The 57,671-nt window shown below is 36.4% G+C and carries 50 protein-coding genes and 6 pseudogenes (2 of these 56 running past the window's edge); 18 read left to right on the top strand and 38 right to left on the bottom strand.

The annotated features are described in order from the left end of the window. On the bottom strand, positions 1 to 845 hold the 5' portion of the coding sequence (locus A5N88_RS23480; RefSeq protein ID WP_066271526.1) for a nitric oxide synthase oxygenase. It extends 211 nt beyond the left edge of the window; only the first 845 of its 1,056 coding nucleotides appear in the window; it begins with the start codon at positions 843 to 845; its stop codon lies off the left edge, out of view. A gap of 717 nt (positions 846 to 1,562) precedes the next feature. Between A5N88_RS23480 and A5N88_RS23490 the strand changes: the two genes are divergently transcribed. The 3 genes from A5N88_RS23490 to A5N88_RS23495 all read left to right on the top strand — a co-directional run bounded on the left by A5N88_RS23490 (position 1,563) and on the right by A5N88_RS23495 (position 3,687). Beyond that, positions 1,563 to 2,027, top strand: a complete 465-nt coding sequence (locus A5N88_RS23490; protein WP_066271387.1) for a low molecular weight protein-tyrosine-phosphatase — start codon at positions 1,563 to 1,565, stop codon at positions 2,025 to 2,027. Between the two features lie 76 nt (positions 2,028 to 2,103). Continuing rightward, positions 2,104 to 2,316 carry a LysR substrate-binding domain-containing protein gene (locus tag A5N88_RS26465; protein ID WP_157090840.1) on the top strand — a complete coding sequence of 71 codons (213 nt, stop codon included), beginning with the start codon at positions 2,104 to 2,106 and terminating at the stop codon, positions 2,314 to 2,316. Positions 2,317 to 2,682: 366 nt separating this feature from the next. Next, positions 2,683 to 3,687 carry a DUF3231 family protein gene (locus A5N88_RS23495; RefSeq protein WP_066271389.1) on the top strand — a complete coding sequence of 335 codons (1,005 nt, stop codon included), beginning with the start codon at positions 2,683 to 2,685 and terminating at the stop codon, positions 3,685 to 3,687. A 107-nt stretch (positions 3,688 to 3,794) separates the two neighbouring features. Here A5N88_RS23495 and A5N88_RS23500 read toward each other — a convergent pair whose 3' ends face one another. From A5N88_RS23500 to arsR, 7 genes are all read right to left on the bottom strand, one after another. After that, positions 3,795 to 4,283, bottom strand: a complete 489-nt coding sequence (locus A5N88_RS23500) for an SRPBCC family protein (protein WP_066271391.1) — start codon at positions 4,281 to 4,283, stop codon at positions 3,795 to 3,797. A 2-nt stretch (positions 4,284 to 4,285) separates the two neighbouring features. Continuing rightward, complete coding sequence (locus A5N88_RS23505; protein WP_232317661.1) at positions 4,286 to 4,621, bottom strand: ArsR/SmtB family transcription factor; 336 nt, start codon at positions 4,619 to 4,621, stop codon at positions 4,286 to 4,288. Positions 4,622 to 5,113: 492 nt separating this feature from the next. Then, positions 5,114 to 5,875 carry a glucose 1-dehydrogenase gene (locus A5N88_RS23510; protein ID WP_066271398.1) on the bottom strand — a complete coding sequence of 254 codons (762 nt, stop codon included), beginning with the start codon at positions 5,873 to 5,875 and terminating at the stop codon, positions 5,114 to 5,116. A gap of 283 nt (positions 5,876 to 6,158) precedes the next feature. Next, positions 6,159 to 6,590, bottom strand: coding sequence for an arsenate reductase (thioredoxin) (gene arsC / locus A5N88_RS23515; protein WP_066271401.1), 432 nt, complete (start codon positions 6,588 to 6,590; stop codon positions 6,159 to 6,161). A 12-nt stretch (positions 6,591 to 6,602) separates the two neighbouring features. After that, complete coding sequence (locus A5N88_RS23520; protein WP_066271403.1) at positions 6,603 to 7,244, bottom strand: MIP/aquaporin family protein; 642 nt, start codon at positions 7,242 to 7,244, stop codon at positions 6,603 to 6,605. Between the two features lie 27 nt (positions 7,245 to 7,271). Next, a complete protein-coding gene (locus A5N88_RS23525) occupies positions 7,272 to 7,709 on the bottom strand; it encodes an ArsI/CadI family heavy metal resistance metalloenzyme (RefSeq protein ID WP_066271406.1) in 438 nt (145 codons plus the stop codon). Between the two features lie 61 nt (positions 7,710 to 7,770). Next, positions 7,771 to 8,085 (bottom strand): arsenical resistance operon transcriptional regulator ArsR, encoded by a 315-nt coding sequence (gene arsR, locus A5N88_RS23530; protein ID WP_157090832.1) that lies wholly within the window; start codon positions 8,083 to 8,085, stop codon positions 7,771 to 7,773. A 440-nt stretch (positions 8,086 to 8,525) separates the two neighbouring features. Here arsR and A5N88_RS23535 point away from each other — a divergent pair. Both A5N88_RS23535 and A5N88_RS23540 read left to right on the top strand, forming a co-directional pair. Further along, positions 8,526 to 8,948 (top strand): annotated as a pseudogene (locus A5N88_RS23535) (DinB family protein); the annotation flags it as partial. A gap of 216 nt (positions 8,949 to 9,164) precedes the next feature. Then, on the top strand, positions 9,165 to 9,692 hold the full coding sequence (locus A5N88_RS23540) for a hypothetical protein (protein WP_066271412.1): 528 nt from the start codon (positions 9,165 to 9,167) through the stop codon (positions 9,690 to 9,692). A gap of 150 nt (positions 9,693 to 9,842) precedes the next feature. On the opposite strand, the gene A5N88_RS23545 is transcribed toward A5N88_RS23540, so the two are convergent. Beyond that, positions 9,843 to 10,517, bottom strand: a complete 675-nt coding sequence (locus A5N88_RS23545) for a TIGR00266 family protein (RefSeq protein WP_066271415.1) — start codon at positions 10,515 to 10,517, stop codon at positions 9,843 to 9,845. Between the two features lie 407 nt (positions 10,518 to 10,924). On the opposite strand from A5N88_RS23545, the gene A5N88_RS23550 reads away from it, so the two are divergent. After that, on the top strand, positions 10,925 to 11,413 hold the full coding sequence (locus tag A5N88_RS23550; RefSeq protein WP_066271417.1) for a ferritin: 489 nt from the start codon (positions 10,925 to 10,927) through the stop codon (positions 11,411 to 11,413). Between the two features lie 656 nt (positions 11,414 to 12,069). Here the strand turns inward: A5N88_RS23550 and A5N88_RS23555 are convergent. Then, entirely contained in the window at positions 12,070 to 12,597 is a 528-nt protein-coding gene (locus tag A5N88_RS23555) for a P-loop nucleotide/nucleoside kinase family protein (protein WP_066271421.1), read from the bottom strand. A gap of 219 nt (positions 12,598 to 12,816) precedes the next feature. On the opposite strand from A5N88_RS23555, the gene A5N88_RS23560 reads away from it, so the two are divergent. Next, a complete protein-coding gene (locus tag A5N88_RS23560) occupies positions 12,817 to 13,650 on the top strand; it encodes a polysaccharide deacetylase family protein (RefSeq protein ID WP_328006917.1) in 834 nt (277 codons plus the stop codon). 116 nt (positions 13,651 to 13,766) lie between these two features. Here the strand turns inward: A5N88_RS23560 and cydC are convergent, their stop codons facing one another. From cydC to A5N88_RS23595, 7 genes and pseudogenes are all read right to left on the bottom strand, one after another. Beyond that, complete coding sequence (gene cydC, locus A5N88_RS23565) at positions 13,767 to 15,497, bottom strand: thiol reductant ABC exporter subunit CydC (protein ID WP_066271424.1); 1,731 nt, start codon at positions 15,495 to 15,497, stop codon at positions 13,767 to 13,769. Continuing rightward, on the bottom strand, positions 15,494 to 17,209 hold the full coding sequence (gene cydD / locus A5N88_RS23570; RefSeq protein WP_066271427.1) for a thiol reductant ABC exporter subunit CydD: 1,716 nt from the start codon (positions 17,207 to 17,209) through the stop codon (positions 15,494 to 15,496). The genes cydC and cydD overlap by 4 nt, the downstream gene beginning before the upstream one ends. Further along, positions 17,209 to 18,225 (bottom strand): cytochrome d ubiquinol oxidase subunit II, encoded by a 1,017-nt coding sequence (gene cydB, locus A5N88_RS23575; protein WP_066271430.1) that lies wholly within the window; start codon positions 18,223 to 18,225, stop codon positions 17,209 to 17,211. The genes cydD and cydB overlap by 1 nt, the downstream gene beginning before the upstream one ends. Beyond that, a complete protein-coding gene (locus tag A5N88_RS23580) occupies positions 18,212 to 19,612 on the bottom strand; it encodes a cytochrome ubiquinol oxidase subunit I (RefSeq protein ID WP_066271435.1) in 1,401 nt (466 codons plus the stop codon). The genes cydB and A5N88_RS23580 overlap by 14 nt, the downstream gene beginning before the upstream one ends. 330 nt (positions 19,613 to 19,942) lie before the next feature. Beyond that, entirely contained in the window at positions 19,943 to 20,644 is a 702-nt protein-coding gene (locus tag A5N88_RS23585; RefSeq protein WP_066271436.1) for an LrgB family protein, read from the bottom strand. After that, a complete protein-coding gene (locus A5N88_RS23590) occupies positions 20,619 to 21,008 on the bottom strand; it encodes a CidA/LrgA family protein (RefSeq protein ID WP_066271439.1) in 390 nt (129 codons plus the stop codon). Before A5N88_RS23590 ends, A5N88_RS23585 begins: the two co-directional genes overlap by 26 nt. 127 nt (positions 21,009 to 21,135) lie before the next feature. Further along, a pseudogene (locus A5N88_RS23595) lies at positions 21,136 to 21,512 on the bottom strand (carboxymuconolactone decarboxylase family protein). An 869-nt stretch (positions 21,513 to 22,381) separates the two neighbouring features. Between A5N88_RS23595 and A5N88_RS24585 the strand changes: the two are divergent. Next, positions 22,382 to 22,540, top strand: a pseudogene (locus tag A5N88_RS24585) (acetoacetate decarboxylase family protein); the annotation flags it as partial. A gap of 1,226 nt (positions 22,541 to 23,766) precedes the next feature. On the opposite strand, the gene A5N88_RS23600 reads toward A5N88_RS24585, so the two are convergent. Both A5N88_RS23600 and A5N88_RS23605 read right to left on the bottom strand, forming a co-directional pair. Next, positions 23,767 to 24,075 (bottom strand): stage V sporulation protein S, encoded by a 309-nt coding sequence (locus A5N88_RS23600; protein ID WP_066271442.1) that lies wholly within the window; start codon positions 24,073 to 24,075, stop codon positions 23,767 to 23,769. A gap of 456 nt (positions 24,076 to 24,531) precedes the next feature. Next, complete coding sequence (locus A5N88_RS23605) at positions 24,532 to 24,813, bottom strand: hypothetical protein (RefSeq protein ID WP_066271444.1); 282 nt, start codon at positions 24,811 to 24,813, stop codon at positions 24,532 to 24,534. Positions 24,814 to 25,151: 338 nt separating this feature from the next. On the opposite strand from A5N88_RS23605, the gene cspC reads away from it, so the two are divergent. Beyond that, positions 25,152 to 25,352 carry a cold shock protein CspC gene (gene cspC / locus A5N88_RS23610; protein ID WP_066270828.1) on the top strand — a complete coding sequence of 67 codons (201 nt, stop codon included), beginning with the start codon at positions 25,152 to 25,154 and terminating at the stop codon, positions 25,350 to 25,352. A gap of 432 nt (positions 25,353 to 25,784) precedes the next feature. Here the strand turns inward: cspC and plsY are convergent, their stop codons facing one another. The 4 genes and pseudogenes from plsY to A5N88_RS23625 form a co-directional block, all read right to left on the bottom strand. Further along, positions 25,785 to 26,408, bottom strand: coding sequence for a glycerol-3-phosphate 1-O-acyltransferase PlsY (gene plsY, locus A5N88_RS23615; RefSeq protein WP_066271445.1), 624 nt, complete (start codon positions 26,406 to 26,408; stop codon positions 25,785 to 25,787). 504 nt (positions 26,409 to 26,912) lie between these two features. Next, positions 26,913 to 27,695: pseudogene (locus tag A5N88_RS23620) on the bottom strand (class I SAM-dependent methyltransferase). Between the two features lie 203 nt (positions 27,696 to 27,898). Then, positions 27,899 to 28,057: a DUF3934 domain-containing protein gene (locus tag A5N88_RS24590; RefSeq protein ID WP_083953366.1), complete on the bottom strand. Its 159-nt coding sequence runs from the start codon at positions 28,055 to 28,057 to the stop codon at positions 27,899 to 27,901. A 282-nt stretch (positions 28,058 to 28,339) separates the two neighbouring features. Beyond that, positions 28,340 to 29,590 carry an ATP-binding protein gene (locus A5N88_RS23625; protein WP_066271447.1) on the bottom strand — a complete coding sequence of 417 codons (1,251 nt, stop codon included), beginning with the start codon at positions 29,588 to 29,590 and terminating at the stop codon, positions 28,340 to 28,342. 1,131 nt (positions 29,591 to 30,721) lie between these two features. On the opposite strand from A5N88_RS23625, the gene A5N88_RS23630 reads away from it, so the two are divergent. Continuing rightward, positions 30,722 to 31,672, top strand: coding sequence for a site-specific integrase (locus A5N88_RS23630; protein WP_083953367.1), 951 nt, complete (start codon positions 30,722 to 30,724; stop codon positions 31,670 to 31,672). Between the two features lie 243 nt (positions 31,673 to 31,915). After that, a complete protein-coding gene (locus A5N88_RS23635; RefSeq protein WP_066271453.1) occupies positions 31,916 to 33,283 on the top strand; it encodes an Ig-like domain-containing protein in 1,368 nt (455 codons plus the stop codon). A gap of 647 nt (positions 33,284 to 33,930) precedes the next feature. Here the strand turns inward: A5N88_RS23635 and A5N88_RS23640 are convergent. Further along, positions 33,931 to 34,440, bottom strand: coding sequence for a PD-(D/E)XK nuclease family protein (locus A5N88_RS23640; RefSeq protein WP_083953368.1), 510 nt, complete (start codon positions 34,438 to 34,440; stop codon positions 33,931 to 33,933). Between the two features lie 973 nt (positions 34,441 to 35,413). Here A5N88_RS23640 and A5N88_RS26025 point away from each other — a divergent pair. Further along, a pseudogene (locus A5N88_RS26025) lies at positions 35,414 to 36,548 on the top strand (IS3 family transposase). 401 nt (positions 36,549 to 36,949) lie between these two features. Here A5N88_RS26025 and A5N88_RS23655 read toward each other — a convergent pair. Further along, positions 36,950 to 38,038 (bottom strand): tubulin-like doman-containing protein, encoded by a 1,089-nt coding sequence (locus A5N88_RS23655; protein ID WP_066271462.1) that lies wholly within the window; start codon positions 38,036 to 38,038, stop codon positions 36,950 to 36,952. Further along, on the bottom strand, positions 38,038 to 38,319 hold the full coding sequence (locus tag A5N88_RS23660; RefSeq protein ID WP_066271464.1) for a hypothetical protein: 282 nt from the start codon (positions 38,317 to 38,319) through the stop codon (positions 38,038 to 38,040). The genes A5N88_RS23655 and A5N88_RS23660 overlap by 1 nt, the downstream gene beginning before the upstream one ends. A gap of 380 nt (positions 38,320 to 38,699) precedes the next feature. Between A5N88_RS23660 and A5N88_RS23670 the strand changes: the two are divergent. Then, positions 38,700 to 39,817, top strand: a pseudogene (locus A5N88_RS23670) (IS3 family transposase). Positions 39,818 to 40,011: 194 nt separating this feature from the next. Here A5N88_RS23670 and A5N88_RS26325 read toward each other — a convergent pair. From A5N88_RS26325 to A5N88_RS23715, 11 genes are all read right to left on the bottom strand, one after another. Beyond that, the gene (locus tag A5N88_RS26325) at positions 40,012 to 40,827 is read right to left on the bottom strand and encodes a methyl-accepting chemotaxis protein (protein ID WP_066271468.1); all 816 of its coding nucleotides are present in this window, start codon (positions 40,825 to 40,827) and stop codon (positions 40,012 to 40,014) included. A gap of 263 nt (positions 40,828 to 41,090) precedes the next feature. Beyond that, positions 41,091 to 42,569, bottom strand: a complete 1,479-nt coding sequence (locus A5N88_RS23680) for a glycoside hydrolase family 32 protein (protein ID WP_066271469.1) — start codon at positions 42,567 to 42,569, stop codon at positions 41,091 to 41,093. After that, positions 42,566 to 43,555, bottom strand: coding sequence for a carbohydrate kinase family protein (locus A5N88_RS23685; RefSeq protein ID WP_066271475.1), 990 nt, complete (start codon positions 43,553 to 43,555; stop codon positions 42,566 to 42,568). The genes A5N88_RS23680 and A5N88_RS23685 overlap by 4 nt, the downstream gene beginning before the upstream one ends. A gap of 120 nt (positions 43,556 to 43,675) precedes the next feature. Then, the gene (locus A5N88_RS23690; RefSeq protein WP_066271534.1) at positions 43,676 to 45,301 is read right to left on the bottom strand and encodes an ABC transporter substrate-binding protein; all 1,626 of its coding nucleotides are present in this window, start codon (positions 45,299 to 45,301) and stop codon (positions 43,676 to 43,678) included. Between the two features lie 34 nt (positions 45,302 to 45,335). Next, positions 45,336 to 46,220, bottom strand: a complete 885-nt coding sequence (locus A5N88_RS25365; protein ID WP_066271477.1) for a carbohydrate ABC transporter permease — start codon at positions 46,218 to 46,220, stop codon at positions 45,336 to 45,338. A 21-nt stretch (positions 46,221 to 46,241) separates the two neighbouring features. Further along, positions 46,242 to 47,123, bottom strand: coding sequence for an ABC transporter permease (locus A5N88_RS25370; protein WP_157090842.1), 882 nt, complete (start codon positions 47,121 to 47,123; stop codon positions 46,242 to 46,244). A gap of 250 nt (positions 47,124 to 47,373) precedes the next feature. Next, a complete protein-coding gene (locus A5N88_RS23705; RefSeq protein ID WP_232317662.1) occupies positions 47,374 to 48,411 on the bottom strand; it encodes a LacI family DNA-binding transcriptional regulator in 1,038 nt (345 codons plus the stop codon). Between the two features lie 499 nt (positions 48,412 to 48,910). Next, complete coding sequence (locus A5N88_RS25375; protein ID WP_157090833.1) at positions 48,911 to 49,084, bottom strand: hypothetical protein; 174 nt, start codon at positions 49,082 to 49,084, stop codon at positions 48,911 to 48,913. 371 nt (positions 49,085 to 49,455) lie between these two features. After that, positions 49,456 to 49,842 carry a hypothetical protein gene (locus A5N88_RS23710; protein ID WP_157090834.1) on the bottom strand — a complete coding sequence of 129 codons (387 nt, stop codon included), beginning with the start codon at positions 49,840 to 49,842 and terminating at the stop codon, positions 49,456 to 49,458. 951 nt (positions 49,843 to 50,793) lie between these two features. Beyond that, the gene (locus A5N88_RS25380; protein ID WP_157090835.1) at positions 50,794 to 50,961 is read right to left on the bottom strand and encodes a hypothetical protein; all 168 of its coding nucleotides are present in this window, start codon (positions 50,959 to 50,961) and stop codon (positions 50,794 to 50,796) included. A gap of 129 nt (positions 50,962 to 51,090) precedes the next feature. After that, positions 51,091 to 51,777 carry a Na-translocating system protein MpsC family protein gene (locus A5N88_RS23715; RefSeq protein WP_066271536.1) on the bottom strand — a complete coding sequence of 229 codons (687 nt, stop codon included), beginning with the start codon at positions 51,775 to 51,777 and terminating at the stop codon, positions 51,091 to 51,093. A gap of 307 nt (positions 51,778 to 52,084) precedes the next feature. Between A5N88_RS23715 and A5N88_RS23720 the strand changes: the two genes are divergently transcribed. From A5N88_RS23720 to A5N88_RS23730, 4 genes are all read left to right on the top strand, one after another. Next, positions 52,085 to 52,783, top strand: a complete 699-nt coding sequence (locus A5N88_RS23720) for a Na-translocating system protein MpsC family protein (RefSeq protein WP_066271482.1) — start codon at positions 52,085 to 52,087, stop codon at positions 52,781 to 52,783. 151 nt (positions 52,784 to 52,934) lie between these two features. Next, positions 52,935 to 53,342 carry an anti-sigma regulatory factor gene (locus A5N88_RS23725; RefSeq protein WP_066271484.1) on the top strand — a complete coding sequence of 136 codons (408 nt, stop codon included), beginning with the start codon at positions 52,935 to 52,937 and terminating at the stop codon, positions 53,340 to 53,342. 865 nt (positions 53,343 to 54,207) lie between these two features. After that, the gene (locus tag A5N88_RS25385) at positions 54,208 to 54,372 is read left to right on the top strand and encodes a site-specific integrase (RefSeq protein ID WP_157090836.1); all 165 of its coding nucleotides are present in this window, start codon (positions 54,208 to 54,210) and stop codon (positions 54,370 to 54,372) included. Further along, a complete protein-coding gene (locus A5N88_RS23730) occupies positions 54,350 to 54,745 on the top strand; it encodes a site-specific integrase (RefSeq protein WP_066271486.1) in 396 nt (131 codons plus the stop codon). The genes A5N88_RS25385 and A5N88_RS23730 overlap by 23 nt, the downstream gene beginning before the upstream one ends. Positions 54,746 to 54,961: 216 nt before the next feature. On the opposite strand, the gene yjeM is transcribed toward A5N88_RS23730, so the two are convergent. Then, entirely contained in the window at positions 54,962 to 56,485 is a 1,524-nt protein-coding gene (gene yjeM, locus A5N88_RS23735; RefSeq protein WP_083953373.1) for a glutamate/gamma-aminobutyrate family transporter YjeM, read from the bottom strand. A 972-nt stretch (positions 56,486 to 57,457) separates the two neighbouring features. Here yjeM and A5N88_RS23740 point away from each other — a divergent pair. Continuing rightward, a protein-coding gene (locus tag A5N88_RS23740; RefSeq protein ID WP_066271488.1) for a hypothetical protein crosses the window boundary here: on the top strand, positions 57,458 to 57,671 show its 5' end (the start). The gene runs 914 nt beyond the window's last position; only the first 214 of its 1,128 coding nucleotides appear in the window; it begins with the start codon at positions 57,458 to 57,460; its stop codon lies beyond the right edge, outside the window.

The following is a 57,671-nucleotide window of genomic DNA, read 5'->3' on the forward strand; positions in this document are numbered from 1 at the left end:
TTCTTATATGAATAGAGAACAGCGACGTTTAACTCTAAAAGAGCCCTATCCTTCCAAAGGGATGCATGACTTTCAATATCCAAGCCCATTAAGCTCCCGATTTTCGGCAGCATATTGTATCGATCATCATCCGCTAGGTTTCGTGCTCCAATCTCTGTTCCCATATACCAGCCGTTAAAGGGAGCGGCTGGATACGTAATTCCCCCTATTTCAAGCTTCATGCTTGAAATGATGGGTACAGCATACCACTTCAACTGAAGGTCTTTAAACCATTCGTAGTCAGGATGCTCAAGTGGAACCTCAATCAAAAGATGTTTAGGTATATCATAAAAGACAGGTGGACGATTTTTTACTTGAATGACAATAGGTAAAACATCAAATGGCCCATATTGAGGCTCCCAGCCAAGTTCTATACAGGCGTTGGTAAAGGAAATAGAATCGGGATCTCCTATTATCCCCTGTTCGGTTTCATATCCTGCATATCGGATGAGCTGATGATTCCAAATCCTAAAGTCTTCTTCAGGAAAAACGGTGATCGTCGGCCTTATACGCCCTTCATTTGTTGCATAATCGATATGCTCAAATAAAGCTGTCATCATTTCCTCTTCAGTGTCAATCTCTCTTTTATCGATGACATGAAGACTTTGCCAAAAAAGCCTTCCAATGCAGCGATTACTGTTACGCCAAGCTAGTTTTGCCCCATATTCCAGTTCTTCTGGTGTGTGATGGTAAGAGCCTTTTTGTTCTATCTGAACCTTGATTTCGGCTAATCTTTTCTTTATTTCATCTTCGGATTTATCCCGTTCCCGGTAGCTGGAAGAGATAAACTCCTCTGCTTCTTTCATTTTATTGCTGTCCAATTTTGCGCCTCCTGAAAATCATCATTCTCTTATCATATCATAGGAAAATAAACGAAATAAAATCCGCCTATTCAAATGAAAAAGTTGAGATCCTACTGCATACATATAGCTTCATTAAAAAAGCGGGCTTTTGCTTAACGGGTTCGGTTTTGAAGTACAGACTTCGAAATCGCTGCTTACATCACAATAAGATTCGCATACGATCTAACAATTAAATTAACGCATAAGCAACAATTGGTATAAAAAAAGCTCAGAGGATTAAACTCTGAGCTTTTTTCTATATATCGGCTTATTGTGCGAACACACCCTTTAGCTTAAGTGAAGTTCTTCACAATTCAGCTGTTACACAAAAAAGAGTTATTTTAACACTAATAAATAAAGACAAATAACAGGGATTTTTGGGAAATAGTTTCTGGAATTAGCACTAGCGCCGTTTCATATTTCTGTTTTGTACATACTTTGTGATTATGAGAAAAGAAGGCACTGTCCATGGCAGATGGTGCTTGTTGAGCTGATTTTGCTCTAATCATTGTATGTTTATTTCTTACACCGCTTGAGTAGCTTAATATTATAAGACCGAAGTAACGGCTGGAGGAGTGCAAAACAACACACCTTTGCAATCCACTATTTTGAAATTACATAATAATCCAAAAAAGACTATTAAAATGGGGAAAAAAGGATAAATTAAAAGGCGGTAAGTACATGATCAACGTTTTATTTGTATGCTTAGGGAATATTTGCCGTTCACCGATGGCTGAAGCTCTGTTTCGCCACTTAGTCAAAAAAGAAAATTTGACAAACAAAATCGCAGTTGATTCCGCTGCAACCAGTTCATGGCAAATAGGCTTCCCTCCGCACGAAGGAACTCTTGATATTCTGAAGAGATACAATATCTCTTCTGATGGGCTTGTTGGACGCCGACTTAAGAAAGAAGACTTTTGGAGATTCGACTATATAATCGGTATGGATGAAAGCAACATAAAAAATATTTACAGGATAACCGGAAAGCCTAATCATCCAAAGATCATTAGGCTGCTCGACCTGACCATATACAGGAAAGATATCCCTGATCCATTTTATACCGGTGATTTTGATGAAACCTATCGTCTTGTTTCAACTGGCTGCCGGATATTACTCAATAAAATACGCAGAGAAAAAAACTTATAACAAGGCATCCATCTTAATCAGACGATCAAAATAATTTCTATTTCACTAAACTAATTTTTTGAAATTGTAAAATCCGATTACTAAACAAAAATTCCAACATAACACTGGCTTCGAGCCGAATATTGTTTGTGAATGTTCAAGTGTTAGGATCATTATCGCGTTAGTAGTCGCTCGTATGGGTGCAACTATTCTGCCAAAGTTAGTGATGTCTTCCTTTCCGATTTCGGAGTCTAAGATGTTAGTTTTACTTGATGCAACTTTCAATCTGTTGTTTGTATTGTATAGCTAAGGACGTCATCTTCCAAAGAGTGCGCGGGCTTTATCGATACTTTTAAGGAAGTTCATTTGTAATTGTAGCTTTTAACCATGTTGGCTGAACGATGACTTAATCAATTTATTCACCACGATTGAAGTAAACTGTCTCGTTAAGTCAAATAAGAAAAGTAATCTCCGCAGCAATCCCATTTTAAACTCTAGCTACCCGTTACTTTAAGTACAATGCTTCACAATCTAATTTCTCCATAGAACTAATAATAGCAATACTCTTTTCAAATAATATTATTCGTTAACATATATGAAAACTCTCTTCTTACATTAAAACCAACAAAATCATATTCCTTCTGAAAGAGGGAAATAATACTTTGGAGGTGAGTATATGGATAAGGAAAAATTAAAACTTACATCTTCAGAAATAGGTTCCTTATGGGGTGAGTATGTAAACGGAACAGCGGTAGATGTAGTAAATAGATATATGTACTCAATTATTGAAGATGAAGCAATAAAAACGGTTTTTAATGAAGCTCTCAAGACATCCGAAAAACAAAAGAAGAAAATTATCACTTTTTTTGAGAGTGAAGGGTTTCCTGTTCCAATTGGATTTAATGAATCCGATCTTTATTTAGGAAAACAGAGATTGTTTTCAGATGCATTCTGTTTGAATTATTTACACGTTATGACTTTACATGGATTATTAGGGCATATCACTGCATTAAGCATTTCTGTTAGAAAAGACTTAAGGGATTTTTACGACTCTTGTGATAACGATGCGAAAAAAATGTATCATCAAACGATTGAGTTATTGCTTGATAAAGGACTTTTTCAGAGAGACCCATTATTTTATGCATATGAACACCCTCAATTTATTTCAGGCAATGATTTTACAGATGGTTTTTTTGGGAAGAGGAGAACCCTTGCTGCTACAGAAATCATTAGTATTTCTTTTAACCTGAAAAAAAGCATTTTGGCTAAATCCCTTTCTATTGCATTCAGCCAGGTGGCGGAATCCAAAGAAGTAAGAAAATTTTTAACTGAATCAGAGAAAACTTCTGATGGTCAAATAAATGCATTAGCAAAAATACTCCAAGCTGATAACTTACCCGTTCCGAAATCATTGGAAACCGAAGTGACAATATCAACTGACTCTCCATTTTCTGATAAGTTATTAATGTATCATATGGGATTTTTGTTTCAAGCTGCACAAAACTATCATGGGGCTGGTCTTGCAACAGCCATGCGAACAGACCTCGTGACAATTTATGAGGCAACTATTTTACAAAATCTTATGGTTACTAAGAATTGGTTTAATCTTATGGTGAAAAATAAATGGTTAGAACAACCTCCACTTGCACCTAATAGAACAGAAATTGCAAAACAAAAATAACAAAACATGCCCTTCCAAATCGGTGGGGCATTTTATTTTTAGTAAATCCTTCTTCCACTATCATTTGTTATTGAAGATCGCTCTCATTAGTTTATTAAGAAGATTGTTTAATTACTTAACTCTTTAACAGAAACATCGTATTTTTGATGCCATTTCTCCCAATTTTCTTTAGGAAATTTGGCGTGATAATGTCCATTTAATAAATCAATCAATACATCAAGGCAAACGTGCCATCCAGCTAAATCTTTCGAAGTGTGATCATTTATTGTACTGATAAATTCTATTAACACCAATAAGCAACCTTCAGGTTTAGGATATAATTCGAAACGTACCCAACCGTCACCCCATTCATATTCAAAAACTTCTTTTTCTTTAAAGTCTCTTATTTTAATGTCAAAGGAATTACTTGTTACATCATTCATATTAAATTTGATAGTACCACCTTGCTTGAGGTCTACTACTTGAAGATTCGGCATCCATTTTCCTAACTTATCATTTTGAGTAATAGCAGCCCATACCTTTTCTACTGAATGTTTAAGTGGGCGATTGTAACGAGCGATGTGACCACCTTCAACTTTTTCTATTACAGCTAACATTTTTATTCCTCCTCCTCATTTAAGAATTGTTCAAGTGCATCCAACTTTTCTGACCAATACTCTCGATAAGGCTCAAGCCAGTTATCAATTTCTTTTAAAGGCTGTCCCTGTAAATGATAGATACGACTTTGAGATTCTTTGATAATTGTAACTAAACCTGCTTCCCGCAGGATTTTTAGGTGTTTCGAAACACCAGGTTGGCTTAACTTTGAAAATTCAACAATTTCATTAACAGTCCTTGGATTAATTCTTAGAAAATCAATAATTTTCCTACGGTTTGGCTCCGCTATTACTTCAAACAAATTCATCTTTACTTTTTTAGTTTGAGCAGCATTCACATTTCAGCAACCTCCCTAATATATATTTATATTTCTATATAGTTATATTACTGTATGGTTATATTAATTACAAATTATATCTTCCGTTCTTCAACAATTCTGCCCGTTTAAAAAGAAAATTAGTATCACTCTTTGACCCAACCAAAAAAGCACCCCGAAGGATGTCTGTGTTCTAAATTAAATATTTACTACTTCATAAAATAATTCATCTCTTACTTCGGTAAATGGAAAACCGCCCGATCCACTACTTTTACGGCTTGGATCAGCTATACCCAGATCAAGAGGATGGAGGAGTTACGGTTATTTTGCCGTAACCAGGAGTGAAGCAGTTAAATAAAGAAATCATCAGTCAATTACTGACCGCCAGTAGTATAACCTTTTCCACCTCTTTAAATACAATTTTCTTTCATTTAAGCATTTACTTTACCTTCTTGAACTCAAGCCTCCGATTGTTGAACTAGCACCATCCTAAGGATTTATTTGATATTAGATTCATCCTTTAGCTGATTCACCACCATCTATAACCATAACGTGCCCATTTATATATGAAGCTTGATCAGAGCATAACCAAATGGCAGAGTCAGCTATTTCGTTTGGATTTCCAATTCTTCCTTGAGGAATATCTGATTCAGTTTGGCTTTCAGTAACTCCTGTTTCCATAAATACCTTTTCTAATAAAGGTGTGCGGATCGCACCAGGACAGATAACATTAATACGTATATTTGATTTCGCATATTCAAGTGCTGAAGACTTTGTTAGACTAATAACTCCAGCTTTACTTGCAGCATAAGCTGATGCAGTCGGAGTTCCTCCTAAACCATTAATCGATGAGATATTTACAATATTTCCGTAACCTTGCTTTAGCATCTGTTGTATCTGAAATTTCATACATAGCCATACACCTTTAAGATTAGTAGTGATAACTGTATCAAAATCATCTTGTGTAATATCAGCAATTGGTGCAATACTTCCTATTACTCCCGCAGCATTACAAGCAAAATCCAGACTTCCAAAACTATCTACGGTAAATTGAATTAATTTTTCAACCTGTTCATAAGAACTCACATCGGTTTGAAATGAAAGAGCTTCTCCCCCCATTTCTCGAATTAAGTTCTGAGTTTCTTTAATGGTTTTAGGTGATCTTCCTGCCACAACTACTTTTGATCCTTGATTAGCAAAATTTATAGCTATAGCCCTTCCGATCCCTGAACCCCCACCTGTGACTAAAGCTACCTTATTTATAAATGAATTCATTTCCCCCCACCTTTCTTACCTTTAGGATATTTTCAGTAATTAATTTTATGACCAATACTACTCGTTAGTTAAATGAGAAAATCATACTCTTTAACAGAGCCTTAATAAAAGGAATTTGTGTGCTTTTCTCCTTACTGTACAGTTTTTATTAAACGCTCATCAAACGTTTTTCTTATTCAACTAAACTGCCACGATAGTGACATAAAAAAAGCTGCCCACAATGACAGCCAGATGTGTTTAGCTCTTGCACCCGTTAATGTAAGTGCACTTTTTCACAATTTTCCTATAAAGAATTCTTATTTTCAGTTTCCCCAAAAAGCTTAATTCTTTCACCAATTTCATCCCGTACACGTCGGAAGAATGCCCATTTTTGTTCGTCAGTTCCTTCTGCTTTTGCAGGATCATCAAAACCCCAGTGAACTCGTTTTACTTTTGGAGGTGTAGCAGGACAGTGTTCTTCTGCATGTCCGCATAATGTTACGACTAAATCTGCATTTTTAAGAATTTCAGGGTCGATTACATCAGATGTATGATTTGAAATATCAATTCCCACTTCTTTCATTGCTTTTACCGCATTTGGGTTCAACCCATGTGCTTCAAGCCCTGCACTTTTTACTTCCCATTCCTCACGCAAATATCTTTTAGCCCAACCTTCTGCCATTTGGCTTCGACAAGAATTGCCCGTACATAAGAAATAGATTGTTTTTTTAGTCATGATGTTTTCTCCTTATTTTTCATGTAGTATTTTATAAATGATTGCTGCACAGCTTGCCCCTAATATGGTTGCTACAATATACACCCATAAACATTGTGTAGTTCCTGATACGATTGCTGGTCCAATTGACCTTGCTGGATTCATTGATGCACCGCAAATTGGACCTGCAAACATAGCTTCTAAGCCTACTGTAGCACCAATAGCAACTCCTGCAAATGATTTTACTGCTTTTCCATGAACGGCTGAACCGAATATAACCATCATCAAGAAGAAGGTGAGGATAAATTCTAAAATAAACGATTGTTCCCATGAACCTCTTGGTAAGGTAGCACCTAATGAAGCAACGTTTCCAAATAAACATAATAAGGTTGCACTCGCAATAATACCTGCAATTAATTGAGTAATAATGTAATTTAGTGCTTCAATCTTGTTTATATCCCTATGGATAAAAAAACCTATTGTAACCGCAGGATTAAAATGGGCACCTGATATATACCCAAACGTGTAAATTAAAGCCATAACTACAAGCCCAAATGTTAAGGCAATCCCGACATGTGTTAAACTTTTTGTTACATCATCAATTACAACGGCACCTGTACCAGCGAATACTAAGAAGTATGTTCCTAAAAATTCTGCAATTAATTTCTTTCTCATCTGTACCAACCTATTCGGATTTTTAATCTAGCAGCATTGATTATTTGAAGTAACAGGAGTATTTACACAGCAACTTTCAGACTTTATGCTGTGAATTTCACTGTTTTCTTTTGTGTAGAAAAATTCCCATTCGTTTCCGTCAGGGTCAGTAACCCAAAATTTATCTTGTACCGCATAACAGCAAGTTGTGTTCATTTCCTCTCGTGCAAAGAAACCCTCTTTTTCTAATCTTTCCTTATGGGATACAATTTCTTCGGCTGTTTCCACTTGAAAACCAAAATGATTGACTTGATTTCCGTTCACTTCATCTCGAACATTAAGTGTAAAGTTAAGTCCGGGGGTCTTTAATAAAAATTTTGCATAGTCCTCTTTTACTTTTACTGGAGATACACCAAATACTTTTTGGTAAAAGGTAATCGATTTTTCTAAATTTGTAATATTGATTCCCACGTGAACGTATTTCATATTCAATTCCTCCCTAAGTGTTTTATTTAATCAAATAAATTTGATTTATAACCTAAAAAAATTAGCAACAACTTCCCTTACCAGTTTTTCTAAATATGCAACATAGTTCTTCTGAGAGTAGATTGTTTACTTCTGTATCATTCAAATCATAATAACTCCATGTACCTTTTGTCTCTTTTACAATTAGACCTGCATCCAACAAAATTTTTAAATGGTAGGATAACTTAGATTGTGGCATTTCAAATATCTCTGTTAGATCGCATACACATGTTTGACCTCTTTGGCAAAGGGCATACATGATTTCCAATCGCTTACTTTCAGCTAACGCTTTAAACTTCTTTTCATACTCCTGTAACTGTTGTACTATTTTGGTCATTTGTCATTTCCTTTCATCAATTTTTTTTGATGTTTTTATTATATGTGTGATTTTATTTATAATGCAATATTTAAATTCAAAAAATATTATATGATTATTTATATTTTGTACTCGAAAATAGAACCCGTTAGCTTTTGCTAGCGGGCTGGGTTTTGGAGTAGAAAAACTTCATTCACATACCAATTCGCACCTTAATTAGCAATAATTAACACCAGAAAACGCACAGTGATTGGTTTCCTGGGCGTTTTCCACCCTTATAAAATCATATGTTTGAATTTTTTCAATGTTTTATGGGTAGTTATGTTAAACTACTAAAAATGAGAATCTTTTGGAGGTTTACACTTATATCGGAGGCGTTAATTATGACTCAACTTGCACTAACAATGTATGACTATCATGTTTGGGCAAATCAAACACTATTTAATTGATTAAAAGAGCTATCTAATGATGTTTATCATCAAGAAATTCAAAGCGTTTTTCCCACTATATCCAATGTGGTTTCTCACATGTATATCGTTGATCAACTTTGGTTTCACATTATTTCTGGTAAAAACATGCCAGAAGCATTGGAAATAGACAAACAATCAGGGGAAGGAAAAGATATTGAAGAAATGGATAGGTTATTTTACAACTTATCACAAAAATATAAAGAAGTTCTAAACAAGCAAAATGATTTTGAAAAGATAGTCGTACTGGACATTCCATGGGAAGGAAAAAAGGAAACGAGTCTTTCTGAAATGGTCATGCACATTGTCACTCATGCAACTTATCACAGGGGAAATATCACTTCGATGTTACGCCAAATGGGTTATCCATCTGTCACAACTGACCTTACGCGTTACTGGTACTCGGAACAAAATTAAGTACTGTATATGGTGTATAACAAGCCTATATAAACTCCTAAATAAAGAATAGACCGATTGTTACTTTTTATAAAATGGTAAAAATAGATAATGGCTTCTTGGTAGGGTAAAAAGATGTAAAAGAAAGACACACTATTTTTTCATTATGAAAAGAAGTGTATAGTACAAAATAAGAAACAGAAAACTAGTACTGTAAGGAAAAGGAGGCTAGATAAAATGTTTTTATTTATTGGGATTATCATCATTATCGTGGTAGTGTATTTTTTAATAATTAGACCATTGACTGAGCGGAATCGGCCGCAGATATACGAACCAAGAAGAAATCTTTACGAGGAGCGCCCCGATTATTATGGAAATAATCCTAATAGAATGGGCAGCTGGAATGGTATGGGCGGCTCAGGAATGGGCCGGTTCGGCACCTTTGCGGGAGGGCTGGCAACGGGTGCATTACTGACATACTTATTGGAACAGGGCAGAATTGGTTTTGATCAGTACCAGTCTATGCAAAATTTGGGGGACCAGGAATTGTTGCGAGAATTACAAGACCAAAATATTTTGCAGCAGGACGAAATTAATCAACTGCGGGAGGATATCGATTCCCGGCACGATGACGGCGGGCAGAATGATTGGAATCAAGATAACGAGGATCAACGTAATGATAGAAGAGATGACAATTCCTATGGTCCTCAGGATGACAATAATTTTGATTATGGGAATGATAACTCGGATGATAACTGGGTGTAGTGAAAGAAAAGATATTCTGTAAGATAATAGGGCTCTGTCATTTTCAGGGTAAAGGATTTCAGCAACTTCCCTTTACCCAAAACATTGAAATAACAGAGCCTTGCTTTACCCATCTTGTTTAGAGTGAATGATTGTGTATCTCTATTCCGGTTATTTGGACGGCATGTATGCTGACAAGACTTCACCAAGACCATGCAGATTAAGAGAATGAAGCCAAACCGTACCTTCTCCTGTAAGCTTTGCTAAAAAGAGGCCATCCCCTCCAAGAAACATGTTTTTAAAACCTTTCAAACGCTGAACCTCAAATCGTACGTTGGAGTCGAAGGCAGCTAAGTGTCCGGGATGAACAAGAATGGTTTCTCCGGGTTCGAGGTGAACTTCATTGACTTCCCCATCCACAGAAATAAACGCAAGGCCACTTCCGTGCAATTGATTATAAATTAACCCATTTCCTCCAAAGAAGCCTGTGAACCCCAAATTCCCTATAATGTCCAATTTAACCGATTCTTCAGCACACAGAAAGCTGTGGCGCTGAACCTGAATGGAATGATAGTTTTCCATTTGGAGAGGCACAATATGACCGGGCATGCGAGTACTAAAGGACACATGTCCATCGCGGTCTTTTGCTTTAAAGTGATTTAACACAGCACTGTTGCCTGTTACCACTCGTTTAAACGCACCCGTTATCCCGCCTGTAAAATTGGTTTCGAGTTCAATGGAAGAAGCCATTGACAAAAGAGACCCTGCTTCACTATAAATCTTTTCCCCTTCCTCTAACTGTATATATAAAGCTTGCATGACGGTGCCTTTAATTTCATATTGCATAGCCATTCCTCCTGAATTGTGAACCATTGATGTGATGATTTTACTTATATACGTTTGCTTTCTATAAAAAGTTTCCTAATTTTTTTGGTAGAAGAAAATCTTTTCTCCCCTGTTCGTTCCTTAACACAGGTTGCTTCTTTGCTTTTGCTAAAATTATTTCAATAAGAAAAAAACAAACGACCACGAATTAGATTCTGAAAAAAGGAAGCATCATATCATAACCTTGGTATATTGTATTTTCTGCCTAGTCTAAATATGAAACGAATATGCACGTCTGTAAATTACCTGGCTAAATGAAAGATTATCTAACTATATAAACGGGTATAGTTGAGATAGCTATTGAGCTGTCATGAACATTTCATGGTGGCCCAATGGTAATTCTCGGTAAATAGTTGGAGATGTTTTCTGTGTTACCCGAAAAGTTAACAAAGGCACTGAATAAGCAATATACAAATGAATTCCAGGCTGCTCATTCTTACATGGCCATGGCTTCATATTTCTCTCATTTAGGCTATAAAGGTTTTGCAAACTTTTGGCTGGTGCAGGCAGAAGAAGAAAGGGAGCATGCTATGAAATTTTATCACTTTCTGGTCTCTTCTGAAGAACAGCCCATTTTAGGTTTATTGGAAGAACCGAAAAGTAATTTCAACAGTCCGCTAGAGGTAACCCAAAAATCATTAGAGCAAGAAAAAAGTGTCACACAAAATATTCATGCTTTAGTCGATCTGGCGAAAGAAACGAACAACCATCCTACGTTGAATTTTTTGCAATGGTTCATTGATGAACAGATGGAAGAGGAAGAATTATTCCGTGATATGATTAAAAAGCTTGAAGGCATTGACGTAGGCGGAGATTTTTTTATGATGTTAGATAAAGAGTGTGGAGAAAGAAAATGATTATCAAAAAGGATTATCCTTCTAAAAACCTTGCATTTCAAAGAAAAAATGCAAGGTTTTTAATTAATCATACGTTTGATTAATATCTCTATGTTTAGAAAAAAATGATGCCAAGCGTGGTTTTTCTTTTTTCCACCGTTATTCAAAAGCTTCATCTGTCATATTTGCTTAAGATGAGCGACAATGGAGTTCTGGACACAATAACTTTTTTGTTTATTAGTCAATATTTTAAAATAGGATGGATAAACAGGCCTTCTCCTCTTCTTTCTCTCTTTTCCCTTGTTATTTCTTCTTTTTGCATGGTCACTTTTCCATCTTTCCATGTTTCCTAGTTCATTATGGGGAAGGAAGCAAGTTTTTTAATGAAGGTATTGATATTTTTAAATACTTTTAGTTTCATTTGAACACACACTGAAGATAACTGAAAACGAAGGAAGGAACGAAAAAAATGAAGAATAGACAAAAAGAAAAGAATCTCAAACTCATCCAAGAGGCATGTGAAAAGGCTAAAAAAACGGTCTTAAATTGGTAAGTGTAAAGTAAGATACAATTCTAATGGTAAATAAAAAAGTACTTTAAAGAAGTACTTTTCTCATGCTTTCATTCTGAAACCCGAAAGTTCTAATTTGCATAACCTCTGGAAGGCTAAAAACCATTTATCCTTCAATAACCATTTCCCCTTCTCCATTTGGAACCTCGAATCCATGAAGAAATGAAAGAAATAATTCCTCTGTTATTGGAAAAGCGGCATTGGCATCAAACCGGCTGCTTCTAATCTTTAAACGTTCACGCAACTTATTCGGATGAACCTTCAAATAAATTAAACGCCATTTCCCCCCAGCCGTTTCAATTAACAGCTTATACTCATCTCTTTCAGATTTCCGCCAAAAGCTTGAGTCAACCACTACCTGCGCTTTATTATGAATGAATGTAACTAATTTATTCCGTAATCGTATATGTGCGTAATCCAGATACTCTCTATATTTTTCAATTGGATAATCTATTCCATATCGCCCATTAGAAGACCATACTTCTTCATCTATAGACAGACGTACAAACCCTGCTTTTTCTAGCTTTTGTGAGAAGGCGGTTTTTCCAGATCCAGCGATCCCACACATGATAACAACTAAGGGGTTTTGTTCATCTTTTTCTCGATTAAGTATATCTAATACATCCTTTTCCATAAGATACATCTCCCCTCTTCTCTCCATTCTTTTCCTGAGTGATATAACGTATTCTGTGCGACATGATTAGATTCCTTCTTTCACTCCTTTTTCTATAGATCAAACAGAATGAAAGAATAGCTGTTTAATTTCGTTTAGGTTACATGAAATTCGTGCAAGAGGTTCAGAATAACAAACACAACCTGCATTGTTAAATTTTTTTAAAAAAGGATGCATAGTATGATAAAACCTCATTGGCTTTTTCCTTTTAGCTTAGTGATTTGCATAGCCGCTATGTGCGAGCAAATAATAAATCAACCAACAACAAAAACGGGTTTTCACCGCAATTCTGTTCTCTTTAAAGCGGAGACCGTTTCTTTGCCAACAGAGCAAACACTAAATTACGGCGACCCAACTCCCTTGACTTCAGTAACTAATCAATCTCACGACTATCAGCACATTTTGACGAGCGGGCCTGTAACAAAACGTGAAATTGCTTTGACGTTTGATGATGCACCAGATAATGCTTTTACTCCAAAAATACTCGATATATTAAAAAGCAAGGGTGTCAAGGCAACGTTTTTTGTGGTGGGATGGAGAATGGAAGCCTATCCGGAAATCGTAAAACGAATTGTTGAAGATGGACATGTACTCGGAAATCATACCTATAGCCATGCGAATCTTCCGAAATTAAATGATGACTCATTCCAACAACAGATTATGAAGACGGACAATCTCATTGAAAAATTCACAGGGTTTGCCCCCAATATTGTCAGGCCCCCTTATGGAAACATTACCAATAAACAAATCCATTGGTTAGGAAGTCAAAAAAAATATGTTGTGAATTGGAATGTGGACTCTTTAGATTGGAAGGGATTAACGGGCGAACAAGTGGCAGCGAATGTTCTATTACATGTTCACCCCGGGTCCATTATTTTACAACACTCAGGGACTGGTAAAGGTGGAGACTTATCGGGAACAGTAAATGCCTTGCCAACCATAATTGACAAGCTCAAAAGCGAGGGATTTGAATTAGTAACCATACCAGAATTATTGGGGATTCCAGCTCCATAATGGTTAAGTAAAGCTTAGTTCAGTGAATTGTATAAAGCAGGATGCATTAAGCTAGTTCGATTTGATCTCTAAACGATGCAGTAATTGGAAAAAACAAACAAAAAAACCAGCCTTGTTTAGATGGAAGGCCGGTCAAGTTCATACAGCTTACGATAGTGTTCATTGCTTTCAAGGAGTTCTTGATGCGTTCCCCTCATCGTAATTTGGCCGTTTTGCATAAAAAGAATTTCATCCATTTGCTCCATTCCTACCAGGTGATGGGTGATCCAAATGAGTGTTTTTCCTTTTAATGTTTCAAATATGGTGGCCAACAAGGCACGTTCTGTAATGGAATCAAGGCCTACAGTCGGCTCATCCAGCATTACGATGGGAGTATTTTGCAAAAGAATCCGGGCAAGAGCAATTCTGTGCCGTTCTCCACCGGAAAATCTTTGTCCTGTTTCCTCCATAGACGTTTGATATCCTTCTGGGAGAGACTTAATCAATTCGTGTAATTTCACCTGTTTCATAACGCTGTATACTTCTTCTGTTGTTGCGTCTTCTTTTGCAAGGAGTAAATTATTTGCCACACTTGTATTGAAAAGGTAAGGATTTTGATTTAATACCGAAATCAATTTAGGAAAATCATTTTTCATAAGATCTATGGGTATTTCGTTGATGGTAATGGTACCTTTTGTTGGGGAGGCAATCCCTTGAAATAATTTCAACAACGTGGTTTTACCTGCCCCGCTTTTACCAATAATGGCAATCTTTTTGCCCTGCTTAACAGATAATGTGATATCCTGTAACACGTCTTTATCGCTGTCGCCGTATTTAAAAGAGAGGTTTTCTGCTTTTATTGAAACAGCATCCGGAACACATTCCAATGGCTGACTTGCTGTCTCTTCAACGAGCAGCATATTTTCTAGTTCTATTATACGTTTTAATGATTCTTCATAACGAGGCCATTTTTCTAATGCGTTGGCAACTGGCACAACGGCCTCTGACAATGGGAAAATGACCAAGACAAACGCGGCAATGAATACTCCGGGAATTTGGTGCTGCTGAAAAAGTAATGAAGAAAAAACGATTGCCGTGACAATCATTGCAGCCACGATGATTTGAGCAATAAATTCCCGATAATATGTCCACTCTTTCGTATGTCCTTCTTTTTTATCCAAGCTCTCTTCCAGTTTAGCATAGCTCTGGAAAAAGCGTTTTTTTTGACCGCTCAGGATCCAGTCGCTTATACCAAGTACTGCATCCGTCACGTGTTGATAAAGTGTATCTTTTTGCTGTTTATATGCTTGATGGGCCGCTCTCACATGCAGCATCGAAAAGAGAGGCATTGCAATGACTAATATAAATAAATAGACAGCCATTAAAATAGCAAAAGAGGCACTAAAATAACCCAAGGCAATAACGGAAAATATATAAATAAGAATGGCAGCGGCAGCAGGCAATATCGTCCTTAAATATAAATCCTGGAGAGCCTCAATATCCTCAGCCAACACACCAAGTACTTCCCCGGTTTTAAACTGTACGGAATCCCGAATGATATGAGGCTCAATTAATTGGTACAGGCGTGATCTCATGTTGGCTAAAACCCGGAGAATCCAATCATGGCTGACCAAACGCTCAGAATACCGGAATACAGACCGTCCTATTCCAAACGTCCTCACCAATACAATAGGAACATATACCAGCAAAATGTTATCCGGGCGCAGTGAGGATTTTGAAATCAAGTACCCCGATGTAAACAACAGGGCACACGCGGATCCAATGGTTAACAGGCTTAACAAAAGGATGCCGCTTAAGCGATATTTATATTGTTTTACATATGGCAGTATCCAATCGCGGTATTTCATACAAGTTCCTCCATTTGTGATTGTATTAATCGGTAATAGGCGCCCTTATGTGCAATTAATTCATCATGTGATCCCTGCTCTACAATTCTCCCTTGCTCTAAAACGATAATCCTATCCATTTCTTTCATCCAATGTAAGCGGTGTGTAGCGAAAAATAGTAATCGATTCTCAGCTAATTTAAGCAAAACTTTTTTTAATTCGTATTCTGTTTCAATATCCAGATGAGCAGTCGGTTCATCGAATAATAATACGGGGCGATTACTAAGAAATGCACGGGAAACGGCTATCCGCTGTGCCTGGCCGCCGCTCAATGGTCTGCCCCCTTCTCCAATCCTTTCATCCATACCACGGGGTAATTGATGGACAAAGTCCTTTAAGCCGGCTTGTTCAATCGCCCACATCACTTCTTCATCTGATGCTTCTGGTCGGTAAAAACAGATATTCTCTTTTACGGTACCTTGAAAAATGAACGGATGCTGCGGAATATACGTTGTTTGTTTCTGCCATGCCCCTTCATGAAGGAAAACGTGCTCATTATCGATGTTCACGGAACCTGAAGAAGGCGATAAAAACCCGCTCAAAACATCAATGAGTGTTGATTTTCCCGCGCCACTTGTTCCGATGATGCCTATTTTTTTCGCACCTTCCACGGTAAACGACACATCTTTTAAAGAAGCCTCTCCATTGTTGTCATGTAATACAGAAAGCCGTTTGACTGTCAGGGTGCTTTTTGAAGACCATATACTTTCAGGCTTGTCTAGAATTTCTTCTTTTTTATTCTTTAATAGGGCCAAGATCCGATCGCCTGCTTCTTTCCCATCCAGCGTAGCATGATAATCATTTCCCACTTCCCGAACGGGCAAAAAATATTCAGGGGCTAAAAGTAGAATGAGCAAAGCCGGCTGTAACAATAAAGAGCCATTAATGAGACGTAAACCAAGGGTCACGGCAATAACAGCGACAGAAAGCATTGTGAAAAAATCAAGCGCAAAGGTGGAAAGAAAAGCAATGCGAAGAGTACTCATCGTTGACTTACGGTATTGATCGCTAACTTTATTCACCGTTTCGATATGTGATTTACTTCTTCCCAGATATTTTAATGTTTCCAATCCGCGTAAAGAATCGACGAAGTGGTTGGAAAGCAAACGATAAGAGCTCCATTGATCGTCTATTTTCTTTTGGGCAGCCCAGCCTAATAAAATCATAAAAATAATGAGAATGGGCATTGCAGCAAGCAGGATAACGGCAGAAAGATAGTCCTTCGTCCATATATAAATGGCAATCAGCCAGGGAGTGATACCCATTGTCACCATTTTAGGAATAAACAGCTCCAAGTAGACACGAAGCTTTTGACAGCCTTCTATGATAAAAGTAACTAGATTTCCCGTCCCCTCTTTTTTAGTAAAGCGAGGACCTAGGGAAAAAATCGTTTCCATTAGGGCTTCGCGTAGCTCTTTAACCGTTTTGGTGCTGAATCGCAAGCACACTTTTCTGATTACCAAACTCATTAACTGTCTAAAAAGAAAAGCCATTACGAAATACATAATGGCAGGTATTTGACTAGATAATGAATGATGATGGAAAAGCGCTGTAATGACTTCTGATAGCCATTTGGCTTGAAATATAATTGCCAATGATTGAAGAAAAACCAATCCTGCTACTGCTATGAGTACTGTTTTTATCCCTTTGTAGGCCATTATATTTGTTTTCATTAGTATTCCATACGCTCCTTATGATTGACGCGTTTTCTAAAAACATAGTAGCTCCAAATCTGATACCCCAAAACAAAAGGCAAAAGTGTCAGTGAGAGATACGTGATGATTTTTAACGAATAGCTACTGGATGAAGCGTTATGAATCGTTAGGTCATACTGACTGCTAATCGAACTAATCAAAACGTTTGGAAATAAACCAATAAAAACGGAAGCGATGAGCAAAATAAGAGTGAAGCCGGACATAACGAAAGACCAGCCATCCCGTTTTTTGGTAAGAAAGAATCCAGCCAGTAAATACACAAGAACACCAAGAATAAATAAGGATTCCAGCAGCATCCCGTGATGAGCGAAAACATCCGTCGAAAAGAATGTCATCAATATGAATACCAGTAAGAATAAAGCGTTTATAGGCAATAATTTTTTTGCAGCTCTCCGACATCGGTCACGCAGGTCATCAACTGTGCGAAGGGTGGCAAAAATCAACCCGTGCCATAAGCATAAAACCGTAAGCGTGATGCCGCCTAGTAGAGTGTAAACATTTACTACATCCGTGAAGTGTAAATGGATATTCATCTGTTTATCTAGAGGAATTCCTTTAAGAAAGGCAGCAAACACGATCCCCAAGATCATAGGCGGGAGCATGCTTCCAAAAAATATAATCCAATCCCATGTATTTCTCCAAGCCTTGCTTTCTGATTTTCCTCTAAATTCAAATGCTACCCCTCTGCCGATCAAGGCAAGAAGCAAAAAGACAAAAGGCAAATAAAATCCACTGAGAAGAGAAGCATACCAATTTGGAAATGCTGCAAACATTGCCCCTACAGCGGTTATAAGCCATACCTCATTGGCATCCCAAAATGGGCCAATCGTATTAATAAATGCCCTGCGCTCTATATCATTTTTTGCAACAAAACGACTCGACATCCCGATACCAAAGTCAAATCCTTCTAGAAAAACAAAACCGACAAACAATACAGCAATGAGTAAGAACCAAAGCGCATTAAGAGATAGCATGGTATCCCTCCTTCGTAAATGGATCATGAATAACCGATGTATGATCCTCTTCATGTACAGGCCCTTTTTTAATTTCCCGAACGAATAGAGTGACCATCACAGCAAATAAAATAAGATAAGAAACGGAAAAAGCAATAATCGAGAACAAAAGTTCACCTGCAGTTACATTAGGTGAGACAGCAGCCTGTGTTTTCATATAGCCGAAGACTACCCATGGTTGACGGCCGATTTCTGTCATAATCCATCCTGTAGAACTTCCAATAAACGGAAAAGTGATCGCTGCAACCATGATGCGCAAAAACCATTTGCTTTGCTGCAATTTCTTTCTAACCAGCAAGTAGGTTCCCCAAACCGCCAAAAAGGCCAATCCTCCACCTAAAACAGCCATTATCCGAAAACTCCAGAAAGCAGTTCGCACTGGCGGGAGATAGTTTCCCGGTCCGTAAAGCTCGGTGTATTTTTTCTGGAGTTCATTCATCCCAACTACCGAACCGTTAAATTTTCCATACGATAAAAAGCTTAATAGATACGGAATTTCAACTTCAGCGGTATTTTTTTTATGTGCTTGATCAATATTGGCTGTCACCGTCCAAGCTCCAGGGTTGCCGCTGTTTTGCCATAAACCTTCACTTGCAGCCATTTTCATTGGTTGTGTTTCAACTAAATACTGTGCTTGTTCATGTCCGGATAAAGTAATGCCAATCCCGGAAAACAATCCAACGATGATGGCAACTTGAAAGGACTTTTTATAGAATGCAACATGTTTTTTCTTCAACAGCATTATGGCACTAATACCTGTAATAAAGAATGCACCTGTTGCAAAGGATCCCAAAATGGTATGCGGGAATTCTACCCAAAGCTGACCGTTCGTTAAAAGTGCTAAGAAATTATTCATTTCTAAACGACCGTGTCTTAAAACAGCACCTACTGGATGCTGCATAAAGGAGTTAGCCGTCAGGATAAAGAATGCAGAGCACATTGTGCCAATGCATACCAGCCAAATACATAGGCAATGAACCCATTTCGGCAAACGATCCCATCCGAAAATCCAAAGGCCTAGGAAAGTGGATTCCATGAAAAATGCCAGTAAGGCTTCAATGGCAAGCGGTGCTCCAAATACGTCGCCCACAAACCTGGAATACTCAGACCAGTTCATCCCAAATTGAAATTCCTGCAGAATCCCCGTTACTACCCCTACTGCAAAATTGATTAAAAATAAGTGTCCCCAAAACTTTGCCAATTTTTTGTACTGCTCGTCTTTTTTTATGACATATAAAGTTTCCATAATGGAAATAAGAAAAACGAGCCCGATAGAAAGCGGAACAAAAAGAAAGTGAAACAAAGTGGTGGATGCGAATTGTATACGTGAAAGAAATACAGTATCCATTGTCATAGCTCCTTTTATTAAAGAGTTTGTGAACAATTTCACATAAATATGTTCAATGTTTCACAAACTTTGTGTTACTACTATTATATGCCTTGTGTACATAAACTGAAGATAAAAATTTGAACAACGAACGACAAAACCTTGTCAATTATGTGAAAACGTGAAGACTTAAAGATAAATCCTCATACATTGGTAGTTTTCCCCACCTAGTACATTCTTTTTTAAACTAAATAGGATCCATACAATTTAAGTTTATGGATCCTATATTTGCTTTTGACACGTCATTCATTAGATAGATAATGAAACAGAATTTCGTAGCATCACAATCATTCAGCGAATCAATTCTGTTTGTAATACTGGAAAAAACGTATAAGCTAGAATAATGCTGATAATAGCAGCTACGACCATTGCTAAGCTTGCAAATGTTCCTTCCAGTTCCCCCATTTCAAATGCTTTTGATGTTCCAGCACCATGCGCTCCCATCCCAAGCAGCAGTCCTTTGGCAGTGGAAGACCGAATACCAATCAATCGAATTAACAAAGGACCTACTACTGTTCCTGCAAGCCCGGTAACGATGACAAAAACAGCCGTCAAGGTCGGTACCCCTCCTATGGTTTTAGAAATGTCCATGGCAATAGGGGTCGTGATAGAACGCGGTACCAAGCTATTAATTAACGAAGGACTTAGTTTAACCCATACTGCAAAAAGAAAGGAAGAAGCAATGGCTGTCAAAGAGCCTACAATGAGACTGATAATGATCTCAACCACATGTTTTTTTAGCAGTTGGTAATGCTTATACATCGGGACAGCAAATGCAACGGTTGCTGGTCCTAAAAGCTTTGTGAGCCACTGTGCGCCACTGTTGTAAGTAGAATAAGATGTATGGGAGATCAATAACATTATGATTAAGATAAGGGGACAAATTAAAATGGGTGTGAGTAAAAGAGATTTTCTTTTTTTATATAGCTTTTTGCATAAAACAAAGATGGCTGCAGTCAGGATCAAACTAGCGATTGGCAGAAGGTGTTCCACGTTTTCCACCCCTTCTAAATTTAGATAAAATTTCAGCTGATATTCCAGTGAATGTCATGACGAATAAGGTGCTCACTAAAATGACCAATACAATTTTAATTCCTTGAAGTCCCATAATCTCTTTGTATTGAATAATCCCCACTGCAGAGGGCACGAAGAACAAAAGAAGTTCCGATAAAAGCCAAGCAGCTCCTAAATCCACCCACTCTACTTTAACTATTTTTAACGCCAGTAATCCAAACAGCAAAAATAAGCCGAATATACTTCCTGGTATAGGTACATGCAGAGTGCTTGACAGCACGTTTCCAATGAGGAAAAGGATGTAAAAAAAGCACACCTGCCATACCATTTTCATAACTTTCATTTTCACTCACAACCTTTTGGTATTGTGAAATGGATCACAATTTTTTTAAAAAAAGAGCCGTCTTTCTATGGACGACTCTTTCACTTTGCACTCCGCTGTCCTCACCCTAAAATCAAAATAATGCGTTTTAGAGCTCAGTGTGTTCTGGGACCTGTACATGTCGCTGGTTGAATACCTTTTTAGCCACTGAAAGAGCATTCAGTACACGCTGGAACCCTGTATAAGGAATCAATTGAATGATAGCTTCCACTACTTCTTCCGGTGTTAAACCGGAAGTAAGTGCTGTATTAAGATGAAGTTCCATCTGTGGTTCGGTTCCTTGAGTGATGAGTGAAGAGATGGTGACAAGTGCCCTTTGTTGATTGCTTAAACCTGTCGGGAGTATATGTCTCCATACGCAAATTCGATAATATATTTACCAACATCAGGAGCAATCTCTTCTAGATCCTCTGATTTTTTTTAGTGTGTTGAGATATCCTTGTTAGAAGTCAGTGTATATTCCATTAATTTGTCTAAACCTTGATGTAAGCGATCTTTTTCCAAAACGTTTTGCCCTCCTATTAATCATGTTTATTTGTACGTTACACTAATTCTTTTAACAACTTTTGTTGAGTTCCCTTAACACTTTCTACTGTAACTCTTATTCTTTCATTCGTAAAATTCATATAAATAATATTATCTATTCATATTAGTAATAGTTTGCGCTCAAAAGGCTAAATTATTAAGGAGTGTTTATGGATTTCTAGGCATAGCTTACCAATCATCTGTTATACAATTTGTGAAACAATTATATAGAAGATACAAGGTTATACAATAGGATGAAAAGATACCATGACATCAGATGAAATTTTTAAAAGCAACAAGCAATGACGATATAGTCATAATGATTCACATCTATCTAAGCATGTAAAAGCATACGCCATCTTTGACTGGGGATTAAATGTATGCATAAGTGACTCCCTAATTCATTCCATTAGAAATTTATTAGCACTGGAGCATTCAGCCATAATTCTTGTCACTTCTTTAATGAAAGTTCAGCTATACAATACAATTAATCATGTATTTATAAAAGCAAAAATTGTCACTTTTGGTTTGTGTTTCGTACTCACGTTGGATGATTATTAGGTTAACGTCTGAGTTTTTCCTTATACTAACGGATGTTAAGGATCTCCGTTCTTTGGAGTTCTGGCTGGAAGGATGCTCTGACACAGAATGGTGAACTCTTAAAGAGGAATTATTACTATTTGTTATAGATTTTATAAAATCAATTCATTTTACTCATATTAAGAACAGGTGTACACTGGTTATGTCGAAAACATTATTTACTAGGAGGCTTTTGAAATGGAAAAGTTGTTAGAACAAAAAGTGGCTCTGGTGCCTGGACTGCCCCTGCTCGTTTGCAATTATTCGAGCATGTACTTGCTCCAATGGCGGATCTTCCAGTGCTTGAGGTAGTACATGCTTCTCATATCTTAACAGATTTATCGCTTTCACCAGCGCTTCCGGTGTACGACTATCTTGAAGATAAGTAAAATAATCCTTAAAATTTTAAAGTAGTTAGAACAAGATTGAAAAATCTATTTCTTGATAATAGAGCTATTAACAGTGACAATCTTTTACTGAAAAATGAGTAAGAGGTTGTCTTTTTTTTTGAGGTATTGAGTATTTTCTTTAATTGAAAAGCTGCCAATATTTTTTAAAAGTAATCATCTTATAGCTGCTGTACCCTCATCTTAACATTAATCAAACGTTTGATTAATGAGAATCACTTCACTTTTCAATAAATATTTGGATATAACCCTTTTTATTTTTAGGCAATTAGGTGTATTTGGCAATTTAAAATGCTATAAATGGAAGTTTTTCTATGTTGAAAGAGGCAAAATACGCAAGGGGTGAATAAAAACTTGGATATTTTAGGTTCTTTAAATTTTATTTCTTATTGTGTTAAAGCACCTGTTACTTTAAGTACATTTTTTCACAATATCAGTAATTGATTTTATTGGTCAATGGCGATTACATCATCCCTTGCTGGTACGGAGCAATAACTATTAACTACTGGTTTTTAAAAAAGACAACACGTCATTTATAAAATTCCGTAGATTTTCGCTGCATCGCTCATCGTGTAACTCTTGCAAAGCTAATACAATCCATTTGTTCTTTTTACGGTTCCCAAATCTAGCCACACCTCAAGTTCTCCAACTGGAACCACAAATAAAAGGAATAAATGAAATTTATTTATTTTTAAATACTCCTTTTAGTGTTGCTTTATTTACGGGTCATTCTTAACGGTTATGCCACCAATCCAATCGTTTGACTATAAAGCACCAAGTTATGTAGAAGCATGTTTATTGTAATAGAGTTCCGTTAGAATAGATAAAAACCCGCTATTTAAGTAACGGGTTTTGAAGTACAAAACTCGAAAAAGTAAGCAAAAAAGCACATTAAATAACAGTCAAAAACACCCCCTTTTTAAGTCGGGGTGTTTTTCTTTTGAAATAAATTAAATATTCTTATTCAACGTACCCGTTACTTGAATAAGAAAATTAAAGTATATGCACATCAGTACGAGCTTAGTCATAACTTTAGAAATAATTTCTGTAATAAATTATTATTGCTACAAGGGAAATGATGGTATAAGTCAAGGAAGTAAAAAAGGAAATATTTGGTGAAAACTCAAACTTTTGTTGTTCCATCTTGTATCCAGCTCTTTTAATTTTCATGGGAGTACAACAAGCTAATATAGTATTAGAGGTATTTTTCAGAATATTTCTTTTATTGATTGTCTCAACTCAAATCTATCTTTTTTTCTAGGACCTACCAATAATTTAATTGCTGTTCTATTTTCATTATTAATTAAAACATCTGTAAATGCAGGAACAAAAACCAGATTAATACCACTAGGAGCGACGAATCCTCTTGCAATCGCAATGGCTTTAATCGCTTGATTTAAAGCACCCGCTCCAATAGCTTGAATTTCTGTATTTCCTCTCTCTCTTAATACGCCTGCAATTGCACCTGCAACAGAATTCGGATTTGATTTTGAAGATACTTTTAATACATTATCCATATAAATTTTTCCCCCTGTTATTTAATCTCTTGATATGATCACTGGAAAGAAGGATGTAATTAACGTTTCTTTATTATTATTCAAATTCAAATCAAACAGAACTATTGAGCTTATTCCTTTGATACTTGTGCTATCCTGCTTACTTTAATGCAATAAGAAAAAGCCGCCAAGTATGGCAGCCGGATCTTCGACTTTTACACCCGTTAGCCATCCATGCAGCACAAAATCAGTGCTGCACCACAGAGAATGAAAATGGTTAGTAAGTGTCAATACTGATACTGACCTTAATCCAGTCAACCCTAATCCATAGTCTTATTAATTAACTCTCTCCTCTTTTTTTTAACGATTGAGCAGGGTCTTCTTTAGTTTTGTCATTTTTGACTCTTGTACAAATTTATTTTCATGGTAGTTTTCCATGTATCTGTTCTTCTATAATAAGCATCTTCGTACTTTGAATTAATGATTATTTTCCATTCCTATAATCAGAGCTCCAATTTGTTCTTGTGAAAGTTGCTCACGTTCAATCTCAACATCTTTTCCGCTTCCAATCAAAACTAAATCATCATGATTTGATAAAGGTTTTCTTCCTCTGGGTACAGATTCTGTGTATTTTTTCCACACTCCATTAATCTTGGCGAGTGATACATCACCCCTTTTCATCATCAAACCACCAATACTTTTCGGCATCATCAAGCCTCTTATAAATTGTTTTTTCGAGAAATAAAAATCTTCTTCCATTTTTCCATCTCCTTAATAGTTAATAGTATATGTCAATTAGGACATAACCATTTATGAATTTTCATCGTTCTTGTTTAACTACCCTGCTTGTTGATACATTAAGAAAAGGCAGCTGTACCAATCCCTTTGATTAGCCCAAACACCAGTAGGTTAAAGATCAAAAATGAAATATCAGCGAAAGTACGATATTTGCAAACTTTTCCGTTTTCTGTTATGATTATAAAGAATTATTTTTGTTCGGTGTAAAGGATAGTATAAGTATCGACTTTTCGTCTTGATGATCACTTTGGGCAAGGATAGTAATACATTGTGTGGTTACACACTAGGAGGCAACAACAATGGAACAAGGTACAGTTAAATGGTTTAATTCAGAAAAAGGTTTTGGATTTATCGAACGTGAAAATGGAGACGATGTATTCGTTCACTTCTCTGCTATCCAAAGTGAAGGCTTCAAATCTTTAGATGAAGGTCAAAAAGTAACATTCGACGTTGAGCAAGGTGCTCGTGGAGCTCAAGCTGCTAACGTTCAAAAAGCTTAATCTAAATAAAATTATACAAACAGGCTCTATAAATAGAGTCTGTTTTTTTTATATGTTTTTAGATGATACTCAATAAAAAACCCTACTTAACAAGTAAGCAGGGAGTTGATACAAGTACTGTAAAATGATTAAAAACTTAAAAGGTTGACTACAGTATAACATATAGATTGATAATATGCGGAGTTTTATATGATTACCTTTCTCCACCATTTGAATTTATGAATATTTTCTCTTCAACCTGCCCCGTTACAATAAGAAAAAAAACTGCTCATAATGGCAGCTGAATCCTTTACACTTGCACCCTTTAGTTGAAGAACAACCAAACATTATAATTGGCTTTATTTATAGATAAAACCTTAGCTTCTGAACAATAAAAGTGGAAGTCGGTTAACTAATTCTAAATTTTTTATTTTGACAAAATGCTCAACGCCGCTAAAAATTAAGTTTATTTTCTGTTCCTGAAAGCAACCTTTGTATATTTTCCCTATGGCTGAAAATAACTATTAACGCCATTAGGCACGCAAATATACAAAAATATAAGTTATCCCCAAAAACAGGAATAAATGAAATAGCTGCAAAAAGCATTGTAGCACATACTGTGCCTAAAGAAACATAACGGGTTAAAGCTACTATTATTACAAAAAAGCCAAGGCATAAAAGGGCCATAACCCAGTTAACCATAAACAGCACAGCCACTGCTGTAAGTGCTCCCTTGCCCCCTTTAAACCCAAAATATATCGGCCGGTTATGCCCTATAATCGCTCCTACCCCTGCCGCTAAAAGGCTTACGCAATCTTTAGCCTCTCCCGTATAAAAGTAAACGCTAAGGGACAAGCCTACAAAACAGGCAATTATCCCTTTTAATACATCTCCCGCAAGAACCAACACCGCAGCAGATTTCCCAAGTACCCTCAGAGTATTGGTAAGCCCGGCGTTTTTGCTTCCGTGGTTTCTTATGTCCTTGCCGTATATCTTCCCTACAATCACCGCTGTATTAAGACTGCCTATAAGGTAGCCCAAAGCTAAGGCCGTAAAAAGCTTTAAAATATCAATCATCACTTTTCTCCCTTGGATTATTCTAAATTTCTTTTTATTTCTTCATCAATACAGAGTTTATCCTTCTAAGAATAAAGTTGCCAAAATCAGCAATATACTTAGCATTTGCATAATTGCTTCTCCTCTAACATTTCACCACTATTTAACATTAATTTCTATAGAGAGGAGAAAAATTCCTTCTTGCGCTAACCTGCACGTTAGCCATCCATGCAGCACAAAATCAATGCTGCACCACAGAGAATGAAAATGGTTAGGAAGTGTCAATACTGATATTGACCTTAATCCAGTCAACCCTAATCCATAGTCTTATTAATTAATCCTCTCCTCTTTTTTTTATGATTGAGCAGGGTCTTCTTTAGTTTTGTCATTTTGTATTTTTGTACAAATTTATTTTCATGGTAGTGGAACAAGAAAAAAAGAGCTGCCACCGCAACCCTTTATTATGCAATAAGCATCCGTTAGTTCAATAAGAATGGCGATACATATTTGCATCGCCTAAATAATTCAATCAATATTTATCTTTATAGCTCTTGTTGCAATAAAACATTTTATATATTTATCTAACGGTCTACTCCCACCAAAGTCATCTTCATATAAACCATTGAGTACAAAACCTGCATCAAATTGTCCTTGAATTTGGTCTTCTAATGTATGCCCAAATTCAATTGTTTTTTTGACTTTAATATATGCTTCAATTTCCTTTTCCGTTAAATTATCTAAGGATGACGACGGAATAGAGTTTTTTATCACTAAATTCCACTTCATATCTTCTTCATCATCAAAAATAAATAAAAGTGGATTTGTAAAACCAGAAATAAGAACTCCTTTATCTTTTAACACTCTTGATGCTTCTTTCCATACAGGATGAACATCTTTTACAAAAAGATTTGAAACAGGATTTACAATCATATCAAATTGTCCATCCGTAAAATCAGAAAGGTCAGACATATCACTTTGAACAGTTCTTATTGTTAATCCATCTCGAATGGCAACAAATTCATATGTTCTAACTGCTTTTTGGAAATATCGGTAACCGTGACATCAGCCCCTGCTGCTGCTAATACTGGACCTTGTTGACCTCCACCAGAGGCTAAACAAAGAATTTTTAATCCTTCCAATGATTTTGGAAACCAACTTCTTGGTACGGGTTTTCCTGCCGTCACGGTAATCTCCCAATCACCCGCTTTACTTTTTTCAATAATTTCCTTAGTAACAGCCTTTGTATAGACGGCTTGTTCTTCAACTTTTTTATTCCCAAGCAATGCTATTCTGCTTAACAGTATCCATATATAATCCCTCCCGCTTTGGAACAACATACTTGTCTGAAATTATAGCATATAATCATCTGTTTTTTCTGACTATTTTTAAACTAAACTGCAACGTTAGCGCAAGAAGAAAGAAGCTCCCTCTACTGGCAGCCTGATAGTCCACTTAAAGGTACCTCGTATGCTGTATTTGTTCCACATCATCTATATGTTGGATAAGTGACTTTAACTATTGCTCGTGGGGTCATTTTTAAAAACTTTTTTTGTACCTTTACTTATATATGGTTTTGCATTCTTTTTTTTGTTTGCACTAGCTTGCCAACGATTCCAACCCTTCTTGTCTGTTCCTCTCCCTGTACCGCCTTTTCCTTTAGCTTTACTCATAAAATCACTCCATTATTATTCTAAGTTGATTTAACTATCGAGTTAGTTTTAGTCATTTAACTCGGTTATTAACCAAGCATCTTGCAATAAACAATATCCTTCCACACTCCCATACTAATGTGAAAAAAAAGATTCCAATAATGGTTATTGTCACTTAATTTCTGAATCGGCAATTGCTACTATAGAAAGAATAATTTTTTCCACCTTTGACAAAGTAAAAAGAAACTATAATAGGCATGTTACTAGAATATCTGCAAGGATGTTTGGTATGTGATCTCTTTCTTAACTGATCCTGGGTAATAGAATAATAAACTCTGTGCCTCTATCCTTTTCACTGTTCACTTGTATTTTACCTTTGAAAGAACGGACAATTTGAAAACTTACCATCATTCCTAGTCCTGTTCCACTTTCTTTTAAAGAATAGAATGGCGATCCAAGCCTGTCAATTTGTTTTTTTGTCATGCCGATGCCTTGGTCCTGAATGGTAATTTTAATATAGCCATCATCCGTTGAAGTACATGTAATCCAAACAATTCCGCCATTTGGCATAGACTCTATCGCATTTTTCAGGATATTAATGAAGGATTGGTTTAATTTTTGATGATTGGCGTACATCCAACAGTCCTCATTGATATCTGTATGAATTTTAACATTATGGTGTAGAGAGTAGCTTTGAATAATATTCACTACCCGACGTAATTGATAACCGACATCTACTTTTTCATCGTTATTTACTGAGGGTTTTCCAAATGATAAAAAATCATTAATAATTTCATTTGCACGATCTAATTCTTCAATGGATATTTTGATATATTCTTTTTTATTAAGAGGCAAATCAGGATCGTTTAGAAGCTGTAAAAAGCCGCGAGTCGCTTGCATCGGATTTCTAATCTCATGAGCGAAAACACTTGTTAATTCACTTATAACTCTTAATCTCTCCGTGTTTTGCATCTCTACTCGTAAGTTGTGAATCTCCCTGATCGTTTCAATTAGTATAGTGAAGAAATAGGTAACGATCACAGCAAAGATAAGTTCAATCATCTGTACCATAAGATAATTTTTTGAAAAACCTCTTAGAATAATGAAAATAGTAAGGCCAAAAAGACTGTAGTAAAAGGAAAGACTCACGGCAATTTTAACCCTTTTATCTCTTTTCGATCGTGAAAATGATTTTTGGAAGATCAATATAACAGGCAGTGATAAGATTAAAACAAGAACAGTATTATAAAATCCAATACTGATTCCAAAATGAAGCCGATAAAAAATGATAAGGGCTGATAGGAAAATGCTTGGCCACAATCCACCGTATAAGCTCCCAAATAAAAGAGGAATAATCCTTAAATCCAAACGCGCATTTTGACCAAAACTCACTGGAAATGACATGCACAATAATATGGATATGCCCCATATAATGGAAAATAATACTTTTCTACTTTTATCACTTTTTATCTTCTCTGTAATAAAAGTATAGTAAATAAAAACGGGTGTTATCGTAAGCGTTAGTTGGAGCAAAAAATCCTTTATTATATTCATCGTTATTACCTTTCATCTCTTTTCGATATCCAAAACCTACAATATAAAGGCCATAAAACGTTCTCTACAAAAATCTATATATTATAATGAACCAAAATATATTAGTAGTTATTCCTTATTATACTTTATAAATTATACTTTAAAGCCATACTGATTTGGTGATTAGTGCGAATTTTTATTTGGGCCTCGGAATGGAAAATACAACATATAAGATTATGTCCCACCAATACCGTATGCAATTTCAAAAGACAAATGAATATCAGCAATAAAACAAAGAAGATACCGTTAGAGATAACACTGAATATAGCGAAAGATTTATTTTTAGTTCTAAACCCTAAAAACATGGATACTAAAAAACCTATATCTACAATTTAAAGCAAGATTATAACCACTCTTAAATTTAAATAATACGGATTGATTCTGGCAGCAACATATATTAACCAAACAATAATGACTAACAATATGGAAAAAATCATTGTTCTGGATTTTTTTCTCTTCTAATTAAATCCCCCTTTTTCGAAAGTAGAATCAAGTCTTGTTAATTTTGTATACGGTTGCTTTATTGTTAATGGTTTCAATTCTATTTACACTTTTTTATAAGCTAATTCTCATCTTGAAACTAAATGTGGATCTTTTTGAATAATAGGTCCCGTGTTACCTCATGGTTTTATAGAAAACGTGGTTTTTTAATGATTTATTCGAGCGAACACCATAATATGATCTATCCAGTGTTCTTCACAAATCAGGACGTATTAAATAAAATCTTCCGTTTCCTATGTAAATTACTTACAATAAAACCAATTTTAATAACCCAGAACAATAATTAAGAGTCATTTCTGTTCGTGAGTTTTTATAAAGCATTTACAATTTCAGTGCTTACTAACCTTCTCTTTCCATGTATATTTCTTTCTCAATTTCTACAAAAAAATCCGTGTTTCTTCTATTATATACACAATTACAATGAAGGAAGTAATCTGCAGGTCCCAAAGACTTAAATATATAAAGCAATTCTCTTTTTTTTTTTAAAGTTGAATAAATTTTAACCCAAAATGTATTTACTCTTTTCCTAACTACCGATAATATATAGTTATCGGTAGTTAAAGATTAAAAACCAGCAGCGAGGTGAACAACGTGCTCAGCCCAAAAAATGAAGATTTTTTGCAAATCGATAAAGAAAAGTTAGAAAAAATAAAATCCTACATGGCAAACTCAAAAAGCCAAAATACCCAAAAAAGCTATTCCTCCGACTGGAAGCATTTCACGGATTGGTGCAGCCTCCATCAACGCTCTCCCCTCCCCGCCAATGCAGGGACCCTTTGCCTTTATTTATCCGAACTGGCTGAAACCCATAAATTCTCTACTCTTAAAAGAAGACTGGCTTCTATTAATCAGGCCCATCGATTTAAACACCTCCCCCCTCCTTCTAAGTTCATTGAAGTGCAGACTTTAATGGAGGGAATCAAGCGGGAAATCGGTTCACACCAAAAACCCAAAACTGCCTTGATGCTGCAAGTTCTGCCCGAAATGATTGGAAAAATGGATACCCACTCGCTTATTGGAATAAGAGATAAGGCCATTCTATTATTGGGGTTTGCCTTAGCCAGCAGACGGTCAGAGCTGGTTGCGATTAATATAGAGGATTTAGAAGTGAACAGCTTTGGCATGGATGTCAAAATCCGTGAAACCAAAACCAAAAATGATGATCTAGTGAAGGGTGTAATTTTTACGTACAATGAATATTGTCCGGTAAAAGCGACACAAGCATGGATCGAAGCAGCAAACATCACTTCTGGAGCCCTCTTCCGATCCATTGACCGACATGGAAATGTGAAAGAACGACTGGGAGATAAGTCCATTTCCCTCATCATAAAAAAATATATTGAAGCCCTTGGAATGAATGAAAAGGATTTCGCGGCTCACAGTTTAAGAAGCGGACTTTCAACCAGTGCAGCCATGATGGGCATGACAGAAATGGCGATCATGAAACAAACCGGGCATAAAACGAGAGAAATGGTGGATCGTTATGTCCAGGCGGGGTTGCGATATAAAAATAATGCAAGTAGTATTTTGAAGCATTTATAAATCAGTAAATATCAAGTTTAATAATTTCTTCATTATTTTTTACAAATTTTAGGTTGCTTGAGAATTCGATTTTAAGGCAATTATCTTTTCTTTTACGTATACTAACCAAGTTAAATTCCTTATATACAAATTAACAGTAAATTCAATTAATAATTAGCTATAAATATATTACGATTTTAAGAAAAAGTTCTGAGTATCACTAATGGCACACTAATCTCCTATTACCTTGCCTTCGATAAGGTTTTGGAAGACTGGAAATTTTATTTCATAAGGAATCCTATTACAGGCTTACAATCTAATTTTATCACCGCGTTCTTTTTAATTATCAATTCTAATAACCGGACGGACCTTCCGAAAATAAAGGACGCTGGACGGGATGTCATAGAAAATTGGTACTTCCCTGTCATGGCTTATAACGGCACAAAGCCAGTAAACAGCCCGCTTATTCTGGCGAATGGGACTAAAAATACGACAGCTTATCAGGAAAAAGTGTTTACCCTTCTCGAGCAGGACAGCTTTTTAGGAGAAACACCATTAGCACAATACCCATTCAGCACTGCGGATTTTAGTTATCAGTCTGACAACGATCAAAACATTACGTTCAATAAACTGGAATATACCCTTACTGACCAAATGCATGCTTCTAACTATCTTTTTCAAGCAGGAGACCATGTGGTGGTTATAAATGATACAAAGTTACGTACAGCGCCTACAACCAGTTCTAATCCAACTAATTTAGCCAAAAATACACCTCTTATCATCACTGGAAATTTCGTTTATGATCAAATAAATGCGGAAAATCAGTTTGTCTGGTACCCGGTCAAAACCGAGACAGGAACTGTATCAGGTTATATATCCTCTGCTTATATAACGAAAAAATTGGCTGCACCTGCAGTCAGTCCAGTTGATGATAATGATGTGACGATTACCGGAACTGCTCCTGCCAATGATCAAGTTAGAGTCATGAACGGAACATTCTTGGTTGGCAGTGGACAAGCGGATAGCAATGGGGACTTTAAATTGGGCATCATACATCAAAAAGCTGGGACAGAACTTACGGTTACCTATATTGACAATCTGAATGCAACAAGCCTACCGGCAACTGTTAACGTGTTAGATAAAACGGCTCCAGCAGCCCCGAGCGTCAATACTGTAAACAATACATCTAGTATAGTAACCGGTAGAACAGAAGCTAATGCAACCATAACTGTGACCCTTGTCGGTAAACCTTACTACTCCAAATCGGATAGCTCTGGCATTTTCAAAGTAGAAATCCCAGTTCAAAATACGGGAACCAATGTATTCGTGACCAGCAAAGACACCGCCGGCAATATTAGTACAGTAAAAATATTGACAGTCGTAAGAGTTGCTCCTAACATACCTACTGTTAATACAGTAAAATATTATTCTACATCTATCACAGGAAATACTGAAAAAAATGATAAGGTAACAGTTAAAATTGGAAGTAGGATCTATACCACAATAGCAAATGTATCAGGGAATTATAAAGTATCTATTCCAAAGCGAAAAGTCGGAACCAAATTATATGTGAGCGCGAGTGACGCAAAAAGCAAAGTAAGCGCAATTAGAACTGTTACTGTCTTAAAATAAATCAGTTATAGCCATATCCAAAGTTTTTTTATTAGTGTCAATAAAATGTTTGACATTAAATGTTTAAATCCAGTGTTACACATATAATATTACAAAAAGGATAGATGAACAGGGAGAATACCTGTTTTCATCTATCCTTTTTGTGCAAGATATGAACCCTTTTACCTTAACAAAATTTTTGGTTATTCAAATAAAGTCAATTAGAAGGGAACCTATCTAATTAACGTTAGAATGTACTTCCCCCTCGCCAAACCATGATTACGCTATTAATTATACACGGCTCTCCCATGAGTAGACATACTTTCCCGCTGTTAAATTTAATAATTAGTTAATTGAAATAAATCCTTAAATGGGCCATTAGATCCGCAGGGTGGGAAAAATCCCCTTCTGTACAATATGACTTGTAACCAAAACACTCTTCTCCTCCCTCGCGACTAACAAAAGGCCTTTTTTCTATTTTTCTGAGAGGCATTATAGCGTTACGTCATCTTCCATATGGATAATATTGAAAGTTGAAGGATATCATCATTCGTCTTTTTTGACTATATAGTCTCCTTGCTTTTTCCTATTATCTTTAAAATCATTTACTAATAGACCATATAGTACACCAGCAAATTTAAAGAAGAAACCTATATTCAATGAGCGTTTCATTTTATAACAAAGAAAAGCTTCTTATTAACCACTTTTTCTCCCATCATTTCTTCCCAAGCCTGTTTAAAAAACGATATTTGATCATGATAAAATTCCGCTAAAGTCGTAAATTGTTCTGGCTCAACCGAATTGTCTGTCTTATAATCAACAATCTTCCAAGCTTCATCTATTTTATAAAGCAGATCAATTATGCCTTTGACGATATATGGATGGTCTAATTTTTCAGATGAATCAATCCATTGATAAAGAGGACTATCCTTCGTGACTTTTAATGTAAATGGCACTTCTGTTAGCACTCGTTCTGCTGAATGAAGCTCCAACCAAAAATCAGATCGAGTTAACGCTTCAATTGCTTGCCTCACCTCTTTTTCTCTCTCTAGTGATATATCATATTGATGAATTAGAGATTGAATATAGTTCGTTACTTTTTCACCTTTTACAACCTTTTCAAAGACCTGATGAATAATGGTTCCCCAATCCTTACCTTCATGCTCTCCCCTGTCAATGGTAACAACCTCTGAGTAATCTTTATCCTTTGTTAGTGACCAAAGATCAACATGACCCCTTCATTTTGAGTCTTCTTTTGATTCCTTCACGCGAGCAGTAATAATTCACTGTCACTCCTCTTCAATCACAAAGGAGGATGCAACCTTTTAATATATAAAAAGCACCCCTTTGGATGCTTTTTACTACCTTTCTCTTTTAAAAACAAGTACATTTAATTCTAGATAAAGCTCCTCTAATTGATCTTCCATGTTACTGGAGCTAGAATACTGCGGGATAATATTAACTAATTCCCATCCTGCTCTTCCATATTGTTTAGTGTATTTTGTAATTCATCTTCACTATACAGAGCAGTCTGTAATTTTAAAACTTTATATTCCCAGTTTTTCACGTCAATCCCTCCCTTCGTCTATCATTTCGACAACCGGATGTATTCCCCTGCTTTTAATCATCTCTTTTCTGATGATGATTTCTCCAGCACAGATACCTTTGAAATATTTTAGGCCCTATCATACAGTAATTGGCCTCTAATTTTCTGAAGGTATTTTCAATAGGTGCACTGCCATTTCATACGGAAAATATCCATATTCTTTTATTAACTCGCCAATATCAGTTACAATCCTATCCATATTCATTACCTCTATGTATTAATACGCTGTTAATTGGACGTTTTTTCCTTTGAAGAACATTTTTATTAGTATATATCATAGTTTATAATGTTATATATGTTATAAATAATTTTATTAAAACTATATATATTAAATTATAGTCAATTTCCTTATGATTATTTGATAATTTTAGCAATTCAAAGTTTCTGTTATTTATTAACTTTGTAAGGTTGCTTGCCTTATCCCGAGCTAAATTATAAAGAGACTTATCAATAATTCCACTTTAAAAAGCCACTTCGAGTTCATCGGCATATGGTCACATTCAAGTTAAGTCCTTATCCTTTAAAATAAGAGAGGACGTGTTCGTATGAAACAAAAACGATATTACCAAGAATTTAAAGAAACCATCGTTAATCTTTATGGTTCTGTTACACCCGTCAACCAACTTTCCAGCGAATATGGTGTTTCTGAAGTAACTATCTATAAATGGATTAAAATGAATACCCCTATTGAAGGGGCAAACGGCCTAACACCTACCGACGTATAAGAAATTCAGAAAGGAAACTTACGCTTGAAACAAGACGTAGAGATTTTAAAAAAGGCTATGACCATATTCACGAAAAAGTGACGGATTAAGAAATTATTAAGCATATTAATGAAGAAAAGGCAAACTATTCCTTTCAAATGATGTATCGCGTTTTAAAATTACCTAAAAGTAGTTTTTATCAGGCCGCGCATAAAAAACCTTCGGTATATGAGGTGGAAAAAGAGAAATTGTTAAAACGAATTTGCGAAATCCATAGTGAAAGTCACGGCCGTTATGAGGCACCTAAAATCCACCATCTATTGTGTAAAGAAGGATATATCATCAGCATAAAACGTGTGCAGCATTTAATAAAACAAGCTGGCGTTCGCTCTACTATTGTGAAAAAGTATCGACCTGCATCCAGTCAAGGCTTAGTAAAGAACGTGAAAATCTTTTGAACCAAGATTTCCAAACAACTTCCATTAATGAAAAATGGGTAGCTGATATTACCTATATTCATACACTAAGAGATGGTTGGTGTTACTTGGCTTCCGGTCCTTGATCTTCACTCAAAGAAGATTGTAGGACACAAGTTTTCGTGTCATATGACAGTAGAATTGGTTACGGAATCCTTAGAAAATGCCATCCTAAGTCAAGGGCCCTCAGAAGGACTTATTATGCATACAGATTTAGGGGCCAAATATACCAGTGAAGCCTTTCAAAACCAATTAAAAAAGCACAAGATGATCCATCATTTAGTCGTAAAGTTTGTCCTTATGACAATGCCTGTATTGAATCCTTTCACGCTACTTTGAAAAAAGAAGAAGTTTATCGAAACCGCTATATGAACTTTGAAACAGCAAAAGTAGCTCTCTTTCAGTACATTGAGAGTTGGTACAATCGCAAATGAATACACGGAACGATCAACTATTTAACACCAAATGAAGTAGGAAGATTATGCAGATCAACAGCCTGACTAAACTTTGTTGTGCCCAAGATATTGACTTAGATCCAGACCTTGTACTCTGAAGGGGTTGTGTTCTATCGGAATCGGTAATTACTTCACTTAAGCGCCCATCAATGAAAGAAGAAAGTCAGTGGTTAATTCCTTTTTTAGTTATCTTCCACCACTTACATTTATAATTTCTCCTAAGATGTAATTTGAGGCATCGAAAGAAAGGAAAGCAATTACCTATGCTATTTCCATTGGTGTTGCAGCCCATTTAATAGGTACAGATGAAGCCATACGCTCAAGACGATTATCGTTTGGAGCAAATTTCTAGTGAAAAGGATTACCGAGGCTCTGGGTAATTACTTATACAAGCAGTCAAAAATCATCGGGTAATGAACGGGTATTGAAGAATTGCTATTTTAGTACTATTTGTATTTCTTGATAATGTCACTCAATGGCTTCTTTTTCTTCTCCACTGGTTTGAGTTTAATTGCTACAGGTTTAATGGATATGCTGTGGCTTTGTGTAAGGACGTTAGAGAGGATTTCTGTTTGTTTAACGATATTAGTCTCAATTTCATTCAAACGCTCTGTATTGAACTGTAAACCCGTTAGAATGGTATATACGTCACCTTTACGGTTGTTGTAGTATCCTTCAAACGTAGTTAGGGGGAGATTTTTAAATTGACTACAGTATGATTGTATATCCAAATAATCCATTAAGCATTCTTGACCATTAAATATTAGGCCGAATTTATGGATCTTATCTAATGATGGTTTAGTGAATATTGATTGTTGCCAGGATTGGATGATTTTTTCTGTTACTGTTTCTTTGGATAATTTGATGGATTCGTTTATCTTAGAGATATCAGCATATGAAATATGAGCAAACCCTTTAGCGGAGAATAGACTTAGAAGATTATTAGTATCCATATTTCCATACTTAGAGTTCATTTCTGTGTGCTCAACAATAGTTACCATATCTTTTACAAATGATTCATTAACACTCCGGTATAATTGACTCTTACTTCTTTCTTTACGTTGAGCATTATCTATGGTAAGAATGCAGATATCTAATTCACTCAACTCTTTAAGGCATTCAAGGGAATTTATTTGTGCCTTAGTGGATTCAGTTGAGTCAGGCAATATTGGACAGGCCACAATTACCTTATTCTCAAATTCGTTTGATAATAAATCACACATTACAGGAGCAATACCACTTCCACTACCTCCTCCAGTCGCAAATACAACCAATATCATTTGAATAGATGACTGAGATACGTTGTTTCTAATAAATGAGACGGCTGTTTCCCAATTGTTCTGTATAAGTTTAGTCGCTTTAGACCTCTCACGTCCCACACCTTCACTTCCTACAAGGTGCAATTTCAAATCTAAATGATCCAATGATTCAAGATCCTTCTCTGAATAGTTAATTGCCATTGACAAGAATCCTCGTTCAGCAAATAAATCCGCAACAGTACCTCCAGCCTGCCCTAAACCAATAATCCCTAACATTATGCGTTCGCTCCTTCTGTAATGAGATTAATAGCTTCCATTCCATAATCAGTTAGATAAACCGAGTGATTCTTACTGCCTGTAGTTATGTTTATTAGTTTTAATGTCTCTAACCTACCGAGAATCTTCCTAAATATAGCTGTGGAAAGCTCAACATTCTGTGCCAATGATTGCTTAGTGATTGATTTGTAAGAACAGGTTGATTCATTTGTGTAAAGTTCATTGAGGATGAGTAGATCCTCTTGCTTCAAGCCATCAATAATTTCACTGAAATAATTCATGTATTATCCCCTCTTTGATTTTTGATGATTTTCAAGTATCCATGTTAATTCTTAATTATCATTGTGGATTTTTGTGGATACTCAATTAACTTTGTCGATACATGATATTCGCCTATTGATTGTCTTGACTCAAAAATCACAACTTTTTTATTATTTTAAATAATATTGATTACTGAGCTAAAATCGCTCCTTAATGTCCGTTAACTGCAAGGGTAACTGTTCCATTCTGTACTGTGTAGGTGGTGCCAGCAGGAACCTGGTTGTTAAACAATACAAAATTAACTAAATCTAAAAGGAGAAGGATGGATAGGCTACACTTAGTTGGACAGAATTTTTAAGATCAAGTAGACTACAGTTAATAAACAAAGGGAGAATCTACGATGACTAAAAGAGGACGTCGATCATTTACCGATGATTTTAAGCAACAGATGGTGCAGTTATATCAAAGTGGTAAGCCAAGAAAAGAAATTATTCGAGAATATGACCTTACTCCTTCATCTCTGGATAAGTGGGTGAACCAAAGCCAACAATCAGGCTCATTTAAGGAAAAAGACAATTTAACGGATGAACAAAAAGAGCTGATGGAGCTTCGTAAACGAAATAAACAGCTCGAAATGGAAAATGACATTTTAAAGCAAGCCGCGCTGATACTAGGACGAAAGTAAATGTGATAAAGAACAATCAGCACAAATACTCGATATCAGCAATGTGCAAAGTCCTCCAGATACCAAGAAGCACTTTTTATTATGAAGCCAAGGAACAACCAGTTGTAGAATGTGACTTCTGATATCATTGAGATTTTTCATGCAAGCAGGAAAAATTATGGGACTCGAAAGATTAAATATGAGCTTAAAAAGCTTGAAAAGACTGCTTCCAGACGTCGAATAAGTAAAATAATGAAAGAGCAGGGCCTGGTTTCTTCCTATACCATCGCTCAGTTCAAACCTCAATCAAAAGATACCAATGAATCGGAGCAAAAAAATGAATTGAATCGTGAGTTTACTCAGAATCAGGCTTTATCTGTGATTGTTAGCGATTTAACCTATGTAAGAGTCCAAAATAAATGGCATTACATATGTGTCTTTGTTGATCTCTTTAATCGAGAAATCATTGGGTATAGCGCAGGTCCAAACAAAAATGCACAACTCGTCTATCAAGCCTTAGCCACCATAAAAACAGATCTAAATCATGTTCAAATGTTCCATACAGATCGTGGGAGTGAGTTCAAAAATACACTCATTGAGGAAGCATTAACTGCATTCAATATCCAACGGTCATTAAGTATGAAAGGCTGCCCCTATGATAATGCCGTGGCGGAAGCTACATTTAAAATCATTAAAACGGAGTTCGTGAAAGGCTATCATTTTAATAGTTTAGAAGAGCTTGAAATAGCGTTACACGACTATGTTCACTGGTTAATCACATTCGTATTCATGGAACACTTGGCTACTTAAGCCCCGTTCAATTCAAACTTACAAACCTTAATAAAGTTGTCTAGTTTAATGTTGCCAATCCACTAGAACAATTTAGATATATATAGTAGATGTGCAAAAAATAACATTCTCACTGTATTAAGATAAGAAGATCTTTTTTCCACTTGCTATAATTTTTTACTCCATGTGTGACGACGTAATGTCTTTTTTATAAAAAGGACCTTTTTTTGATTATCGAATCCAATAAGATAATGTCTAATTAATCAGCGATTAACGCCAGACTATCAGCTTTTTTTGCAATATGATCTATGGCTGCCTTTAGTTCCTGAACACTCGCCGCGTTTTCTACCATATTCGCTGTGATTTGTTGGACAGATTCATTTAAGAGTTCTACAGCTGTCTGAATATTAAACAATTGATCTTCAATTTCTTTGGCCGAATCCTTGCTTTTTTCTGCCAACTTTCGTACTTCATTAGCTACAACTGTAAATCCCCTGCCATGCTCACCTGCTCTAGCTGCTTCAATTGCTGCGTTAAGTCCTAGTAGATTTGACTGATTTGCCACCTCATGGACAAATGACACGATGGATTTGATTTTTTCTACGTCCGTTTGTACACCCTCGGATGTTTCAGCTAGATTTCCGATTCGTTCTGCTACACTATTTGATGCTTCTGTGACTAGATCTGATGTTGCCGACATTTTTTCTACCATGGCCGCTAACTCGGATGCACTATTGCGTAATGTATTCAGTCTATCATTTTTAACAATTGCGTTTAGAACACCAACGGTTTCACCGTTATCTATGATGGGAGTGGCTGAAGCAACGTAGGCAATACCATAAGCTTCTGCATTTCGTTCTTCTCTCAGTTTTTTGCCGATTATCAACGCTTTAAATGCAACGGTTCCTTGATATTTTTCAACCGGATCTCCGACATTCATTTTGAAATCTATATTTTCCCCCGGTAAATATGCAAGAACCTTATCAGTATCGGTAACCACGATACAGGCGTCATCCGGATATGTATTTTGGTAAAACTTCATAGATTTCAACACATGTTCTACCGCTTCATTCATTTATAAATGACCCTCTCTTTTTTCACTAAATAGAAATGCAGATAGTTTGACTGCGAAATTTAGATAATTTCTGATTCGTATTTGCATCGAATGATAGGCATTTCTTCTTGTTTTCTGTCTTTTTAAATGGTTTTGCATATTTACAGGTTAACCATATTACGTTGGCGTTTGGAACCACCTTTAAAAAAAGGTTAAGAGTGCAAACCACTCTTAACTTTTCTATAAAAACCATTCTAATGATAATAAAGAATTTCATTTAATAATCAACTATGATTAAAATTTAAATGAAACATTGTTAAGGAAATTAATTTTACCTTTCCATCTTTCGTGTATAACTCCAATCCCTTACTTGTAGGATCCGGGAAAATCTGATCAGTGAGAACCAATTCACCATCGTTCACAAAAACTTCAACAGAAGCGCTGTCTACAAACAGGTGTAGTCTTACCCGATTATTCTTTGCTTTTAAGGAAAAACCATGACGGCATGGGAAATCTTCATTGAAATAAGAAACACCAGATTTAACTCGATCAATAAATAATGTTTCCTCCACAGCATTATAGCCGATTACCGTTTCTTCTATTTCGGATTTACGGATCTTGAAACCAAATTCCCGGGACGAATGAAGCTCCATCTCGGCTATGATTTCCAGTTTATCACCCATTACATCCGATAAAATATTTTCTTCCGGGGCAATGGTAAGACAATCCCAATAGTGCTTTTCCTGTCTAATGGTTTCAACCTCTGCTACAGGAGTTTGAAAGAGCCTTACGCCTGCAGAGGTTTCACATAGCGTTAATTCACGAGGAAGTGTCATGGAGCTTCTCCATGCTTCAGTTGGGGTTTCATTTGCATATCTCCAGTTGCTCATCCAGCCAATAAAGAGACGTCTCCCGTCCTCTGGTGGAATATCTGACCATGTTACGCCTGCATAATTATCCCTTCCATGGTCAAGCCAAAGAACCGTGTCATCTCCATTTTCATTTGTAAAAGTAATTCCATTAAAATCCCCTATAAAATACTGTGTCCTAGAACCTTCTGCATACGCCGGGTCATTGCCAATACTCACAAGCATGACCCATTTGCTGTTAAATTTATCTCCATCCACCGGCAATTCAAACAAATCCGGACATTCCCAGACACCAGCATGAGAACCAGACTCTGTACCAAATTCACTGGCAAAGTGCCAGTCTTTTAGATTGAGAGAAGTATAGAATCGAACATGATCACCTGCAGCAAGAATCATGATCCACTTATTCGTTTTTTCATGCCAAAATACCTTTGGATCCCGGAAATCCGTAATGCTTTCTTCTGTTAAAACAGGATTCCCCTCATACTTAATCCATGTTCTTCCTTGATCAGTACTATAAGCAAGACTTTGCCTTTGTCTCGGACGATCTGAATTAGGATATAGATCTGCATGTGTGAAAATGGCTACAAGGCCGGATCCGCCATGAAAGAATCCTGTGGTATCATTCCAATCTACGACAGCACTTCCTGAAAATATCGCTCCATTTTCATCTGGTGCCAGTGCAATCGTCAGATGCTCCCAACTCATTAAATCCTTGCTGACTGCATGGCCCCAATGCATCGGTCCCCATGTAGTCCCGAACGGATGATATTGATAAAAGAGGTGATATTCACCAGCATAATAAACCATTCCATTAGGATCATTCATCCAGTTAGATTTTGGTGTAAAGTGAAACTGCGGACGAAACGTTTCTAAAACCCCTGTGTTATTCATTGAGATACATTCTCCTTATTTAACCATTTTGTATTTTTCTCCAGTACAAGAACTTCTTCAATAGTTGGCATGGCAGGTATGGCGCCTTTTTTAGTAGTGACAAGAGCCCCGACAGCATTTGCAAACGACACCATCTGATCCATATCTTCCAAATCAAGACCAGAAAGAGGAACACCTTTTTCCAGTATTTGATAAAGCATTCCACCTAAAAATGCATCTCCAGCACCCGTCGTATCGACCGCCTTAACGTGGTATCCACTGCGGCAACCCGTTTCAGAACCATGTCGGTAAAAACAGCCCTTTGATCCCAGGGTTACAAGGATGAGTGGAATGTCAAAACGGTCTGATAAATAACTCGACCCTTTCTCAAGGTCTTTTGTTCCTGAAATGAATTCAAGCTCTTCTTCCGATATTTTCACAACATCCGCAAAGAACAACCCCTGTTCCATTCTTTCCTTCGCATGCGTTAAATCGTCCCAAAGGTTTTCCCGCAAATTAGGATCATACGAGATAAGAACGCCGTGCTCTTTCGCATGCGCTGCCGCCTTTAATGTGGCAGATGCAGCTGGTTCATGCGTCATAGAGATGGAACCAAAATGGAAAACACGTGCATTCGAGATCAACTCAAAATCTACTTCATTTTCTCTTAACATCATATCTGCCCCAGGGCTTCGGTAAAAACTGAAGGAACGATCTCCCTGATCATCCAGATGTACAAATGCTAATGTTGTTCTTGTATCTTTTGAAAACACCAGCCCTTTTGTATTCATTCCGCTTTCCCGTAATGTATTATGTAAATAATGGCCGAACTGATCATCGCCCACTTTACCTATAAAAGCCGTACTCTTTCCCAGTTTTGCTAACAAAGAAAGAACATTTGCAGGGGCTCCTCCCGGATTTTGTTCAAATCGAACCTCTCCGGTTTCGGATTTTCCTGCGGGTGTAAAATCGATTAACACTTCACCCAATGCGATTACATCCAACATGATCTTGATCACCTAACTTTTTAAAAGTTTTTATAAATGCTCTTCCCTGTTAAAAACAATCCGAACAGAAACCAGTTCTGCTCGGACTTTTAATGCATTTAGATATCCATTACTACTCGCTTATTTCCCTGAAATATATTTGTCATAAGCTTGTTGTTTTATTGTAAGGATTTTTGGAAGTCCATCGTTGTTTAGTGTTTTTAAGTAATCACTCCATTGTGATTCTATGCCGCCGTTTAAAATCCATTGCGCTTTCATTCTTTCAACATAAGGTTTTACTGTTGCTTCAAGCTGCGTTAATTGATCCTGATTATCGCCATCTAGAAATACTGGCGGGTAGTTATATTCCGCTTTCATATAAGGAACATAAATTTTATGCAGGATGTCCAATCTCCATTTGGCATCGTCCGGCTTCGTTGTGACAGTTCCAAAGTATTCATTTAAAACAGCTAAAGGTCCATCCACGCTTGTTTTTTGTCTTAATTCAACAGGTGCAGTACCATCCAACGGTAAATGCTGAAGGGTTCCTTTGCTTGTCAGCTTGAAGATATTTTGCTGTGTCTTGTCTCCGTAAGTACCCCAGTTGTTTTGTACGGATTGAATGGGAACATAGCACTGATCAATCCATTTAGCTGTTAAGTCAAGATTTTGGTTGGCGCTTGTAATCACCATTCTTCCTCTGTCAAAGCCATATCCATTTGTTCTAGGAACATTGATGGTTCCATCTGGCCCTTTTAATGGGGGAAGCGGTACATAGTCATTGTTACTGCCAGAAATATTGGCTTTGTCCCATGTAAAATATAATCCGTAGCGTTCATTCTTTCCTTTTGCCACATAAGTATTCCAGTCCTGAGTAAACGCTTCTTTATCAATTAATCCTTCTTGTTGAAGCTGGTGAAGCCATTCGATTCCCTTTTTATATCCTTCTTGATTTGCCGTGTAAATCACTTTTTGATCGTTTGTCACTTCATAATGGTCATCATTATCTCCCAATCCAAACGCGCCAAGGAGCATCGCAGGATCTTCACCGCCATGGTTAATCATAAAGGACATGGGAATCGTACCGCTTCCAGCTGGTGCTTTTTGTTTAAATGCAAGAAGTACTTTCTCCAATTCAGCTGTCGTAGTCGGCATTTTTAAGCCCAGCTGATCCAGCCATTTTTTATTGATCCACGGTGTATCATCCAAAGCCTGAATAGCCTGCTTGCCTGTACCAAGCTCCTCGATCCATGGGAATGAATAAATGTGGCCGTCTGAAGCGGTAATCAATTTTTTATATTGTGGATGTGTATCCAGAATTTTTTTCAGATTAGGCATATCTTTATTTATTAATTTCTCTACAGGGACAATAACGCCTTGTTTTGCATATCTCAAGATATCGTTATCACTTAAACCCGCATTAAAGATAGCGTCTGGAAGGTCTCCACTTGCAATCTCTAAATTTCTTTTATCTCCAAATTGGTCTGAAGAATAGTTTGTCCAATCAATATGAACGTTTGTTTTCTTTTCAAGCCTCTGGAAGATCAATTTTTGATTTGGATCTTTTGGTGCTAAAGGCGAGCTTTGCGTCAGAAATTTTAGCGTTACCTTCTTTTTTAATGGTAAGTTGACATCTTTAATTGCATATTTTGGTGATGAATTTTCCCCTTTGGCGCTAGTGCCTGAGCTTGAAGATGAGCATCCGGAAACGAGTAAGCTTGTTACAAGTGCCGTAGTGGCTAAATAGCCTAATTTTTTTTTTCTCATTGGTAAACCTCCCCTAAAATGTAAGTCCTGCTTTTTATCCTTTAATTGATCCAACCATTACTCCTTTTTCAAAGTACTTCTGGAAGAATGGGTAGATGATAATTAATGGCAAACTTGAAATAACAATACTCGAATATTTAACCATTTCAGATATTTGCTGAAGCTGCTCTGTATTTTGTGCATCCTGGATCATACCAGGTCTTGGCTGCATCTGAACCAAAATGGATCGGAGCACAATCTGTAATGGCTGTAAATTATCACTTTTCAAATAAATCATGGCATCAAAATAAGAGTTCCATTGGCCAACAAATTGGTATAATACTAGAACAGCGATGATAGGCTTACTAAGCGGCAGTAATATTTTAAAGAAATATTGCATTTCTGAGGTACCATCCATAAGGGCAGCTTCCCTTAATTCAGTTGGTATTCCTTGAAAATAGGCTCTTGCTAATATAATATTCCACACATTGACGGCACCAGGGATTAAAATCGCCCAAATGGTATCGAGCATATGTAGGTCTTTCACTAATAAGTACGTTGGAATTAATCCTCCGCTAAAGAACATCGTGATGATGAAAAGGGTCATAATCACTTTTCTGCCGACAAAGTCCCTTCGAGATAATGGATAGGCAGCAAATAATGTGATGGCAACCGAGATAATAGAAAAAGCAGTTGAATAAAACAGTGAATTTCTAAATCCGGTTAAAATGGATCCATCCTTGAAAATCCTTATATAGCCCTGTAGAGTCAATTTAGCGGGATTTAACGTTAATCCACTGTTCAATAATGTATTAGGATCAGTGAACGACGCCATAAAAACATAGATTAATGGCAGTAAAATGGCCAGAACAATCAAGGTCATGATAATCGCATTCATCGTTAAAATGGTTTTATCCGTTTTCGTTTGATGTTTAAACATTTCTCTCACCCCTTATTGAATTTATAGTCCTTCCCCTTCATTCAGTCTTTTCACTACCCTGTTAACGCTTACAAGCAAAATAACATTGATCACAGCGTTAAATAGGCCAATTGCAGTTGAATATCCGTAATCTCCCATTTGCAATCCAATCTTAAAGACATACGTCGGCAGAATTTCAGATGTTGGAAGATTCATAGATGTTTGTAATAAAAATGCTTTTTCAAAACCAATGCTCATAATGTTACCGGCAGCTAAGATAAACTGAATAACCATAATCGGTTTAATCGTTGGCAGCTCGATATGGATGATTTGTTTAATAATGTTGGCACCATCTATTTTGGCTGCATCAATTAAATCCTGACTGACATTCGTCAATGCTGCCAGATACACTACAGATGCCCAGCCAGCAAATTGCCAAATATCACTAATGATATAAATGGATCTAAAGTACCCTGGGTCTGTCATAAAATCGATGGTCTTTCCACCAAAAAAGCTAATGATATGATTGATTGGCCCAACCGGAGATAACATGATGAAGACAATTCCGACGACCACAACCACAGAGATAAAATTGGGTGCATATAAAATTAATTGAATGTTTTTCTTTAAAGCAATACTTCTTATTCGATTAAGCATAAGTGCTAAAATGATTGGGACAGGGAAACCAAATAAAAGTCCAAAAACACTTAATTTCAAGGTATTCTCTAATAAATTCATAAAATCCGGCGTACTCATAAATTTTGCGAAATTCTGAAACCCAATCCAAGGACTGTGCAGAATTCCTAACAAAGGACTAAAATCCTTAAATGCGATTATGGCTCCATACATGGGAATGTATTTAAAAATAATCAACAGGACTATAGCTGGTAAAACAAAAAGATATAATTGATAATTCTCTTTCATGTACCTTAATTTTTTGGCTGTTTTTGTACCAATCTTTCTTTTTCCTGTCTCACTTGGATTACTCTCAACCTTTTGGTATGCCTGCTCCACCACGGTCTCTCCTTTATTAAAGATGTATTAAAAACCACATTTAATTGATCTCAGCATGAGTGAAACAACTTTTCGAGAAATCGATTTCTTGTGTTTCCAAAAATAATAGTAGTCTTTTAAAATCTAAAATGTCATTTAAAATCTACTATCATTTTTAATTCTATGAGAAAACAGTCGGTATTCTCGTTTTTATTGTGGATTCTCGAATGATCAACTCTAAGGGAAATTCATAGTTTTCGTATTTTAACGTCGTTCCCTCATTAATTTTTTCAATCAATACTTTAATTGCCTTTTGTGCAATTAAATCAATCGGCTGGTCAACAGTTGTCAGGCTCGGTTCAATAATGCTGGCAAGCGGCTGGTTATCGAAACCAATAACAGCCAGATCATTCGGTACGTTCCAGCCGAATTTCTTAGCTTCCGTAATGATTCCCACAGCTACTTCATCACTGCCGGTAAATATGGCAGTAGGAGGCTCAGTCATATTACGTATTTGATAAAAAAGAACTCTGCCATCCTCAAAACCCGACCCTGTTTGCGGTGTTTCACTATTAAAATAGTACTTTTCATCAAAAATGAGATCAAATTCTTGAATAGCCTTTAAAAATCCTTTTTTACGCAGCAGGCCGGTTTTACTGTCATCGCCGCCCATGCAATAGGCAATTTTCGTATGTCCCTGTTCCAGCAAATGCTTAGCAGCTATGTATCCACCATATTCCTGGTTGGGTGATATAACAGGAACCGTTGCGTTTTGGACTGTTTCATTACATAAAACAATCGGCCCGGAAGCAAGATATGTTTCAATCACTTCCCACTCATTCCGAACAGCTGCCAGGATGATTCCATCGACCTGCTTGGTTTTAAGGAAATTCAAGTAATTCACTTCTTGTTCGTGCTTATATCTTGATTGGCAAATTAGAAGTTGGTACCCTTGCTTTTCCGCTTCAATGGCCATTGACTGTACTAACCGGCTGAAGAATGCGTTTCCAACCTCAGGTACAACAACAGCGATATTGCCAGTCCGTTGATTCCTCAAATTCCTTGCTGTTAAATTGGGAACGAAATTTAATTCCTTCATCGCTTTTTTTACTTTATTTCTGTTTTCCTCTGATACAGTCGACACTCCATTTATTACACGGGAAACGGTTGCTTTTGAAACCCCTGCAAGTTTGGCAACATGTTCAATGGTAGCAGTCACCATCAGCCCCCCTACTCAAGAAATCGTTTTCTTGAAACCATAATACACCCTGATATTTAACCAGTCAACACAATTTTTAAAATACTTCGGTGAATATAGTTTTTAAATTTTTCATTAACTCCTGTTCCAATTGATTCATCGTACATTATCTAGTAGCCTTAGCCATCTATGTTAGCAAAATAAGAGAACAACGTGCGTGCTTCATCAATCTGCCGATAAATTTCTTTATCAAACTTCATCTTAATAAAAACAATTCACCCTTTCTAGATAGAAAAACTTTGACCTGGCTTCTACCGTAAATCCATGAATGTTACTGAATGCTTTTTTTACTCGACTATATATTATTAGTTTGTCACTTGGTTTTTTCTGATAATTTGTAACTTGATAAGAAATCCTTTTGTTTCCTGTTTAAATATTTCGCTGCAGAAGTCAAAAGTGATTCTTACTAAGAAAGAAAAAAGAAGACCCAATTCATCTTGAGTCTTCTTTTTCTACATTATTATTTTCCGTTTCGAATATGATTAATTTCCTCTTTGCTCAGTCGATAAGGAAATAGTTCGCGCTCTGACTGAATATAATCCTTATCAATTAAAACCTTTATCTTTTCCTGTGTATGCTTCCATTTTATTTGGTTCATTTTAGAGGATAGTTCTTTAAATATATGTTGATTCACGCCTTTTTTCCCTCATCTTTTAAAAATAATGATTTTTAAATATATATCATTCTAATTAGAATCTCGTTTAACTATTATACCCTAATCTCACCAAAATTTACAATCATCTCTTTTTAGATTCTTCTGTTGCTTGTGCGAGCTTTTAAAGCATTACAGGGACAACCATTATAACTATATTATATAAGGATTCTATTTGGTTGTGTTATTAGATTTAAATGGTATTTACTGTAAAATTTAATTAAATAGACAGGGTTGGTTTATCTTATGTTTAGCCATTGATAAAATCGTTTTGGATTTAATTTTATTTGAAAGAAAGGAATGTTTTAATTGCATAGCAAAACAGGAATCCTTTTACGGAGGACCCTGCTTTGCTATGTAAAATATCCATATTTCGGTACTTGCCTTTCTATCATAGGAATGGAGTGAGTTTTCAAAATCGAAATGATCATATTTCGTTCTTCTTCTGTCAAGATAACAGGCCGGAAGCTCTTATTTCCCTTTTGATTAATTAAATAAAAGGTATAGCAATCCTCCCCCATTTCGATTCGGTCTGAGTATTTATGAAATTTATCTATAAGGTGGAACTCAACAGATTTTATGTTTGCCCATCTCCAAAATTTATCCCGATAAATAATACCGTTCTCACCTATAATGAATTGATTTGAATAATAGGATAATCCGATGACAGGAATAATTACAATTGATGTGTTGGAGAACTCACCTTTTTGCATCACAATTACAAAACATATTATGCTCAACAATATTCCTACCAAGTAAAAGCTGATTTTTATCTTTTTATCTCTTGATGTAAGATAGCATATTCTTAAATACTTGATTCGTTTTTTTAAAAGGAAATACTTGCTTTCCTGCCACACGGTTTATGCCTAAAAAATAAATCAATCCCCCTGTATACAAAATGAAAAAAATGATAGTTTCTATTAATTGAACTGTATCCATTTTCACCTCTTCCCTTCATTATATCTTTTACAAAAGAGATGTAAGAAAAGTTCCATTATATCCTCCATACTAAGTGGCCAGGTGATCATTGCTTTACATAGTGTAGATAAATCCATATTTGTTTTTCTTCATACAAACACCAGGAATCGCATATTCAGTCCCATCATACTCTTTGTTTTGTTCTTGATTGCCTTAACATTAGTAATTGCCTATGTTTCTACCTCTTCTTCTGATAAATCCGTTATTAGGAGAACGATTTTTCTATAAGGTCATCCCATCCAAGTAATTACGACTCCTATAAAAACAAGCCAGATTAAATAGAAATCAAATAAAGAAAAGAATAAATCCCAGCCAATACAAGGAAACTGCAGCGAGGTGGTATGATAAAAAAATTGTATTGCCACTTTTCATTCCCATTTTGTTTGCTATCACAAACACGACTTATGCTAAAACGCTAAATGAAGCCGATACTCCTTTATGGACACACTGAAATATGCTATAATTTCGCGTCTAAGAAATTCGGTTAATCAAGCCGTCAATGAGATTTATAAAAATGAGAAGATTGCCCCTTAAAACCATACATGTGCTGCCTAAGATACAGAAATTCTCCGAAGCAAGCAAACATATGGAGTATCATCTTTATTATGGCAATGATGAGGTAATCGTTACTACCATTGGGAAACTGATAGCTAGCATTTAAAAACTATCCACTAAGATGGGAACCCCCCCTCAAGTATACTGAGGGAGTTTTTTTATGTTGTTTCCTGCATCCGGATTTTCACTTCTTCAATTACCTCCATAAAGAGACGAATATCTTTCTGAAGCTCTTTTTTTAGGCTTTCACTACGTACTTTTTTCAATTCTTCCTGAAGGCGATGGAGTTCGTTTATAAACATTGTGAGTTCGATGTCTTGATTCATGTTCCCAGCCCTTTCAACATAAGATGGCGATCGGTTTTCTCTTTAAAAAGAAAAAGCCGAAAAGAACAGGGAACCCCCTGCTCTTTTCGGCTTATGTCCGGCACAATTTGTCCAGTTCATTACTGCCTATTATTCATTTGGTTTTAATATAAAGGAAATGACACTGTTATCAAGTTCAAAATTCCAGTCAACGAAAACATCCAGCACGGCGGCATTCAAGACCTTGGAAAATAGTGTGCTTTTTTTCAGCATATCACCTTCCAGCTGTCTTTTTGCTACCCGCAAAGTTTCATCAAATCCGAGAGAAACGAGCTGCTTTTCAATCGGAACTAGGATGCCGCTGCGGAATACAACAAGAGAACGTGGATTTAACATATTGGAATGGACTGCATCAGGGCTCTTTTCTGCCCTCTCACTGATTTGGATAATTTCTTTGTGTACCTCATCCATACCATTGTAAGAGGCTTCCTGTTTATCGTCCCTATTGGAACTGATGGCTATAAAGACCCCAGTTCTATTTTCCAGATTCCAGTCATAGTATATATGCTGAACTTCCATATCGGTAATGGCCTTTATCTGCCCGCGCATTTCTGGATCCAGCGAGATCATTAAATGCTCCCGGGTTGTCTTTACGGTTAAATCCTGGCCCTGGTCCAGCAGTACCTGCTCCATGGCAGAAACAAATCCGTTCACGTACACAAGAACATACGGCTGTGAGATGGAAACATAAATGGCTTCCGGTCCTTTGCCAAATTTATCCCGAAGCAGCTTCCCGAAGTTATTCGCCAGCTTGGTCTGCTGTGCTTTAACATCCATTTGAATTGCCACCATTTCTTTTAGAAAGAAGCATTGTATCCTCTCTCCTTTTTTTCATCTTACCATTTTCCATGTGAAATACATAGATTAGGATAATAGATTTTACCCTCTTTTTTTCGCCAAAAAACGGCGGAATCAGAAAAATTTTTTAGAAGATAAAGGAATTCTTTCCTGGAATAGAGAAGTATAAGGCATAGTCATATCTTCTCCTTTCCGTTATACTAAAAGCATCTGGTGTTTCGCCAAATGACATTCGAGCACGGACGGATTTGGGATATGAAGCCTGAATTTTCAAAGGATGACGAGAATGGAATTGAAGCGAAAAGAAAAAGAACTAGGTAGCTTTATCGGAAGATTACTAAGAGAGCATTACGGAAAAGGACCCGGCTCGGTGTTTGCGACCATTTCCCATCCGTATATCGCTGTATACATTAGGGATTTCATGTCACCAATCGAAAATAAGCTCCTCTCTACAGAGCAGGGAAAGCACGTTCAGAAAATTCGGGACATGATGATGCCTACTATTACAGAAGAAATAAAGACTTATATCAAATTGAATATAGATATGGAAATCAGCGATTTTTATTATGACTGGAATTTAGACAGCCATTCGGGCATGCTTTTAGGAATAGCCGCTGACTTAAACGAGAAAAATGGCTCTGAGTATCCCGGACAGGCTGGAGTTGATCATGAGATCTATGAGCTGAGCAGAGAGGCAGAAAAAGCGCCCCGAAGCATTTTTTCCCAACTATTGAATTCAAGAACCCTGGTAATCACTAGGGATAAGATTTTGATCGCCGTTGAAAAAGAGTTAATTCATTTAGGATTCCATGAAGCGCTTCGTCTATCCAAAAGAAATCTTGAGAAGAGGCTTCTTCAAAAGCATAAAGACCAAATTGAAACCTGTTTGCATGCAGAAGTTGAAAATTCTTTTGTTGCATGGAATTTTGAAAAAGATAAAAGTGTCATTTTATTGATACTAAAGCCAAATACTGATTGGCAGTAATGAACTAGGCAATAGAACTAGACATAAGCCAAAAGAAGGGGTCTCGCCCTTCTTTTGGCTTTTTTGTACAAGTGACAGCAGCCATCTACGGGTTTATGAAGCACACGAAATTAACCATCAAAAACGATTGTTTTTGATAGGGAGGGAAATCATGAATACTTTGGCACTGATCCCTATTCAAACTGAAGAAGACATCATCATCGCCCGCAAAATGGGAAGAGAGCTTGCTCAAACGCTGCAATTCCAATCTCTCGATAAAGCAAGAATCATTACCGCTGTATCAGAACTGGCTCGCAACATCTACCGGTATGCAGGAAACGGCCACATTCAATTCGAACCGCTTGAAGAACCATGGAAAATAGGACTAAAAATCATCGCTTCAGACACCGGACCGGGAATACCAGATATTCAAAAAGCACTGGTACCAGGCTACTCCACCATTGGAGGACTTGGCGCAGGCATACCCGGCGTAAAGAAGATGATGGACGAGTTTTATATCGAATCTTCCCCTCGCGAGGGAACAAGAATTACGGCTATAAAATGGCAGGCAATAAAATAAAAAACAATGTGGTTGAGAATGCTGAGTTTTTTATCAGTGGTGAATGACGAAGAAATCTTCTTAATTGCTTTACCAATCAGCTTTATTTACTCTTCCTCATTTAACGATTTAATGATCATCCATCCTTATCCATCTCTTATTCTCATAATTAAATCTATACCCTTTCCGACTTCCCGCTAAGCCTCCCTAACTAAAAATTTCCTTCTTTGTCTGCTTTTTGTAAAATTCAATCCGTTGATGGTGATTCGCCACAAAATGTGGGTCATGTGTTAAATAATGCAAAAAGCAGCACTCCCCTAAGGTACGACCATAATAAACTATAAAGAGAGAGATTTCGATTGTCTCATCAATTTTCGTTCTGAAGTATTTTGACATTGTAATATACAGCGCAATCCGATTGGATGGGGCGCGAAATTTTCTTAAAAATAAACCTCCTTTAATGCGATGAACCTTTTTAAAAGTCAAAAGGATTTAATATACAAATTAAGCAAATAACCATAATTAATGGTTTTTAAGTTCTTCTTTTATACATCCTTTTTATCTTTCATTCCACCTAAAAAACAGGTGCAAGGAATCGGGCCTACTAAAGGAGAGTTCCCTTATATGTCATAGTATATAATGTTATATATGTTAAAGATGAATATGTTATAGTTATATACATTGCAATAAAGTACTAAAAGACTTTCTAAAAAACAGGCTTGTCTCTTCCTCCCCTAATTGCAGGATCTCCCTTTATTCTATTAAAAATTTGAAACACTGTTTAGGTTGTGCAGTCATTAATGGATGGAATCAAGAGGGAAATCGGTTCGCAGCAAAAATCGAAGACGACATTGATGCTTCAGGTCCTTCCTGAGCTGATTGTACAATGGATACCCATTACCTTATCGGAATAAGAGATAAGGCTATTCTTTTATTGGGAGTTGCCTTAGCTAGCAGGCGATCGGAGCTGGTAGCCATTAATATAGAAGATTTAGAGGTCAATAGTTTTGGGATGGATGTCAAAATCCGTGAAACCAAAACCCAAGAATGATGATTTAGTGAAGGGTATTATCTATACCTATAATGAATATTGTCCGGTAAAGGCATGGATAGAAGCAACAAATATTACTTCTGGTGCCCTCTTCCGATCCATTGACAGGCATGGCAATGTAAAGGAAAGACTCGGAGTTAAGTCAATTTCTCTCTTCTTAAAAAAATATGTTGGAGCTCTTGGAATGAATGAAAACGATTTCGCAGCATACAGTTTAAGAAGTGGACTCTCTACAAGTGCAGCCATGATGGGGATGACCGAGATTGCGATCATGAAACAAACCGGGCATAAAACGAGGGAAATGGTGGACCGTTATGTGCAGGCGGGCTTGCGATATAAAAATAATGCAAGCAGTATCTTAAAGCATTTATAAAGGGGATATAAAATTCCTGTTTGTCTTTTTACAAATATTAGGGTGTTTGAGAATCGAACTACAAGAAAACTATCTTCTATTTCACGCGCAATTTATATTGCTTTCTAAGAATATCCATAAAAAAAGAGGAGGAGAGAACTCATCGTCAAATGATTCCCTTCTCCTTTTGTAATTTTATAATCATACTCATTAGAACGGATGTCTTAAATTATAAGCCTAACTGATTTTCTTTTGTTTATGCGCTTTAACTTCATTTCCTTTTTCGTATCTGCTATACATTAACCATGCAACAATGGAAAAAATAATAGGTCCTGCCACACTCCAAATGGTTGTTTGCATATCCCCTTCTATAGCTGGCTGGATGATACTAAAAAGATTTGCAAGTCCAACGGTCACAACAACAATGAATGTCCATATGTTTGCGCTAGTTTGCGTTTTATAAACGATAAACGGTTTATTGATTTCTATTTTTTTCTTAAAATATGGGAATGCTAGTGCTATAAATACATACGGTAACGTCATAGCCACATTTGTCATCGATACGAGGATGTTAAAAAACGTGGCCATTGTGCTTCCACCAAAAGCAATTAACGCAATCATGATACAAACAATAACAGCTTGAATCCACATAGCGTTAACAGGCAGCCCATTTTTTGTTTCACCGATTTTTCCAGGCCATAATCTCTTAGGCGTTCCTTCAATCATCTGCTTTAACGGTGAATACATCAAGGTAAAAAATGCACCGGACAATGCCAGGAACATTGACAATCCAATAAATCTTGCAACACCAGAGCCCAAAGCTGCAGCGGCAGCATGGCTTGCTCCAAATGCGGTTCCTAGTGAGTAGCCTAAATTAGCCATTACGATATAACTTGCGTTACCTAGGTTAACATTCGGAATACCCATTACAGAAGTCCAGTTCGTAAATATACCAATTAACAGTATACCTAATGAATAACCGACAGCGATGATGGCTGCAGATAAAAGAATTCCTTTCGGAAAAGTTTTTTCCGGATTTTCCGTCACATCTACTAAACCGCCTACTGCTTCAAGTCCGCCATAAGCAAAGAGGGCATAGACAACAAAGGCTAACGAAGCAATAATATCCCCCGCATATTTAGGATTAGGTGTTTGCGTGAATGAATGGACCCCTGTAATCGGCTGAGCCAAATGTCCATGATTCCCTATTAGTACGGCAATGGCACCAACCCAAAGAAATACATTCAATAATAGAACCGCAGTTCCTCCTAAAGATGTCACTTTCTTAATCTTATCCAGACCCTTTGTTGATGTATAGGTTACGATGAGAATCCATACTATTCCAAAAATCCCCAGAACTTGAGGTCCATGAAGATTAAATAAAGTCCAGCTTTGGGTTGTATCTTTTCCAAAGATCGCATTTGACACCGGAACCCACATACCAGATGCGACATTAACCATCCAAGTGATATAAGAGAAATACCACATGAACGTTCCTATAAAGGCAAATTTGGGGCCGATGGATTTTTCCATCCATGAATAGATGCCACCCTTTTCCTCTTTAAAGGAGGAACCAAATTCAGCTACCATTAATGCAAAAGGAACAAAGAAGGCAATGGCTGATATTATAAACCAAGGAATAGCCGCATAACCCATCTTATAAAATGATCTTGGAATGTTGTTGAATCCATAGACAGAAGTAAAAATCATTAATACTAAGGATACTATGGTCAACTTCTTGGTTGTGTTTGTGTTTGACACACATTTTCCCCCTTCATTTTAGTTATTTTCTATCTTCCAAACGGAATGTTTTTTCCTATCTTATCTTAAAATGCTTAGGGATTAGTAAATAGGAAAATATTATAGATGTAAAAAATGTTTTCAAGTTATACAACAATGCTTGTTGGAGTTTTTATCGAATCCTTTAATGAACCAACAATCACCTATATTACTATTTTGAACGTATAAATCATTATAGAATGGGGTGTATAAATAATTTTAATTTAATATGCAACTCCTCTGCCGCTTAATTAGAATAACATTGTATCCGCTTTCATTCCTAGATTTTTATTATACAAGAAAAATTGTTTCATTTCATTATAATTAATTTTTTGAACTATTCTAAAAAATACAAAGACCTAATTGATAGATATTGCTTTTTTAAAAAACTATTTAAATCTGTTCATCACTCACCTATTTATGAAAAGATGAATAAGGGTGGGATTTGAAAAAAGAAGGTTCTAATCCACATAGTTGGAGATGATTTCTTCCTTAGAATGTCCTGGTCAAACAGTGTATATTGAAAAGTTTCTATATTTAATCATCTTTCATCCCTCCTAAAAAAACAGGTGCAAAAAATCCGGCCAACTAAAGAGGCATTTTCTAAGAAGAATTTTATACCTATATGTCATAGTATATTACGTTATATATGTTAAAGATAAATATGTTATAGTTATATACATTGTAACCAAATACTAAAAGACTTTCTAAAAACAGGCTTGTCTGCCTCTCCTAATGGTAGGATCTCCATTCATTAAATCTATTGAAAATTTGGAACACTGTTTAGGTTAGTCAATTTTTTAAAAATATTTCATAGGTGTTACCTCAATCTCCAATTTTTAAATTGCCGTACTGATAAATTTTTAATTAACTTAGATAATCAACTCTTCCCTTTAGTTATTTCTTGCATGATTTGCTACAATTAAAAAGAATATATATGTAAGGAGATTTATCATGAAACTTTTACGGCACAGAAATCATTCAGATTTACTTGTAAATGGTGCCAATTTTATAGAATCATACTGGTATTCCATTAAGGATCAGGAACATGAAATAGGAATATTGGCAGGATATCGCTTGAATATTCCTTTACTATTAAATGATTTATTAACCTCTCGAGACTCGTATTTTGAATTGGAGTCCATTTCAGAACTCTGTAAGGATCTCT

Origin of the sequence: Heyndrickxia acidicola, from assembly GCF_001636425.1 — a bacterium.
Classification (GTDB): Bacteria; Bacillota; Bacilli; order Bacillales; family Bacillaceae_C; genus Bacillus_AE; species Bacillus_AE acidicola.

Bases quoted from the DNA above. Each gene is read 5' to 3' on its own strand.
- A5N88_RS24590 (WP_083953366.1), bottom strand. From the start codon at position 28,057: ATGAGTAAAGCTAAAGGAAAAGGCGGTACAGGGAGAGGAACAGACAAG.
- A5N88_RS23715 (WP_066271536.1), bottom strand. From the start codon at position 51,777: ATGGATGTTAAAGCACAGCAGACCAAGCTGGCGAATAACTTCGGGAAG.
- A5N88_RS23655 (WP_066271462.1), bottom strand. From the start codon at position 38,038: ATGTTAGGGATTATTGGTTTAGGGCAGGCTGGAGGTACTGTTGCGGAT.
- A5N88_RS23525 (WP_066271406.1), bottom strand. From the start codon at position 7,709: ATGAAATACGTTCACGTGGGAATCAATATTACAAATTTAGAAAAATCG.
- A5N88_RS23660 (WP_066271464.1), bottom strand. From the start codon at position 38,319: ATGAATTATTTCAGTGAAATTATTGATGGCTTGAAGCAAGAGGATCTA.
- A5N88_RS23690 (WP_066271534.1), bottom strand. From the start codon at position 45,301: ATGAGAAAAAAAAAATTAGGCTATTTAGCCACTACGGCACTTGTAACA.
- A5N88_RS25370 (WP_157090842.1), bottom strand. From the start codon at position 47,123: ATGAAAGAGAATTATCAATTATATCTTTTTGTTTTACCAGCTATAGTC.
- A5N88_RS23720 (WP_066271482.1), top strand. From the start codon at position 52,085: ATGGAATTGAAGCGAAAAGAAAAAGAACTAGGTAGCTTTATCGGAAGA.
- cydD (WP_066271427.1), bottom strand. From the start codon at position 17,209: ATGAAAACAAATATAATGGCCTACAAAGGGATAAAAACAGTACTCATA.
- A5N88_RS23580 (WP_066271435.1), bottom strand. From the start codon at position 19,612: ATGGATACTGTATTTCTTTCACGTATACAATTCGCATCCACCACTTTG.
- arsR (WP_157090832.1), bottom strand. From the start codon at position 8,085: ATGACCAAAATAGTACAACAGTTACAGGAGTATGAAAAGAAGTTTAAA.
- A5N88_RS23725 (WP_066271484.1), top strand. From the start codon at position 52,935: ATGAATACTTTGGCACTGATCCCTATTCAAACTGAAGAAGACATCATC.
- arsC (WP_066271401.1), bottom strand. From the start codon at position 6,590: ATGACTAAAAAAACAATCTATTTCTTATGTACGGGCAATTCTTGTCGA.
- A5N88_RS23510 (WP_066271398.1), bottom strand. From the start codon at position 5,875: ATGAATTCATTTATAAATAAGGTAGCTTTAGTCACAGGTGGGGGTTCA.
- plsY (WP_066271445.1), bottom strand. From the start codon at position 26,408: ATGATTGATATTTTAAAGCTTTTTACGGCCTTAGCTTTGGGCTACCTT.
- A5N88_RS23560 (WP_328006917.1), top strand. From the start codon at position 12,817: ATGATAAAACCTCATTGGCTTTTTCCTTTTAGCTTAGTGATTTGCATA.
- A5N88_RS23685 (WP_066271475.1), bottom strand. From the start codon at position 43,555: ATGTTGGATGTAATCGCATTGGGTGAAGTGTTAATCGATTTTACACCC.
- A5N88_RS23545 (WP_066271415.1), bottom strand. From the start codon at position 10,517: ATGCAATATGAAATTAAAGGCACCGTCATGCAAGCTTTATATATACAG.
- A5N88_RS23555 (WP_066271421.1), bottom strand. From the start codon at position 12,597: ATGGAAAAGGATGTATTAGATATACTTAATCGAGAAAAAGATGAACAA.
- cspC (WP_066270828.1), top strand. From the start codon at position 25,152: ATGGAACAAGGTACAGTTAAATGGTTTAATTCAGAAAAAGGTTTTGGA.
- A5N88_RS25380 (WP_157090835.1), bottom strand. From the start codon at position 50,961: ATGAATCAAGACATCGAACTCACAATGTTTATAAACGAACTCCATCGC.
- A5N88_RS23605 (WP_066271444.1), bottom strand. From the start codon at position 24,813: ATGGAAGAAGATTTTTATTTCTCGAAAAAACAATTTATAAGAGGCTTG.
- A5N88_RS26325 (WP_066271468.1), bottom strand. From the start codon at position 40,827: ATGAATGAAGCGGTAGAACATGTGTTGAAATCTATGAAGTTTTACCAA.
- A5N88_RS23495 (WP_066271389.1), top strand. From the start codon at position 2,683: ATGGATAAGGAAAAATTAAAACTTACATCTTCAGAAATAGGTTCCTTA.
- A5N88_RS23680 (WP_066271469.1), bottom strand. From the start codon at position 42,569: ATGAATAACACAGGGGTTTTAGAAACGTTTCGTCCGCAGTTTCACTTT.
- A5N88_RS23600 (WP_066271442.1), bottom strand. From the start codon at position 24,075: ATGGATAATGTATTAAAAGTATCTTCAAAATCAAATCCGAATTCTGTT.
- A5N88_RS23590 (WP_066271439.1), bottom strand. From the start codon at position 21,008: ATGAAAGTTATGAAAATGGTATGGCAGGTGTGCTTTTTTTACATCCTT.
- A5N88_RS23625 (WP_066271447.1), bottom strand. From the start codon at position 29,590: ATGAATATAATAAAGGATTTTTTGCTCCAACTAACGCTTACGATAACA.
- A5N88_RS25365 (WP_066271477.1), bottom strand. From the start codon at position 46,220: ATGTTTAAACATCAAACGAAAACGGATAAAACCATTTTAACGATGAAT.
- A5N88_RS23540 (WP_066271412.1), top strand. From the start codon at position 9,165: ATGTTTTTATTTATTGGGATTATCATCATTATCGTGGTAGTGTATTTT.
- cydC (WP_066271424.1), bottom strand. From the start codon at position 15,497: ATGAAATACCGCGATTGGATACTGCCATATGTAAAACAATATAAATAT.
- A5N88_RS23490 (WP_066271387.1), top strand. From the start codon at position 1,563: ATGATCAACGTTTTATTTGTATGCTTAGGGAATATTTGCCGTTCACCG.
- cydB (WP_066271430.1), bottom strand. From the start codon at position 18,225: ATGCTATCTCTTAATGCGCTTTGGTTCTTACTCATTGCTGTATTGTTT.
- A5N88_RS25385 (WP_157090836.1), top strand. From the start codon at position 54,208: ATGGATACCCATTACCTTATCGGAATAAGAGATAAGGCTATTCTTTTA.
- A5N88_RS23500 (WP_066271391.1), bottom strand. From the start codon at position 4,283: ATGTTAGCTGTAATAGAAAAAGTTGAAGGTGGTCACATCGCTCGTTAC.
- A5N88_RS23520 (WP_066271403.1), bottom strand. From the start codon at position 7,244: ATGAGAAAGAAATTAATTGCAGAATTTTTAGGAACATACTTCTTAGTA.